This window comes from Lentzea roselyniae, from assembly GCF_039537795.1.
GTDB lineage: Bacteria > Actinomycetota > Actinomycetes > Mycobacteriales > Pseudonocardiaceae > Lentzea > Lentzea atacamensis.
The window spans coordinates 218,117-272,081 of the sequence record NZ_BAABBE010000010.1; the positions used below are offsets into that span (position 1 = coordinate 218,117).

The 53,965-nt window shown below is 69.5% G+C and carries 62 protein-coding genes and 1 pseudogene (2 of these 63 cut by a window edge); 31 read left to right on the top strand and 32 right to left on the bottom strand.

Annotated elements, in window-relative coordinates; translation table 11 throughout:
• The 3 genes and pseudogenes from ABFX45_RS20160 to ABFX45_RS20170 all read right to left on the bottom strand — a co-directional run.
• Positions 1-192, bottom strand: the 5' portion of a protein-coding gene (locus tag ABFX45_RS20160; protein WP_346131639.1) for a S8 family serine peptidase. It extends 2,967 nt beyond the left edge of the window; 192 of the gene's 3,159 nt are visible here — the first part of the coding sequence; its start codon is at positions 190-192; its stop codon lies off the left edge, out of view.
• A 97-nt stretch (positions 193-289) separates the two neighbouring features.
• Positions 290-972, bottom strand: a pseudogene (locus ABFX45_RS20165) (aspartate/glutamate racemase family protein).
• Between the two features lie 8 nt (positions 973-980).
• Complete coding sequence (locus tag ABFX45_RS20170) at positions 981-1,535, bottom strand: TIGR03086 family metal-binding protein (RefSeq protein WP_346131640.1); 555 nt, start codon at positions 1,533-1,535, stop codon at positions 981-983.
• A 65-nt stretch (positions 1,536-1,600) separates the two neighbouring features.
• Between ABFX45_RS20170 and ABFX45_RS20175 the strand changes: the two genes are divergently transcribed.
• Positions 1,601-2,374, top strand: a complete 774-nt coding sequence (locus tag ABFX45_RS20175) for a helix-turn-helix domain-containing protein (protein WP_109637014.1) — start codon at positions 1,601-1,603, stop codon at positions 2,372-2,374.
• Here the strand turns inward: ABFX45_RS20175 and ABFX45_RS20180 are convergent.
• Positions 2,367-2,804, bottom strand: coding sequence for a VOC family protein (locus ABFX45_RS20180; RefSeq protein WP_109637015.1), 438 nt, complete (start codon positions 2,802-2,804; stop codon positions 2,367-2,369). The two genes, ABFX45_RS20175 and ABFX45_RS20180, sit on opposite strands and share 8 nt — an antisense overlap.
• A gap of 133 nt (positions 2,805-2,937) precedes the next feature.
• Between ABFX45_RS20180 and ABFX45_RS20185 the strand changes: the two genes are divergently transcribed.
• A complete protein-coding gene (locus tag ABFX45_RS20185; RefSeq protein WP_109637117.1) occupies positions 2,938-3,528 on the top strand; it encodes a LysE family translocator in 591 nt (196 codons plus the stop codon).
• On the opposite strand, the gene ABFX45_RS20190 is transcribed toward ABFX45_RS20185, so the two are convergent.
• The 11 genes from ABFX45_RS20190 to ABFX45_RS20240 form a co-directional block, all read right to left on the bottom strand.
• Entirely contained in the window at positions 3,525-4,775 is a 1,251-nt protein-coding gene (locus ABFX45_RS20190) for an RNA polymerase sigma factor (RefSeq protein ID WP_346131641.1), read from the bottom strand. The genes ABFX45_RS20185 and ABFX45_RS20190 overlap by 4 nt on opposite strands.
• Before the next feature lie 7 nt (positions 4,776-4,782).
• Positions 4,783-5,013 carry a YciI family protein gene (locus ABFX45_RS20195; protein ID WP_109637019.1) on the bottom strand — a complete coding sequence of 77 codons (231 nt, stop codon included), beginning with the start codon at positions 5,011-5,013 and terminating at the stop codon, positions 4,783-4,785.
• Positions 5,014-5,080: 67 nt separating this feature from the next.
• Positions 5,081-5,866, bottom strand: a complete 786-nt coding sequence (locus ABFX45_RS20200) for an HAD family hydrolase (RefSeq protein ID WP_346131642.1) — start codon at positions 5,864-5,866, stop codon at positions 5,081-5,083.
• Between the two features lie 4 nt (positions 5,867-5,870).
• Positions 5,871-6,710, bottom strand: coding sequence for an NAD(P)H-binding protein (locus ABFX45_RS20205; RefSeq protein WP_109637020.1), 840 nt, complete (start codon positions 6,708-6,710; stop codon positions 5,871-5,873).
• Complete coding sequence (locus tag ABFX45_RS20210; protein WP_346131643.1) at positions 6,707-7,363, bottom strand: TetR/AcrR family transcriptional regulator C-terminal domain-containing protein; 657 nt, start codon at positions 7,361-7,363, stop codon at positions 6,707-6,709. The genes ABFX45_RS20205 and ABFX45_RS20210 overlap by 4 nt, the downstream gene beginning before the upstream one ends.
• A 164-nt stretch (positions 7,364-7,527) precedes the next feature.
• Positions 7,528-7,728: a hypothetical protein gene (locus tag ABFX45_RS20215; protein WP_346131644.1), complete on the bottom strand. Its 201-nt coding sequence runs from the start codon at positions 7,726-7,728 to the stop codon at positions 7,528-7,530.
• A gap of 79 nt (positions 7,729-7,807) precedes the next feature.
• A complete protein-coding gene (locus tag ABFX45_RS20220) occupies positions 7,808-8,320 on the bottom strand; it encodes a YflT domain-containing protein (protein WP_109637023.1) in 513 nt (170 codons plus the stop codon).
• 39 nt (positions 8,321-8,359) lie between these two features.
• Positions 8,360-9,136 carry an arylamine N-acetyltransferase family protein gene (locus ABFX45_RS20225; RefSeq protein ID WP_346131645.1) on the bottom strand — a complete coding sequence of 259 codons (777 nt, stop codon included), beginning with the start codon at positions 9,134-9,136 and terminating at the stop codon, positions 8,360-8,362.
• Positions 9,137-9,154: 18 nt separating this feature from the next.
• The gene (locus ABFX45_RS20230; protein ID WP_346131646.1) at positions 9,155-9,685 is read right to left on the bottom strand and encodes a GNAT family N-acetyltransferase; all 531 of its coding nucleotides are present in this window, start codon (positions 9,683-9,685) and stop codon (positions 9,155-9,157) included.
• A gap of 4 nt (positions 9,686-9,689) precedes the next feature.
• Positions 9,690-10,949 carry a hypothetical protein gene (locus ABFX45_RS20235; protein ID WP_346131647.1) on the bottom strand — a complete coding sequence of 420 codons (1,260 nt, stop codon included), beginning with the start codon at positions 10,947-10,949 and terminating at the stop codon, positions 9,690-9,692.
• Positions 10,946-11,527, bottom strand: a complete 582-nt coding sequence (locus ABFX45_RS20240; protein ID WP_346131648.1) for an RNA polymerase sigma factor — start codon at positions 11,525-11,527, stop codon at positions 10,946-10,948. Before ABFX45_RS20240 ends, ABFX45_RS20235 begins: the two co-directional genes overlap by 4 nt.
• 113 nt (positions 11,528-11,640) lie before the next feature.
• Here ABFX45_RS20240 and ABFX45_RS20245 point away from each other — a divergent pair, with 113 nt between their 5' ends.
• Entirely contained in the window at positions 11,641-11,856 is a 216-nt protein-coding gene (locus ABFX45_RS20245; RefSeq protein ID WP_109637028.1) for a hypothetical protein, read from the top strand.
• 488 nt (positions 11,857-12,344) lie between these two features.
• Entirely contained in the window at positions 12,345-13,076 is a 732-nt protein-coding gene (locus ABFX45_RS20250) for an SDR family oxidoreductase (RefSeq protein ID WP_346131649.1), read from the top strand.
• Here ABFX45_RS20250 and ABFX45_RS20255 read toward each other — a convergent pair.
• Together ABFX45_RS20255 and ABFX45_RS20260 are read right to left on the bottom strand one after the other, a co-directional pair.
• Entirely contained in the window at positions 13,058-13,561 is a 504-nt protein-coding gene (locus ABFX45_RS20255; RefSeq protein WP_109637030.1) for a DUF2087 domain-containing protein, read from the bottom strand. The genes ABFX45_RS20250 and ABFX45_RS20255 overlap by 19 nt on opposite strands.
• 62 nt (positions 13,562-13,623) lie before the next feature.
• Positions 13,624-14,100 carry a hypothetical protein gene (locus ABFX45_RS20260; protein WP_346131650.1) on the bottom strand — a complete coding sequence of 159 codons (477 nt, stop codon included), beginning with the start codon at positions 14,098-14,100 and terminating at the stop codon, positions 13,624-13,626.
• A 49-nt stretch (positions 14,101-14,149) separates the two neighbouring features.
• Here ABFX45_RS20260 and ABFX45_RS20265 point away from each other — a divergent pair, with 49 nt between their 5' ends.
• On the top strand, positions 14,150-15,118 hold the full coding sequence (locus ABFX45_RS20265) for a helix-turn-helix transcriptional regulator (protein ID WP_346131651.1): 969 nt from the start codon (positions 14,150-14,152) through the stop codon (positions 15,116-15,118).
• 95 nt (positions 15,119-15,213) lie between these two features.
• Here ABFX45_RS20265 and ABFX45_RS20270 read toward each other — a convergent pair whose 3' ends face one another.
• The 4 genes from ABFX45_RS20270 to ABFX45_RS20285 are packed head-to-tail and all read right to left on the bottom strand — an operon-like array spanning position 15,214 to position 19,617.
• The gene (locus ABFX45_RS20270; protein ID WP_346131652.1) at positions 15,214-15,990 is read right to left on the bottom strand and encodes a DUF3626 domain-containing protein; all 777 of its coding nucleotides are present in this window, start codon (positions 15,988-15,990) and stop codon (positions 15,214-15,216) included.
• Positions 15,980-16,498, bottom strand: coding sequence for a sugar O-acetyltransferase (locus tag ABFX45_RS20275; RefSeq protein WP_428834174.1), 519 nt, complete (start codon positions 16,496-16,498; stop codon positions 15,980-15,982). Before ABFX45_RS20275 ends, ABFX45_RS20270 begins: the two co-directional genes overlap by 11 nt.
• Positions 16,499-16,515: 17 nt before the next feature.
• Complete coding sequence (locus ABFX45_RS20280; protein ID WP_346131654.1) at positions 16,516-17,274, bottom strand: SWIM zinc finger family protein; 759 nt, start codon at positions 17,272-17,274, stop codon at positions 16,516-16,518.
• Positions 17,275-19,617, bottom strand: coding sequence for a DEAD/DEAH box helicase (locus ABFX45_RS20285; RefSeq protein WP_346131655.1), 2,343 nt, complete (start codon positions 19,615-19,617; stop codon positions 17,275-17,277).
• 41 nt (positions 19,618-19,658) lie between these two features.
• Here ABFX45_RS20285 and ABFX45_RS20290 point away from each other — a divergent pair, with 41 nt between their 5' ends.
• On the top strand, positions 19,659-20,411 hold the full coding sequence (locus ABFX45_RS20290; protein WP_346131656.1) for a TetR/AcrR family transcriptional regulator: 753 nt from the start codon (positions 19,659-19,661) through the stop codon (positions 20,409-20,411).
• A 186-nt stretch (positions 20,412-20,597) separates the two neighbouring features.
• Entirely contained in the window at positions 20,598-21,839 is a 1,242-nt protein-coding gene (locus tag ABFX45_RS20295) for a hypothetical protein (RefSeq protein WP_346131657.1), read from the top strand.
• On the opposite strand, the gene ABFX45_RS20300 is transcribed toward ABFX45_RS20295, so the two are convergent.
• Entirely contained in the window at positions 21,823-22,077 is a 255-nt protein-coding gene (locus ABFX45_RS20300; RefSeq protein ID WP_325049604.1) for a hypothetical protein, read from the bottom strand. The two genes, ABFX45_RS20295 and ABFX45_RS20300, sit on opposite strands and share 17 nt — an antisense overlap.
• Between ABFX45_RS20300 and ABFX45_RS20305 the strand changes: the two genes are divergently transcribed.
• From ABFX45_RS20305 to ABFX45_RS20320, 4 genes are all read left to right on the top strand, one after another.
• Positions 22,076-22,804, top strand: coding sequence for a glutamate ABC transporter substrate-binding protein (locus ABFX45_RS20305; RefSeq protein WP_346131658.1), 729 nt, complete (start codon positions 22,076-22,078; stop codon positions 22,802-22,804). The genes ABFX45_RS20300 and ABFX45_RS20305 overlap by 2 nt on opposite strands.
• Before the next feature lie 14 nt (positions 22,805-22,818).
• The gene (locus tag ABFX45_RS20310; RefSeq protein ID WP_346131659.1) at positions 22,819-24,948 is read left to right on the top strand and encodes a serine/threonine-protein kinase; all 2,130 of its coding nucleotides are present in this window, start codon (positions 22,819-22,821) and stop codon (positions 24,946-24,948) included.
• Positions 24,948-25,916 carry a PP2C family protein-serine/threonine phosphatase gene (locus tag ABFX45_RS20315; RefSeq protein WP_109637036.1) on the top strand — a complete coding sequence of 323 codons (969 nt, stop codon included), beginning with the start codon at positions 24,948-24,950 and terminating at the stop codon, positions 25,914-25,916. Before ABFX45_RS20310 ends, ABFX45_RS20315 begins: the two co-directional genes overlap by 1 nt.
• Positions 25,917-26,231: 315 nt before the next feature.
• Entirely contained in the window at positions 26,232-26,987 is a 756-nt protein-coding gene (locus ABFX45_RS20320) for an alpha/beta hydrolase (RefSeq protein WP_325051052.1), read from the top strand.
• On the opposite strand, the gene ABFX45_RS20325 is transcribed toward ABFX45_RS20320, so the two are convergent.
• Positions 26,976-28,010 carry a LacI family DNA-binding transcriptional regulator gene (locus ABFX45_RS20325; RefSeq protein ID WP_346131660.1) on the bottom strand — a complete coding sequence of 345 codons (1,035 nt, stop codon included), beginning with the start codon at positions 28,008-28,010 and terminating at the stop codon, positions 26,976-26,978. The two genes, ABFX45_RS20320 and ABFX45_RS20325, sit on opposite strands and share 12 nt — an antisense overlap.
• A 222-nt stretch (positions 28,011-28,232) precedes the next feature.
• On the opposite strand from ABFX45_RS20325, the gene ABFX45_RS20330 reads away from it, so the two are divergent.
• The 3 genes from ABFX45_RS20330 to ABFX45_RS20340 are packed head-to-tail and all read left to right on the top strand — an operon-like array spanning position 28,233 to position 31,154.
• Entirely contained in the window at positions 28,233-29,249 is a 1,017-nt protein-coding gene (locus ABFX45_RS20330) for a sugar ABC transporter substrate-binding protein (protein ID WP_346131661.1), read from the top strand.
• 4 nt (positions 29,250-29,253) lie between these two features.
• Positions 29,254-30,279: an ABC transporter permease gene (locus ABFX45_RS20335; RefSeq protein WP_109637039.1), complete on the top strand. Its 1,026-nt coding sequence runs from the start codon at positions 29,254-29,256 to the stop codon at positions 30,277-30,279.
• Positions 30,276-31,154 carry an ATP-binding cassette domain-containing protein gene (locus ABFX45_RS20340; RefSeq protein WP_346131662.1) on the top strand — a complete coding sequence of 293 codons (879 nt, stop codon included), beginning with the start codon at positions 30,276-30,278 and terminating at the stop codon, positions 31,152-31,154. Before ABFX45_RS20335 ends, ABFX45_RS20340 begins: the two co-directional genes overlap by 4 nt.
• On the opposite strand, the gene ABFX45_RS20345 is transcribed toward ABFX45_RS20340, so the two are convergent.
• A complete protein-coding gene (locus ABFX45_RS20345) occupies positions 31,042-31,383 on the bottom strand; it encodes a YybH family protein (protein ID WP_346131663.1) in 342 nt (113 codons plus the stop codon). The genes ABFX45_RS20340 and ABFX45_RS20345 overlap by 113 nt on opposite strands.
• 39 nt (positions 31,384-31,422) lie before the next feature.
• On the opposite strand from ABFX45_RS20345, the gene ABFX45_RS20350 reads away from it, so the two are divergent.
• Positions 31,423-31,755 carry a winged helix-turn-helix transcriptional regulator gene (locus ABFX45_RS20350; protein ID WP_346131664.1) on the top strand — a complete coding sequence of 111 codons (333 nt, stop codon included), beginning with the start codon at positions 31,423-31,425 and terminating at the stop codon, positions 31,753-31,755.
• Here ABFX45_RS20350 and ABFX45_RS20355 read toward each other — a convergent pair.
• Both ABFX45_RS20355 and hrpA read right to left on the bottom strand, forming a co-directional pair.
• The gene (locus ABFX45_RS20355) at positions 31,729-32,805 is read right to left on the bottom strand and encodes a hypothetical protein (RefSeq protein WP_346131665.1); all 1,077 of its coding nucleotides are present in this window, start codon (positions 32,803-32,805) and stop codon (positions 31,729-31,731) included. The two genes, ABFX45_RS20350 and ABFX45_RS20355, sit on opposite strands and share 27 nt — an antisense overlap.
• 54 nt (positions 32,806-32,859) lie before the next feature.
• On the bottom strand, positions 32,860-36,726 hold the full coding sequence (gene hrpA, locus ABFX45_RS20360; protein ID WP_346131666.1) for an ATP-dependent RNA helicase HrpA: 3,867 nt from the start codon (positions 36,724-36,726) through the stop codon (positions 32,860-32,862).
• Between the two features lie 76 nt (positions 36,727-36,802).
• On the opposite strand from hrpA, the gene ABFX45_RS20365 reads away from it, so the two are divergent.
• From ABFX45_RS20365 to ABFX45_RS20380, 4 genes are read left to right on the top strand one after another with little or no spacing between them, the layout of a single operon-like run.
• Positions 36,803-37,372, top strand: coding sequence for a DUF4240 domain-containing protein (locus ABFX45_RS20365; RefSeq protein ID WP_346131667.1), 570 nt, complete (start codon positions 36,803-36,805; stop codon positions 37,370-37,372).
• 55 nt (positions 37,373-37,427) lie between these two features.
• A complete protein-coding gene (locus tag ABFX45_RS20370) occupies positions 37,428-38,009 on the top strand; it encodes a DUF4240 domain-containing protein (RefSeq protein ID WP_346131668.1) in 582 nt (193 codons plus the stop codon).
• A 58-nt stretch (positions 38,010-38,067) separates the two neighbouring features.
• A complete protein-coding gene (locus ABFX45_RS20375) occupies positions 38,068-38,619 on the top strand; it encodes a DUF4240 domain-containing protein (protein WP_170155371.1) in 552 nt (183 codons plus the stop codon).
• Positions 38,619-38,957, top strand: a complete 339-nt coding sequence (locus ABFX45_RS20380) for a hypothetical protein (RefSeq protein WP_109642488.1) — start codon at positions 38,619-38,621, stop codon at positions 38,955-38,957. Before ABFX45_RS20375 ends, ABFX45_RS20380 begins: the two co-directional genes overlap by 1 nt.
• Here the strand turns inward: ABFX45_RS20380 and add are convergent.
• Positions 38,924-39,898, bottom strand: coding sequence for an adenosine deaminase (add, locus tag ABFX45_RS20385; RefSeq protein WP_109642485.1), 975 nt, complete (start codon positions 39,896-39,898; stop codon positions 38,924-38,926). The genes ABFX45_RS20380 and add overlap by 34 nt on opposite strands.
• A 107-nt stretch (positions 39,899-40,005) precedes the next feature.
• Between add and ABFX45_RS20390 the strand changes: the two genes are divergently transcribed.
• The 4 genes from ABFX45_RS20390 (at position 40,006) to ABFX45_RS20405 (ending at position 44,484) form a co-directional block, all read left to right on the top strand.
• Positions 40,006-40,377, top strand: coding sequence for a DUF4180 domain-containing protein (locus tag ABFX45_RS20390; protein ID WP_109642483.1), 372 nt, complete (start codon positions 40,006-40,008; stop codon positions 40,375-40,377).
• Between the two features lie 50 nt (positions 40,378-40,427).
• Entirely contained in the window at positions 40,428-41,474 is a 1,047-nt protein-coding gene (locus ABFX45_RS20395) for a threonine aldolase family protein (RefSeq protein ID WP_346131669.1), read from the top strand.
• Complete coding sequence (locus tag ABFX45_RS20400; RefSeq protein ID WP_233440282.1) at positions 41,471-42,589, top strand: site-specific integrase; 1,119 nt, start codon at positions 41,471-41,473, stop codon at positions 42,587-42,589. The genes ABFX45_RS20395 and ABFX45_RS20400 overlap by 4 nt, the downstream gene beginning before the upstream one ends.
• 368 nt (positions 42,590-42,957) lie before the next feature.
• On the top strand, positions 42,958-44,484 hold the full coding sequence (locus tag ABFX45_RS20405; protein WP_346131670.1) for a M4 family metallopeptidase: 1,527 nt from the start codon (positions 42,958-42,960) through the stop codon (positions 44,482-44,484).
• Between the two features lie 86 nt (positions 44,485-44,570).
• Here ABFX45_RS20405 and ABFX45_RS20410 read toward each other — a convergent pair whose 3' ends face one another.
• Positions 44,571-45,020 (bottom strand): YybH family protein, encoded by a 450-nt coding sequence (locus ABFX45_RS20410; RefSeq protein ID WP_346131671.1) that lies wholly within the window; start codon positions 45,018-45,020, stop codon positions 44,571-44,573.
• 110 nt (positions 45,021-45,130) lie between these two features.
• Between ABFX45_RS20410 and ABFX45_RS20415 the strand changes: the two genes are divergently transcribed.
• Both ABFX45_RS20415 and ABFX45_RS20420 read left to right on the top strand, forming a co-directional pair.
• Positions 45,131-45,505, top strand: coding sequence for a YciI family protein (locus tag ABFX45_RS20415; protein WP_346131672.1), 375 nt, complete (start codon positions 45,131-45,133; stop codon positions 45,503-45,505).
• Entirely contained in the window at positions 45,502-46,680 is a 1,179-nt protein-coding gene (locus tag ABFX45_RS20420) for an RNA polymerase sigma factor (protein ID WP_346131673.1), read from the top strand. The genes ABFX45_RS20415 and ABFX45_RS20420 overlap by 4 nt, the downstream gene beginning before the upstream one ends.
• Here the strand turns inward: ABFX45_RS20420 and ABFX45_RS20425 are convergent.
• Genes ABFX45_RS20425 through ABFX45_RS20435 form a run of 3 tightly spaced genes read right to left on the bottom strand, consistent with a single transcriptional unit; the run spans position 46,652 to position 49,228 of the window.
• Positions 46,652-47,344 (bottom strand): histidine phosphatase family protein, encoded by a 693-nt coding sequence (locus ABFX45_RS20425; protein WP_211337782.1) that lies wholly within the window; start codon positions 47,342-47,344, stop codon positions 46,652-46,654. The genes ABFX45_RS20420 and ABFX45_RS20425 overlap by 29 nt on opposite strands.
• A gap of 10 nt (positions 47,345-47,354) precedes the next feature.
• Positions 47,355-48,182 (bottom strand): undecaprenyl-diphosphate phosphatase, encoded by an 828-nt coding sequence (locus ABFX45_RS20430; protein ID WP_109642472.1) that lies wholly within the window; start codon positions 48,180-48,182, stop codon positions 47,355-47,357.
• Positions 48,179-49,228 (bottom strand): LLM class F420-dependent oxidoreductase, encoded by a 1,050-nt coding sequence (locus ABFX45_RS20435; RefSeq protein WP_109642470.1) that lies wholly within the window; start codon positions 49,226-49,228, stop codon positions 48,179-48,181. Before ABFX45_RS20435 ends, ABFX45_RS20430 begins: the two co-directional genes overlap by 4 nt.
• Positions 49,229-49,299: 71 nt before the next feature.
• On the opposite strand from ABFX45_RS20435, the gene ABFX45_RS20440 reads away from it, so the two are divergent.
• The 4 genes from ABFX45_RS20440 (at position 49,300) to ABFX45_RS20455 (ending at position 52,004) form a co-directional block, all read left to right on the top strand.
• The gene (locus ABFX45_RS20440) at positions 49,300-50,265 is read left to right on the top strand and encodes an aldo/keto reductase (RefSeq protein ID WP_109642468.1); all 966 of its coding nucleotides are present in this window, start codon (positions 49,300-49,302) and stop codon (positions 50,263-50,265) included.
• A gap of 59 nt (positions 50,266-50,324) precedes the next feature.
• Entirely contained in the window at positions 50,325-51,005 is a 681-nt protein-coding gene (locus tag ABFX45_RS20445; protein WP_346131674.1) for a carbonic anhydrase, read from the top strand.
• 133 nt (positions 51,006-51,138) lie between these two features.
• Entirely contained in the window at positions 51,139-51,795 is a 657-nt protein-coding gene (locus ABFX45_RS20450) for a YncE family protein (protein WP_428834172.1), read from the top strand.
• Complete coding sequence (locus tag ABFX45_RS20455; protein ID WP_112225096.1) at positions 51,792-52,004, top strand: DUF5703 family protein; 213 nt, start codon at positions 51,792-51,794, stop codon at positions 52,002-52,004. The genes ABFX45_RS20450 and ABFX45_RS20455 overlap by 4 nt, the downstream gene beginning before the upstream one ends.
• Here the strand turns inward: ABFX45_RS20455 and ABFX45_RS20460 are convergent.
• The gene (locus ABFX45_RS20460) at positions 51,997-52,932 is read right to left on the bottom strand and encodes an aldo/keto reductase (protein WP_346131675.1); all 936 of its coding nucleotides are present in this window, start codon (positions 52,930-52,932) and stop codon (positions 51,997-51,999) included. The genes ABFX45_RS20455 and ABFX45_RS20460 overlap by 8 nt on opposite strands.
• Before the next feature lie 69 nt (positions 52,933-53,001).
• Between ABFX45_RS20460 and ABFX45_RS20465 the strand changes: the two genes are divergently transcribed.
• Together ABFX45_RS20465 and ABFX45_RS20470 are read left to right on the top strand one after the other, a co-directional pair.
• The gene (locus tag ABFX45_RS20465) at positions 53,002-53,727 is read left to right on the top strand and encodes a helix-turn-helix domain-containing protein (protein WP_346131676.1); all 726 of its coding nucleotides are present in this window, start codon (positions 53,002-53,004) and stop codon (positions 53,725-53,727) included.
• Between the two features lie 168 nt (positions 53,728-53,895).
• On the top strand, positions 53,896-53,965 hold the 5' end (the start) of the coding sequence (locus tag ABFX45_RS20470; protein ID WP_346131677.1) for an nSTAND1 domain-containing NTPase. Its footprint extends 3,578 nt past the window's final position; the window shows 70 of its 3,648 coding nt (coding positions 1-70); its start codon is at positions 53,896-53,898; its stop codon lies beyond the right edge, outside the window.

The window sequence follows — 53,965 nt, forward strand, 5'->3', positions numbered from 1 at the left end:
CCTGCCCCTGCCCGCGCGAGGCTGAACCTTGCCGTTGGTGACGACGACCTCGTCACCGGTGACGAGCGTGACCTTGGTGGTCAGCCCGTCCGCACGCACCTCTGGTTGTTGCGGTGCCGCCGAAACAGGAACGGCTGCCGTGGCGGCAACCACGACAGCCGTCAGCCCTGCGGCGAGATGTGATCGTTTCAACGCGAACTCCCCTGGTTCACTGTGGAGGTTGATTAGCCCTCAGTGACTAAGACAGCTCGCAGCGTGGCCGCGTTGCGGCGTGGATCACATCACATATTCACAGAATGGCCCGCTCAACGGCCGCCTCGACGTGCAGGCGAGTGGTCGGGAACACCGGAAGCGGCACGTCGGCCTGGGTGATCAGCAGCTCGATCTCGGTGCAGCCGAGGATGATCCCCTCCGCCCCCTCGAACCGTGAGATCACGTCCTGATACGCCCGCCTGGACTCGTCCCGGACGATGCCGACGCACAGCTCGTCGTAGATGATCCGGTGCACGGTCGCACGGTCCTCTGTGGACGGGAGCAGGACGCGCAACCGTGCGACTCCAGGCGTTCGCGGTAGAACGGCTGGTCCATCGTGAACCCGGTGCCGAGCAGGCCGACCGTGGTCAGCCCGGCGTTCTTGATCGCGGCGGCGGTGGTGTCGCCGAGGTGGATCATCGGGATGTCGACGGCGGCCTGCACCTGGTCGAACACCTTGTGCATGGTGTTGGTGCACAGCAGCAGGAAGTCCGCACCGCCCGCCTGTACGCTCGCCGCCGCTTCGGCGAGCGCCTTGCCGGCGTCGTCCCACCTGCCCTCGACCTGCATGCGTTCGATCTCGGCGAAGTCCACGGAGTGCAGCACGACTTTCGCGGAGTGCAGGCCGCCGAGGCGTTCCCGCACGATCGTGTTCGCGAGGCGGTAGTACTCCGCGCTGCTCTCCCAGCTCATCCCGCCGAGCATCCCGATGGTCATCATGCCGCCAGTCAAGCACTCCAGCGCGGGTTGCGGCCGGTGTCGGCCAGGACCCGCTCGAACGGTGAGGCGTCGGCCGGTGCCTCGACGGGCGCCTTGAACACGTTCCACTCCTGGGCCATCGGCCCCATCTGGGCGACGAGGCCCGCGACCTCGGCGAGCACCTCGGTGTCGGGCTCGAAGCGCTGTCCGGTCGCCTGCGCGAGGTCCGAGGCGTGGATGGTCAGGTCGAGCAACGCAAGCCCGCCCACGGTCTGTGCGGGCATGTTCATGCTGCCGGCGATGCCCTCGTCCGCTCCGGGCTGCCCCCACGCCTCGACGAGCTTCGCCGTCTCGGCGGGGAACTGCGCGCGCCAGTCCGGATAGGACGGGGTGTGGCTGAAGTCGGCGTCCTGCTTGACGGCGAGCTTCTGGAACTCGACGACGACGTGCAGCAGGTGGTCGAGCAGGGCGCGGACGTCGTAGTCAGCGCGCGGGGTGGGCTTGGTCAGGTCGTCGTCACCGATGTTCGCGATGACGGGCAGTGCGTGGTCACGGGCACGATCGAGCAGAACGCTGAGCTTCATGGCTCGACGCTATTTCCGCGCGGTTCGGCGTTCTTGAAAAAACGCGCCAACCTAGGATCACTGGCGTGCAGGGGCCGCGCCGGGACACCAGGGGAATCGTGGACGCGCGTGAGCTGTTCGCCCGCGTGCGGTTCCGGCGTCGTCTGCCCTGTGCCGAGCTGCAGCCGTACCTGGAGCACTACTGGCTGATCGACGGTTCGCTCGACACGCCTTACACCTCGCACGTGGTGCCGCATCCGTCCGTGAACCTCGTCTTCGAACACGGGTACGCGCACCCGGAGATCGCCGGTGTCGGGCTCGGGCTCTTCAGCCGGACGCTGCACGGCCGGGTTGCCGTCGCGGGAGTGCAGTTCCGGCCCGGCGGGTTCCGGCCGTTCCGCGCCGAGCCGGTGTCGCACTGGACCGGCCGGCACGTGCGGCTCACCGACGTTCCCGCGGAGCTGGTGCTGGGCGAGGAGGACGAGGACGGGCGGGTCGCCGCACTCGATCGGTTCCTGCTGAGGATGGGGCCACACGAGGATCCGCAGGCGACGCTGGCGATGGACCTGGTCCAGCAGATCCGTGACGACCGGGAGATCCGGCGGGTCGCGGACTTCGCGCGCGCCGAGGGTGTGGCGGTGCGGACGATGCAACGGCTGTTCGCGGACCACGTCGGGGTGAGCCCGAAGTGGGTCATCCTGCGCTACCGCATCCACGAGGCGCTGGAACGCGCCGAGTCCGAGGTGGAGTGGGCGCGGTTGGCCGCTGATCTCGGTTACAGCGACCAGGCCCACCTCGTGCGCGACTTCACCCAGACCGTCGGCGTCTCCCCCACGGCGTACGCGCGGGCGCTCAGCTGAAGAACTCGCTCAGCTCGACGAGGATCCCCTCGGGGCCGCGGACGTAGCAGGTCCGCAGGATGTCCTGGTACGTCTCGACGTTGCGCACCAGCTCGGCGCCGTGCGGCCGGAGGCGGGCGAGGGTGTCGTCGAGGTCGTCCACGACGAAGGCGATGTGCCGCAGGCCGACGGCGTGAATCGGGGCGTGCGAGCTGCCGTCGATGCTCTGCGGCGCCTGGAACTCGCTGAACTCGATCCGGTACCGGTCGTCCGGGGTGCGTAGCATCGCGATCTGGCTGCGGGAGCCGTCGAGCCCGATGACGCCGTCGACGAACGGGCCCTCCATGTGCATCTTTCCTTCGAGCTCCAGGCCGAGCTCCTCGAAGAACGCGACCGCGGCCGCGAGATCGGTGACGGTGATGCCGACGTGGTGCATGGCCTTGACTGCCATTCGGTGTGCCTCCTCGGTTGCTTGTACCCCTGGGACGGAGCCGCTCCTGGCACCTCGACATCCGAAGTGGTCCATTTTGAGAAACAAGATTTGGCTCTGCTTTCTGGACCGCTTGAGCGGCACAGTGATCGACATGAGTCTCGCATTCCTGATCACGACCTTGATCGCGGTCGCCACACCCGGCACCGGTGTGCTGTACACGTTGTCCGCCGGTCTGGCCCACGGCCGGCGCGCGAGCGTGATCGCCGCGTTCGGCTGCACGCTGGGAATCGTGCCGCAGGTGGTCGCCACTGTCACCGGGCTGGCCGCGCTGCTGCACGCGAGCGCGCTGGCGTTCGAGATCGTGAAGTACCTCGGGGTCGCGTACCTGGTGTTCCTGGCGTGGAGCACGTTGCGGGACAAGAGCGAGCTCGTGGTCTCCGCCGACGCGCCGCGGGCGTCGGCGACGAAGATCATCGTCAACGCCGTGCTGCTCAACGTGCTGAACCCCAAGCTGACGATCTTCTTCGTGGCGTTCCTGCCGCAGTTCGCCACCACACCGGCGCAGATGGTGCAGCTGAGCGCGGTGTTCATGGCGATGACGTTCGCGGGCTTCGTCGTGTACGGGCTCTTCGCCGCGTCGATGCGCGACCAGGTCCTGTCCCGGCCGCGGGTGATGGTGTGGCTGCGGCGGTGCTTCGCCGCCTCGTTCGCGGCGCTCGGCGTGAAGCTCGCCCTCACCTAGTCGCAGGCGGCGGCCCGTTCGAGCAGCAGCGTCTTCTCGCGTTCGTTGCGGGTGAGCGAGGCGGCCTTCTCGAACTCGGCCTTCGCCTCTTTCAACCGGCCGAGCTTGACCAGGAAGTCGCCGCGGACGCTGGGCAGCAGGTGGTAGCCCTGCAACGCCTTCTCGCCGGCGATCTCGTCCACCAGGGCGAGACCGTCGGCGGGACCGAAGGCCATCGACAACGCCACCGCGCGGTTGAGCTCGACGATCGGTGACGGCGAGATCCTCGCGAGCACCTGGTAGAGCGAGGCGATGCGCTGCCAGTCGGTGTCCTCGGCCTTGCGCGCGCGGGCGTGACACGCGGCTAGAGCGGCCTGCACGTAGTAGGGGCCGGGCGGCTGGTTGAGCCCCTCGGCCCGTTCGAGGGCCTTGAGACCGCGGCCGATGAGCAGCCAGTCCCACTTGCTGCGGTCCTGGTCGAGCAGCAGCACGGGCTCACCACCGGGGCCGGTGCGGGCCTTGGCGCGGGAGGCCTGGATCTCCATCAGCGCGACCAGGCCGTGGACCTCGGCTTCCTTCGGTGCCAGTTCGGCGAGCACGCGGCCGAGCCGCAGCGCCTCCGCGCAGAGTTCGGGGCGCATCCAGTGGTCGCCCTGGGTGGCGGAGTAGCCCTCGTTGAAGATCAGGTAGATCACCTCGAGGACGGACGCGAGCCGCGTCGCCAGTTCGGGGCCTTCGGGGACCTCGAACGGCACACCGGCGTCGGCCAGGGCCTTCTTGGCGCGGACGATGCGCTGGGCCACGGTCGAGTCGCTGACCAGGAACGCGCGGGCGATCTCCTCGGTCTTGAGGCCGCCCAGCATCTTCAACGTCAGCGCCACCCGCGCCTCGGTGCCCAGCACGGGGTGGCAGGCGGTGAAGATGAGGCTCAGCAGGTCGTCGCCGATCTCGTCCTCGATGCCCTCGCTGGCGTCCGGCGTGACCTCCTGGACCTCGCGCCCGATCTCCTCGACCTTGCGGTTGAAGTTCTCCCGCCGCCGGATCTGGTCGATCGCGCGCCGCTTGGCCGTGGTCATGAGCCACGCGCCCGGGTTTTTCGGCACGCCTTCGGCCGGCCACTGCTCCAGCGCCGCGACCAGGGCGTCCTGGGCCATCTCCTCGGCGAGGCCCACGTCGCGCACGTACCGGGCGAGCGCCGCGATGACCTTCGCCGACTCCATCCGCCAGACCGCGTCGATGGTGCGGTGCACCGAGGTGGTAGCCCCCATGGGGGCATCAGACCACAGGCAACTCCCGTATTTCCACGACGCACGCCGGAAGGGGGATGCGCCGGACGCGTTCCACGGCCTCCTCCCAGCTCCTGACGTCGATGAGCCAGTACCCGGACACCCCGAACGCGTGGGGCACCAGGTCGCCCGCGTCGAGCAGGACGCCCGCGCGCAGCAGGGTGTCGGTGTGCAGCGCCGCCAACGGTTTCGGGCTCCTGACGAACACCATGAACCGCACCGGACCTCCTCGTTCTCTCTCCCCTTGCAGAGACGTCGAACGGGAGGTGCCGAAATCGACCGGGTGATCAGCGGCTGAACAGATCTTCGAGTGCGACGGCCACGCCGTCCTCCTCGTTGGTGAGCGTGCGACGGTCCGCGGCGGCGAGCACGGCCTCGTGTGCGTTGGCCATGGCGTACCCGAGGCCGGCCCAGCGCAGGATCGACAGGTCGTTGGGCATGTCGCCGAACGCCACGACGTCAGCGGCGTCGATGCCCCGCTCGGCGCACAGAGCGGCCAGCGCAGCGGCCTTGCCCACGCCGAGCGCGCTGACCTCCAGCAGGCCGTGGCCGCCGGAGTGGGTGAACTGCGCTTCGCCGCCGGCGACGGTTTCGGCCGCGGCGACCATGAAGTCCGCGCTGTGTTCGGCCGAGTGCGCCAGCAGCTTCACGAACGGCACCGCCCACAGGTCGTCGAGCACCGCGACCGGCTGCTCGGCGGCGGCGTCCTCGGGCATGCGCAGCACGTAGGACGGCTCGTACCTGACGTGGTGGCCGGTCTCGACGCCGAAACCGACCGACGGCACCGCCTCCCGCAGCGTGGCCGCCACCTTGCGGGCGGCGGCCACCGCCAGCGGACGGGAGCTGACGACCTGCCGTTCGCCGATGTCGTAGACGATCGCGCCGTTGCTGCAGATCGCCGTGCCCACCAGACCTGTCGTGAGGGCGTCGACGAACCGCGGCGGCCGTGCCGTCACGAACACGACCTCGGCGCCCGACTCGGTGGCGGTGCGCAACGCGTCGAGCGTGCGGCGCGAGACGGTCCGGTCGTCGCGCAGCAGCGTGCCGTCGAGGTCGGTCGCGATCAGCTTCACCCGGTCATTCTGCGGTGAAGTCGGCGACGTGATCACGCGCCCACTGCGCGAACGTCCGGTACGGCTTGCCGGTCACCGCCTCGAAGTCCTGCGACACCACGAACTCGTAGTCGCTGAAGTCGTCCGGCTCGCCACCCTCGTAGCCGCCGAGCCCGAGGATGTAGCGGGCGATCTCCTCCTCCCAGCCGACGCTCATGTAGTAGGCGAGCGCCTCCTCTGCCGTGACGTCGACGAACCGCAGCTCGCGGCCGAGCGCCTCGCCGAGTGCCGCCGCCATGTCCCGCTGGGTGAGCTGCGGTGGGCCGGACAGGTTGTAGGCCTTGCCCGCGTGGCCGTCCTCCAGCAGGGCCTTGACCGCCACCTCGGCGATGTCGGCCTCGTGGATCGGCTGGCCGAACGCGTCCGGGTCGGGGTGCACGATCGTGCCGTCCGTGCGGATCGAGGGGCCCCACAGATCGATCTTGTTGGTCGCGAACTCGCCGGGCCGCAGGTGGGTCCACTCGAGGCCGGACGCCTCGACGGCCTGCTCGACCGGCAGGTGGTGGCTGGTGTCGTAGCCGTAGGTCACCGCACCCGACGACAGCGTCACGATCCTGCGCACGCCTGCCTTCACCGCGCGGTCGACCACTTCCTGCGCGGTCGGCGGGTGCACGAACAGGTAGAGCTTGTCCACGCCGTCGAACGGGAGGCTGTCCGGGTCGTCGAGGTCGGCTTTCACCACCTCCACGCCGTCCGGGAAGTTCGCCTTGGCGGGATTGCGCGTCACCGCCCGCACGTGGCCCGTCAGTCCTCGCACCACCAACCGGCCGACGTGGCCCGTCGCGCCGGTCACCAGGATCGTCATCGCATGCCCCCTTCGATTCCGTCCAGCAGCTTCTCCAGCCCGTAGTCGAACGATTTCCGCACGCTGTCCGCGAGCGTGCCCTCGATGTCGTAGGCGCCGGCGTTCCACAGGCTCGTCATGGTCGGGTAGCGCTCGACGTCGAAGTAGTCGTCCCAGAACAGTTGTCGCGAGCCCCACCACGAGTCACCGGACTCGCCGGTCACGACCTCCAGCTGCCGATCGTCCACTTCGGACGCGGCCGCGCCGTGGACGAACCCCTCGACCGCCACGTGCGCGATGGTCACCTGCCGCGGCTCCAGACCGGAGTCGGCCAGCGCCGCGAGCACGAACTCCTGGCCGTCCATCAGCCCCGGCCCGAGCGGCGGGCGCACCATCGACACGTCACGCATCCACGGGTGTGCCTGGTAGACCGCGCGTGTGCGGTCGGCGTAGTGCTTGATGCGTTCACGCCACGTGCCGTCGGGCGTGAGATCGCGTTCCTGCAGCACGGTGTCGGCCATCAGGTCGATGAGCTCGGCCTTGCCGGGCACGTGCGTGTAGAGCGACATCGTGCCGACCGACAGTTCCTGTGCGACGCGGGCCATCGACATCGCGCCGAGCCCTTCGCGGTCGGCCACCGCGATCGCCGCGGCGACGATCTGGTCGACGCTCACCTTCGGCTTCCTGCCGACCGCTTTCGGCTCCGGCGGCGTGCGCCAGTCACTCGACGTACCAGGTGACTCGCACGCTGCCCGGCGCCCTGTCGCGCAGCTCAGCGCACACCACATACGGCACAAAAACGCCCGTGTGCCGGCACATCCGCTCAGCAACGAGCGGGCTAGCCGGGGTGAAGCCCCGAGACGTGAGGTGTGCGCGCATCACCTCGCCGGGTGCGGGCCAGCGCCACGCACCACACCAGCGTCGGAAGGACGGCCAACATCGAGACGTCGCCCCAGGCGGTGATGATCACCGCCGCGACCACCGGCACCGTCCGCCACCAGTGCGTCGTCACCAGCTCGCGCACACTTCCCCCAGTCACGGGGGCAAGTATGCAGAAACGCCGCCCCTGGAAGGGACGGCGTTTCCTCTCCTCTTGAACCGGCAGGTCCGTCAGCGGCTCATGACCGCCAGGCCAGGGTGGTCAGCATTTCCTTGCCGCGCTCGGCGTTGCGCGGGTGGCTCAGGACGTCGTAGCGGCCCGCCACCAGCTGCGTGGTCGACGCGAAGTCGCGGCGGCCGCGCTGGGCCGAGTAGCGGATCGCGGCACCGGCCAGACCGAAGACGGTACCGACGACCAGACCCGTGACGATCGGGGCGAGAGCGCCGCCGGTCGAGAACAGACCCAGCAGCAGACCGACGAACAGACCGAACCAGGCACCCGACGCGGCACCCGCGCCGAGGACGCGGCCCCAGGTCAGGCGACCGGTGACGCGTTCGACGATCATCGGCTCGACGCCGACGATCGTGACGTCGGCGACCGGGAAGTCGTTGTCAGCCAGGTGGTCGACAGCTCGCTGCGCCTCTTCGTAGGTCGCGTAGGAACCGATCGGCCAGCCCGTGGGCGGGGTGGGCAGAGCGTTGACGCCTGCGGCGTTGGTGGCTCCTGCGGTGAACGGAGTCGCGGTGGTCATGTGCAACACCTCCGATATGCGATCCCCTTATGTTCAGTACTACGAACGCGCACCCACCGGTGTTCCCGGAATTGCGCCGATGTGACTCAGCTCCCTCTCGGTAAGCGAGATGTCCAGCGATTCCAGCGTTTCCGCGAGGTTTTCAACCTGAGAATTCTCAGGTTCCGCTCCCGCGTGTTCAATCGTGAGCGTGGAGCCGACCAGACGGCGGCTCAGACCCGGTGCGAGCCGCATGACGACCAGCTGGCGGCTGAACGGCGACCGCTCGTGCGTGGCGACGTAGTAGTTGGCCATCGTGTAGTCGATGGGCTGCTGCTCGACGTCGTCCTCGAACGCGTGCTGCAGCTGCCAGCCGTCCGCTGACTGCTTCTCCAGCACCCAGCGCCGGCCGACGCGCCGCAACCGGTGCGGCCACCCGGCCTGGTCCACTACCGCGCCGTCGACCAGCGGCATCGGGTGCAGCATCCCGGCGCCGAAGCCGACGTCGACGAGGTGGTTGTCCACGATCGACATGAAGTGCGTGCGCGGCCCGGTCATCACCCGGCTCATCCGCCGCGCGACCGTGTACCCGAGACGTTCCAGCACCGCGGTGAACAGCAGCTGGTGTTCGTAGCAGTAGCCGCCGCGGCGACGGCCCACGAGCTTGGCCTGGATGTCGGCCAGGTCCAATGACGGCACGCGACCGAGCATCACGTCGATGTTCTCGAACGGGATGGCGCGTACGTGCGCCTCATGCAATTCCTTCAGAGAACTCGACGAAGACGCTCCCGTGCGTGCGAAGTACGCGTCCAGATCGACCAGATCGGTCTGCCACATGTTCGTTCCCCCTAACGTTCACCAATTCGAACGGTTCTTGGCCGCCAGCCATTCCTCCCTGGTCAACGCGTACTCGACCTCACCGTGCTCACTACCGGTCAGCGGTTCGTCCCAGTCGAGGTGGAACGTGCGCACGTGCCGCAGCCCGCACTTCTCCATCACGCGGCGCGATCCGGCGTTGACGAACATCGTGGTGGCGACGACCCGCTGCACCCCGCCGGTCGTGAAACCGCGCTCGATCAGGGCTTTCCCGCCCTCGGTGGCGTACCCGAGACCCCAGAACCCGCGGTGCAGCCGGTAGCCGAGCTCGGCCGTGCCGTCGCCGGTCTCCAGGAACTCGAACCAGCCGACGAACCGGCCGCTGGACTTCTCGATCGCCGCGCGGAAGCAGTCGTCGGCGAGCACGTCCTCCGGCTTGTCCTGGTCGAGGAACCGCATCACCTCGGGATCGCCGTGCAGCCTCCGCAGTTCCGGCAGGTCGTCGGGCACCAGCGGGCGCAGCGTCAGGCGTTCGGTCTCCACAACCGAGATCCTGACGCCGCTGTCCATCCGTTTACGGCACGTCCCCGGGCTTGATCGTCTCCAGCACCGTGCCGGCCGCGTCGCGCACGACGACACGTGCGTCGGGGTGCCGGTCGATCAGCGGCGCGACGAGGACGAACGTGCCGTTGCCGATCGAGGCCGGCAGGTCGGCCGTGCCGGGCCGGGTGTAGGTGATCGACGCGACGCGCGGATCGGTGATCAGGCCGGTGGCCGCGGAGGTGTTGCTCACCAGGTGGTCCACCTCCCCGTCTTCCAGCAGCGTCTCCGGTGCGAAGTCGTAGAAGGCGCCGACCGAGGCGATGGTCTCGCCGCGGACCTCGTCCAGGTCGTCGCGGTCGAGCACCCTGCCGTTCACCGGTTTGCGCTGGTCCATGCAGTAGAGCAGCAGGTCGCCGAACCGGCCGAGCCGGACGGTGCTGGTGGCGCTGAGCCGGACGGTGAGGGTGTGGGCGAACTGGGCGGCGTCCGGGATCGGCCGGTCGCGCATGCACTCGGCGAGCTTGAGCGCCTCGGGTGTGCTGCGGTCCGCGGGTGGCAGCGGCCGGTCGACGACGGACGCGGTCGGTTTCGGGACGCCCCGCACGGCGAAGTGCTCGCCGTTGGCCAGCGCCTGCGTGCCGTTCTCGGCCTTGGTGAAGCCGCTCGGGGCGAGGAAGAGCCCGTCGACCAGCGCGGGCCCGGTGTTGTCGGTGCCCCGGTCGCCGATGCGGGCGAGGCTGAGCAACTTCACGTCCGGCGAGACCAGCCCCGCCATGGTGCCGCTGGGCGTGGTGAACAGGATCCTCACCTTGCGGCGGCCCTCTTCGAGCTGGAGGGGGTCCGGGTTGGAGATCGTGGTCGTGGTGACGGTGTTCGCGCAGAAGAACACGCCGGTCGGGCCGCGGAAGGCGGTGAGGACGGTGCCGGCCTTGTGGCTGGTGGCGATGGTCTGCCACGCCGAAACAGGCGGGTGGGCCTTGGCGGCGGCCACGCACCGTGACAGGACGTCCGGGTCGACCCTGCCGCGTTCGACGTGGTTGATCACCGCGCGGTCCTTGCCGACCAGCTGGCCGTTGTTGGGGTAGGAGGGCGGACCGGCGACCTCGGCGTTGCCGCCGAGCAGTGCCTGCGAGGCGAAGACCGCGCCCGCGGCCAGGAGGCTGACGCCGGCGGCGATCAGGGTCGGCCTGCCGGCGCGGGCGCCGGGAGCCATGCCCTCGGAGAGGCGCCGGCGGGCGCGCATCCGGACGTCGTCGGGCAGGGTGCGGTTCTCGGGCAGCTGGTCGATCACGGCGTGTCCTCCGAGGTCAGCTCGCGCAGGTGGGCACGGGTGCGGGAGACGCGGGCGCGGACGCTCGACTCGGCGATGCCGAGGAGCGTGGCGGCGTCGGCGGTCGAGACGTCGCCGAGCAGGCACAGCTGGGCGATCTCCCGCTCGGCCGGCGGCAGCTTCGCGATGGCAGCCACCACCAGGGCGAGGCGGCGCTGGGCGTCGGTGCGGGCGGCGACCTCGTCGGCGTGGTCGCGCTCGTGCTGCGGGGCGAGCCTCGCGACCAGCCGCACCGCTCTGCGGGACGCGCGCCACTCGGTGCGGACGCGGTTCGCCGTCACGGTGTAGAGCCAGGGCAGGGCGGAGTCGCGCACCAGCTGGGCCTCGCCGCGCTTGCGCCAGGCCGTCAGGAAGGTCGCCGAGAGCAGGTCCTCCGCCTGCGACCAGGAGGCGGTAAGCCGGTAGGCGTAGTTCCACACGGCCTCGGCGTGGCGTTCGAAGAGCTCGGTGAACGCGGCGTGGTCACCTCGGGCGATCTGTTCCCACAGTTGCGCGTCCGGCGGCGGCCCCACGTCCGCACGCTCGGTCGTCTCAGTCATCACACTCCGCCTGGGGCCGTCACCGCACAGTGTGCTGCGTGACGTGGGTCACGCCGTACCAGGGCGTAACCCCTCACGGAAGGCGCGCGGAACCGCGATGGCAAGATCTTCGCGTGCCGATCGAGCAGCAGCCCGGCAGTGTTGAGCCGGAGACCCAGGTGTTCGCGAAGATCACGACGACCAAGGAACCGGAAGCGGCAACCATCCCCGCCACCACTCCTGTGGAGGCTCCCCCGGCGCCCAGGCCGGCGCCCGCACGCCAGCCGAAGTCGCTGACACGGCGGATCGCCCGCCGGATCCTCGGCCCGACCCTGATGACGAAGAAATAGCCTCGGCTACCGGTCGGGGACCTGACCGATCCCACCGCAGACCCGGCAGGCGGTCCGGTCCTCGTTGAGCCCAGAACCAAGGCAACGGCTGCACTCCTTCACAGAACAACAGTGTCCGCCTCTACTCCGAGTGGACGCAGCCGCCAAGCAGGGACCGTCCCGACAATAATGGGTGACCCCCACTGTTCACGCTCGGTGATCAGGCCGTGGTGGACGGTCCCGCCGGAATCTCGTTGGCACGTGCGACATTCCCTGCGACGACGCCTCCGCGGTCACCGTTCGGAAGCTTCCACCACCCCGAACAGCCACGGGGGCACGGGTGCGACATCTCGTGCAGCACAAGCCCTTCCGGCCCCGGAACGGGTTGCTGCCACGACATGGTCCCCGTGCCGCCACACAGCAGGCAGCTGTCCTCTTCACACTCCACGCAAGGTAATTACTCCACACGGGACACTGACCACAATCACTGGATCGAGGGGAGATCACCGATGGCGGTCGCGGTTGTGACGGGAGCGGGTTCCGGCGTGGGTCGTGCTGCGGCGCGAACCCTGCTGGCTGCGGGATTCCAGGTGGCGTTGGCCGGGCGGCGCGAGGACGCGCTGCACGAGACCGCCGAGGGTTTCGCCGAGACCGCCCTGGTTGTACCGACCGATGTGTCGCGTGAGGACTCGGTCGTCGCGTTGTTCGCGGCCGTGGTCGAGCGGTGGGGACGCGTGGACGTGCTGTTCAACAACGCGGGCACGAACGTCCGCGCCACGCCGATCGAGGACTTCAGCCTCAGCGCGTGGGAGAAGGTCGTCGGTGTGAACCTGACCGGCGCGTTCCTGTGCGCCCGCGAGGCGTTCAGGGTGATGAAGACCGGCGGCGGTGGCCGGATCATCAACAACGGCTCGATCTCGGCGACGGTGCCGCGCCCGCACGCGGTGGCGTACAACGCGACCAAGCACGCGATGACCGGGCTGACCAAGTCGCTGTCGCTGGAGGGCCGCGCGCACAACATCGCGTGCGGGCAGATCGACATCGGCAACGCCGCGACGGCGCTGACCGAGCGGATGGGCCAGGGCGTGCTGCAGGCGAACTTCGAGACCAGGCCGGAGCCGACGTTCGACGTGCAGCACGTGGCCGACGCGGTGCTGTACCAGGCTAAGCTGCCGCTCAACGCGAACGTGCAGTTCATGACCGTGATGGCCACGACCATGCCCTACATCGGCAGGGGTTGAGCCTGGTAGAGGCCTCCGCCGCGCTCCAGCAGCCCGAGATCCACGAGGTAGCGGCGGATGGTGACGTGGTCGATCTCCCCGCCCTCGCACCACGCCTGCAGCCGCTCGTTGATCTCGTTCTCCTCGTAGTACGTCTGCGGCACGAACGCCTTGGACGCGATGTGCTCGAGGATCTTGCGGCGGCGGTCGTGCGCGACCGGCAGCGAGATCAGCCTGTCGCCGCGCACGAACGGCGCCAGCCCGTCGGCGGGCATCGGCTCGGTGAGCGTCGCGGCCAGCGGCTTCAGGTCGGCAGGCCGGGCCGGGTCCCCCTCGACCAGCCCGGCCTCGCGGAGCTTGCGCAGTGCGGTGCCGGCGTCCTTGACCGACAGCCCGGACGCGGCGGCGACGTCGGCCAGGGTTCCCGCACCGAGGACGACGGCGGCGAACGCCCGCAGTCTCGACGGTTCGGCCAGCACGCGCACAACGGTTTCCGGAGTGGTCATGCCTGCGAACCTAACGCCGCCGTCCACCCGATTTCAGCGGGACGGCGCCCCCTGCCAGTCCCTCATCTGCCCACCAGTCCCTCGGCCATCGTGTCCAGCAGGTACGACTCGAAGTCGGGCTTGTCGGGGTCCAGCACGTGCCGCACCCACGCGGTGCGTTCGTGCGACAACGGCGGCAGCTCCCACACGCAGCCGATGAGGTCCTTCGGGATGACGCTGAAGTGTGTGAGGTCGGGGTCGGTCGAGCCGAGGAACGGCTGGTCGCCGGACACCGCGGTGCGGCAGTGCAGGACGTTGTCCCAGACCCAGTTGTAGGCGTTGAGGTACATGCCCGCGGCACTGCGGTGCAGCACGGTGACCGTGGCGGGCGGGGTCGGGTCGTCGAAGTCCGGGTAGATCTTGGGCAGGAACGCGTAGGCGGCCGCGCGGATGTCGTCGGTGATCTCGAGGCCGGGAGTGACGACCTCGTAGCGCTTGACGTGCCTGCCCGCGATGACCAGCGGTTCCTTGACCGCCAGCTCCTTCTCGTAGAAAGCCATGGGTCGAACATATGAGCTATCACTGACACCTTGTGGCAGTGTGTTCCGCGTGCGTGCGAGCCGGTTGGTGTCGTTGTTGCTGCTGCTGCAGACGAAGGGGCGGATGACCGCGCAGGCGTTGGCCGACGAGCTGGAGGTGTCGGTCCGTACGATCTACCGGGACGTGGAGTCGCTGCACGCGGCCGGGGTGCCGCTCTACGGCGACGCGGGTCCGGCCGGCGGCTACCAGCTCCTCGACGGCTATCGCACCCGGCTGACGGGGCTGACCGAGCAGGAGGCGGAGTCGCTGTTCCTGGCGGGGCTGCCGGGGCCGGCCGCCGAGCTGGGTCTCGGTGACGCGGTGTCGGCGGCGCAGCTCAAGCTGATGGCGGCGCTGCCGTCGCCCATGCGCGACCGCGCGTCCCACATGGCGGAGCGGTTCCACCTCGACGCGCCTGCCTGGTACTACGACCCGGAGCGCTCGCCGTTCCTGGAGCTCGTGGCCGACGCGGTATGGCGCTCACGGCTGCTGGAGGTCTCCTACCGGCGGTGGCAGGCACCGGAGGAGGTGACGCGCGTGCTGCGGCCGTTGGGGCTGGTCCTGAAGGCCGGCCGCTGGTACCTGGTGGCTCAGGGTTCGTCGCGGATCTCCACCTACCGGGTGTCGCAGATCCAGGCGGCCTCCGTGCTCGACGAGTCGTTCGAGCGGCCCGCCGGGTTCGATCTCGCCGCGCACTGGACGGCGTCGCTGGAGGACTTCCAGGCCCGCCAGTACACCGGGGAGGCGGTGATCCGGTTGTCGCCGCGCGGCTTCGAGTCGCTCTCGTCGAACGTGCTGCCGGCGGTGGCGCGGGCGGCCGAGGAGTCCGCTGTGGACGACGACGGGTGGGTGCGGGTGACGATCCCCATCGAGTCGGTCGGGCACGCGACGGGCATGTTGCTGCGGATGGGCGGCGACGTGGAGGTGCTGGCGCCGGACGAGCTGCGCGACCAGGTCACCGCGGTGGTGCGGCAGCTGGCGTCGCTCTACCTGAGCTGATGAACGTGGCCGGGGGCCCGGACGTCATGTCTTGGGCATCCGGTGTCCCGGCGGTCGTGGCCGGGCTCGCGTTCACGGACGTGCGGATCGACGATCTACCGGCGGCCTGCGTAACCGAACCGGGCGAGGTGGTGCCACAGGTGTTTGACGACCTGTGGTGGCGCGTCGGCGTTCTCGAGGATGCGCGGGTCGACGAACCCGTCCTCGGCGATCTCCAGTCCCAGTGCGACGGACTCCGGGGTGCGGAAGTCCGCGTTGCGCTGGAGCTCCTCTGTGGACAGCCGGAAGCCGTCGTGCCGTTCGACCGGGCACGGCAGGCCGATGTCGCCGGTGAAGCTCGGGTCCAGCACGAGGGCTTCCACGTCGTCGAGCGTGACGGGGCCGTGGACGTGGGCCTCGATGTAGTCGTCGAGCGGGCCGCGGTCGTCGGCGTCGGCCAGTTCGATCAGCGCGAACCGTTGCGCGGTGCCGAAGTGGACGGGCTCGAAGACGCTGTCCGGGTAGCAGAAGGTCGTGCGGTCGAGGACGTCCTCCTTCAGCCGCAGGTGCGCCGAGCCGAACCTGGGCGCGCCGCCGCAGGGCAGCCGGCGGTGGTTGAGCGCGCCGTACTTGGGGCGGTCGGCGGGGTTCGCGGTGTCGTAGGCGCCACCGAACAGACGGCTCTCCCAGTCCCAGCGGGCACCGCCGGGGTGGGCGGTGAGGCCGCCGTTGCTGGTGCCGGTCTCGAACTGGGAGCGGTAGACGCCGTCGCGAGCCAGGGCTTCGAGCACACCGCGGCCGGGGTGGAAGTTGAGCGTCACGCGCAGCTCGCGTGGCAGCGGACCGCCGCGCGAGCGTGCTGTGACGTGCTCGATCGCCCGCTCAAAGGTCACGGATCACCTTGCACGGGTTGCCAACGGCGAGCACGCGCGGAGGGATGTCGCGGGTGACGACGCTGCCCGCGCCGATCACCGCGTTGTCGCCGATGGTCACGCCCGCGCAGACGATGACGCCCCCGCCGAGCCACACGTTGTTCCCGATGGTGATCGGCGCGGCGGTCTCGAAGCGCTGACGGCGGGCTTCGTGGTCCTCGATCGGGTGGAGCGCGGTGAGCAGCTGCGCGCGCGGGCCGATGGAGACGTCATCACCGATGGTGATCGTGGCACAGTCCATCAGGATGGCGTCGTAGTTGAGGAAGCTGTTGGAGCCCAGGTGGATCTGGTAGCCGTAGTCGCACTGGAACCGCGGCATGACCCACGAGCCCTCGCCGATGGACCCCAGGAGCTCCTTGATGACGGCGTCGTCGCGGGTGGCGTTGAACTCGTCCACAAGCTGCTGTGCGCGACGGCGTTCGGCGACCAGTTCGGGGTCGGAGTCCTTGTACAGCTGCCCGTTCATCATCTTCTGCTTCTCGCTGATCACTCATCCAGAGTGCCGGACCGCAGCAGCGCGCGTGCCCGCTTCGCCGCGATCTCCATCAGCGCCGTCAGTTCCGCAGCGTCGTACCCCGGCGGCGGCTCGACCGCGAGCACCACAGGTGTGGTGGCCGGAAGGCCGGGTTTCGCGGGCAGCTGACCTGCGACGTCGCGCGAAACCACCACAGATGTTCTGGTCCCGACGGGCCCCGCGACCCGTTGCTTGAGCGCGTCGAGGAGTTCCTGCTCCGGCTTGCCCTTCAACAGCAGCAGCACGAACGGGTCCGCGTCGAGCAGCCAGCCGACCTGGAACGCGAGCGCGGCGGCGTGCCGGCACGGCAGCTCCCAGCCCTCGCAGTCGCAGTCGGGTTCGAGGTCGCCGATGCCGGGCAGCAGGTCCACACCGGACTCTTCTGCGGCCGCGACGAGATCGCGCGGCATGTCGTTGTCCAGCAGGGCGGCGATGTGCCCGGCGTGTTCGGCGACGCGGTCGAGGAACCGTCCCCATTGGACTTCCGTCAGCTCGGGCACGAGGACCGTGGTGCTGTAGACCGTGTCGTCGTCGTGCACCTGGGCGTGCAGGCGGCCGGGGCTGACGGTGATCGGGCCGACGACGCCGGCGTGGGCGTAGCGGCGGCCCAGGCGCAGCAGGGTAGTGTCGAGGGCGGTGTCCTCCAGTGCCTTGACCCAGGCCTTGCCCCACCAGGTGGTGGCGACGCGGCGTTTCACCTTGGGGAACGCGGCGAATCCGCGTGCGGTCATCTAGAGGCTCCTGAGCTGGACGAGTTCGGCGAGTTCCGCGTCGGTCAGTTCGGTGAAGGCGGCCTCTCCCCCGTGCAGGACGGCGTCGGCGAGGTCGCGCTTGTCCTGCAGCAGCGCGGCGATGCGTTCCTCGACGGTGCCCTCGGTGACGAGCTTGTGGACCTGGACCGGCCTGGTCTGGCCGATGCGGTAGGCGCGGTCGGTGGCCTGGTCCTCGACCGCGGGGTTCCACCAGCGGTCGAAGTGGATCACGTGGTCGGCCCTGGTGAGGTTGAGCCCGGTGCCTGCGGCCTTGAGCGACAGCAGGAAGACCGGGGCGCGGCCCTGCTGGAAGTCGTCGACCATCTGCTCGCGCCGGGGCACGGGGGTGCCGCCGTGCAGGAAGCGCGTGGGCTGCTTGATGTGCTGTTCGAGCAGGCGGGCCATGCCGACGTACTGGGTGAAGATCAGCACCGAGCCTTCCTCGGCGACGATCGTGCCGAGCAGTTCGTCGAGCAGGTCGAGCTTGCCGGACGTGCCCTGCAACGTGGAGTGGCCGAGGTAGTGCGACGGGTGGTTGCAGATCTGCTTGAGACCGGTCAGCAGCTTGAGCACGAGACCGCGCCGGGCCATGCCGTCGCTGCCCGCGATCTGATCGAGGATCTCCCTGGTCAGCGCCTCGTACAGGGCGGCCTGCTCGGCGGTGAGCGAGACGGGCAGGTCGGTCTCGGTCTTCGCGGGCAGTTCCGGGGCGACGCCGGGGTCGGACTTGCGGCGGCGCAGCAGGAACGGTTTGACGACCTTGGCGAGGGTGTCGTCGGGTTCTGGCCAGCGGGTGCGGAACGCGCGGTGCGTGCCGAGCAGGCCCGGTGTCGTCCAGTCCAGGATGGACCACAGCTCGGACAGCGAGTTCTCGACCGGGGTGCCGGACAACGCGACGCGGGCGGCGGCGGGGATCGAGCGCAGTGCTTTGGCGGTGCCGGAGTGCGGGTTCTTGACGTGCTGGGCCTCGTCGGCGACGACCATGCCCCAGCTGTGGTTGCGCAGTGCCTCGGCGTCCAGGCGCATGGTGCCGTAGGTGGTGAGCACGACGCCGGTGTCGGCGAGCGCCCGTTGTGGACCGTGGTAGCGGGTGACGGGGGTTCCCGGAGCGAACCGGTGGATCTCGCGTTCCCAGTTGCCGAGCAGTGAGGCCGGGCAGACGACCAGGGTCGGCTTCTCGTGGCGGCGGTGCAGGTGCAGGGCGATGAGCGTGATGGTCTTGCCGAGGCCCATGTCGTCGGCGAGGCAGGCGCCCAGGCCGAGGCCGGTCATGTGGGCGAGCCAGCGAAGGCCGTGGAGCTGGTAGTCGCGCAGTGTCGCCCGGAGTTCTGCGGGTGCCTCGATCTCGGGGATGGTGGTGATCGCGGTGGTGAGGCTGTGCGGGGCGACGTCGACGTGTTCGCCGTCGATGACCGCGGTGCCGGTGAGGGCGGCGGTGACGGCCTGGACGGCGGTGATGGGGGCGAGCTGCCGGCGTGCCTTCTGCCGGAGCTTCGGGTCGACGAGCACCCACTGGTCGCGCAGCCGGACGACCGGGCGGCTGGCTTCGGCGATGACGTCCATCTCGGCGTCGGTCAGGGCCGAGCCGCCGAGTGCCAGCTGCCAGTTGAACGTGAGCAGGTCGTCTGCCGTGAACTTGCCGCTCGGCTCGCCGATGACGGCCTTCGCGGACAGCGAGGTGGTGAGGTTCTTGGGCCAGTGGACCTCGATGTCGGTGCCGAGGAGCTCGGCGACCTCGTCGTCGGTGAGCTCGGCGACCTCGTCGTCGGTGAGCTCGGCCTGGTCGAGGAGTCGTTGCAGCGGTGGCCAGGTGGCGCGGCCGATCGCGCGGATGGCGTCGAGCTCGCGGCCGGAGCCGCGCACGTCCCGCGGGTAGGGGTCGGTGATGCCGCGGACCTGCACGATCGCGCGGAACCGCAGGTCGTCCGTCGTCTCGATGCGCAACGAGAGCTTGATCTGCTCGTCCGCCCACGTCTTGAGCTCGGGCACCTCGCGGGGTTCGACGCCGGCGAACGGTCCAGCTCCGGTGCGCGGCAGCACGTCGGCGACGGCGTCGAGGAACTGGCGCAGCTCGTCGTAGTCGCCGTGCGCCGCGAGCTGCCGCAGGTGCAGTTCGTCGGCGTGGTCGAGGGGTCCGATCCGCCAGGTGTCGTGGCCGGCGCCGGTCACGCTGGGCACGATCCGGCCGCGGGCGATGAGGTTGAGCGCGGTAGCGGTGGCCACTCCCCAGTAACCGTCGTCGTTCAGCGCGTCAGGCAAAGCTTCGAGCAGGGGTTTTCCGTCGAACTGTCCGAGTCTTGGCGGGTCGGCAGGCGCGAACATACTATGTACCGTACACCATACGGTACGGTAGGGTCACGTTCGTGATCGAACACACGGGCAGCGGTGACCCGGCACGGACGCTGGCGTTGCTGTGGCGCACCCAGGAGCGCACGAGCCGCAAGGGCAAGCCGGACCTGAACGTGGACCGCATCGTGCAGGCGGGCATCGCGCTGGCCGACGCCGACGGGCTCAAGGCGCTGTCGATGCGCCGCGTGGCCGAGTCGCTGGGCGTGGGGACGATGTCGCTCTACACCTACGTCCCCGGCAAGGGCGAGCTGATCGACGTCATGGTCGACACGGTCCAGGCGGCGACCGGGCGCGAGACCGCCGACGGGTGGCGTGCGCACCTCACCTACGTCGCGCGGGAGAACCTGGCGTTGTACCGGCGGCATCCGTGGTTGCTGCAGGTGGCGCCGTCACGCACGGTGCTGGGCCCGCAGGTGGCGGCGAAGTACGACTTCGAGCTGCGCGGCCTGGACGGCATCGGCCTGTCCGACGTGGAGATGGACTCGGTGCTCAACCTGGTCCTCGGGCACGTGCAGAACTCGGCGCGCGGGCTGACGGCGTCGGCGGTGACCGAGAAGGAGACGGGGCTGACCGACCAGCAGTGGTGGGACGCGGCGGCTCCGTTCCTGATGACGGTGTTCGACCCGGCCCGCTACCCCGTCGCGGCACGGGTCGGCGGCGCTGTCGGGGAGGCGCACCAGAGCGCGTTCAGCCCGGAGCACTCGTTCGAGTTCGGGCTGGAGATGATCCTCGACGGAGTGGCGCTGCTGATCGCCGCGCGGGCCTGATCGGTGGCCCCTGGCTGCACGCGTGCGTGAGCGGTGAGCTTGATCGGGTAGTTACGGCCTGATGACACCTCGCGGGATGAGTGGGTAATTCCCACGCGGTGTCCCTCAACTGCCTACAGTTACGCCACGCGCAGTGGTGACGATCACCAGGGCGCGTGCACAGCTCCGCCACAGGGAGGCCCGCTCGTGGTGATCGACTCGCAGCCGCGGCAGGCGCTGGTGCGCCGGGTCACCGGTCTCGCGCGGTCGACACCGGGGCGGCTGAGCCTGATCGTCGTGGTGCTGGTGCTGGCGAGTCTGGCGAGCGGGTGGCTGACGACGTGGAGCGTGAGCCGGCAGGAGCGGGCGCTCGACGACCTGGCGACGCAGTCGGAACCGCTCGCGCACGCGGCGCAGGAGGTCTACCGGTCGTTGCAGGACGCCGACGCGACAGCGGCGAGCGCGTTCCTGTCCGGTGGGCTGGAACCTCCTCAGCTGCGCGAACGCTACGAGGCGGACATCGCGCAGGCGCAGGCGGCGCTGTCGGTGGCGACGGCCTCCTCCCCCGACCTGACCGCGACACTGGCCGCCCAGCTGCCGGTCTACACGGGACTGATCGAGACGGCGCGGACGAACAACCGGCAGGGTTTCCCGGTGGGCGCGGCGTACCTGCGCGAGGCGTCGGGGCTGATGCGCACGCAGCTGTTGCCGGCGGCGCAGGAGCTGTACCGGGCGGAGACGGACCGGGTGGCCCGCGCGCAGGACGAGGCGAACTTCCCGTGGGGTTCGGTCGGGGTGGCGCTGGCGTTCGTGGTCGCGCTGGTGCTCACGCAGCGCTATCTGACCCACAAGACGAACCGGCTGCTCAACGTGGGCCTGCTGGTGGCGACGGCGGCGGCGGTGCTGTCGCTGCTGTGGGTCACCACGGTGTCGGTGCTGGTGATGAACGACGTCGGGGACTCCCGCACGGCGTCGCAGAAGGTCGACGTGCTGGCGCAGGCGCGGATCGCGACGCTGACCGCACGCGGTGACGAGACGCTGACGCTGGTCGCGCGGGGTGCGGGTCAGGCGTACGAGAAGAACTTCGTCGACGTCTCCGAGCGGCTGGAGGGTCTGCTGGACCACGCGAAGGCGCTCGAGAACACCGAGGCGATCGACCAGGCGATGCGGCACTTCCGCCAGTGGCAGCAGGTCCACCAGCGGATCAGGGAGGCCGACGACGCCGGTCAGTACAACGACGCGGTGGCGTTGATCGACAACCCGTACTTCGACTCGCTGGACCAGGACCTGGTGCGCGCGATCGGCGAGGCGCGGCAGGAGTTCAGCGACGAGGTGGCGGTGGCGCGGGCGTCGCTCGCGGGCACGGCGGTCGGGGTGCTGGTGCTGGCCGTCATCAGCGCGGTGGGGTCGACGATGGGACTGTGGCAGCGGCTCAAGGAGTACCGGTGAGGCGCTCAAGAACATCACTGACGCTCGCGGCGGTCCTGCTGCTCGGCGCGTGTACGGCGGGCCCGGCACCCAGCGAGATCGTGCCGCGCGAAGCTCCGGCGCCGCAGCCGGCCGACGCCAGCACGGTCACCGCCGCACCGAGCAGCTCGGCGGGTCCGGCGCCGTCGTGCGACGCGACGGCGAGCCTGCGGCCGGGGCCGTTGCCACCGGCGGGGCAGATGCCGGCGGGTTCGAACATGGACCGGATCCTCAAACGCGGCCGGCTGATCGCGGGCGTGGACCAGAACTCGTACCTGATGGGGTTCCGCAACTCGTTCACCGGTGAGATCGAGGGCTTCGACGTCGACGTGGCCCGCCAGGTCGCGAAGGCGATCTTCGGTGACGAGAAGAAGGTGCAGTTCAAGGTCGTCACCTCGGCCGAGCGGATTCCGATGCTGCAGCGCGCCGAGGTCGACCTCGTCGTGCGCACGATGACGATCACCTGCGACCGGCTCGAGCGAGTCGACTTCTCCTCGGTCTACTACCAGGCGGGGCAGCGAGTGCTGGTGCGCCGCAACTCCGGCATCACCGGCGTGGACAGCCTCGGCGACAAGAGGGTCTGCGTGGCGTCGGGATCGACGTCGCTGGGCAACGTCGTGAACCGGGTGAAGACGACGGTGAGCGTGCCGAACTGGACGGACTGCCTGGTGATGCTGCAGCAGGGGCAGACCGACGCGATCTCCACCGACGACACGATCCTCGCGGGGCTCGCGGCGCAGGACCCGTACACCGAGGTGGTGGGGGCGCGGTTCACCGAGGAGCCGTACGGCGTGGGCATCCCCAAGGGGCAGGAGGACCTGGTCCGGTTCGTCAACGGCGTGCTGGAGCGGATGCGTGCCGACGGCACGTGGAGCGGGATCTACCGGCGGTGGCTGAACACCCTGGGGCCGGCACCAGTGCCGCCTGTCGCTCGTTATCGGGACTAGGGAGGGGTCGCGAGATGAGTGAGGAACTGGATCTGCCCGCGACCGGGCCCGCGACGGCGCCGGGGACCGCACCCTGGTCGGTGTCGCAGGAGGCCTCGCGGTCGAACTCCGGCCGGTCGCGCCGGGGCAGCGCGCGGTCGATGAGCCGTGGCCGGCTGGGTGCCGGCCTGGTCGAGGTGCCGCGGGTGCCGTACCGGGATCCGAAGACCGCGGTGCTGGAGAACCCGGAGGTGCCGGAGGCCAAGCGGTTCTGCTCGAAGTGCGGCAAGAAGGTCGGGCGGCGCAAGGACGGCAAGCCGGGCCGGGTGGAGGGCTTCTGCCCGCAGTGCGGCCACGCGTACTCGTTCACGCCGAAGCTCGAACCGGGTGAGGTGCTGCACGACCAGTACGAGGTGCTGGGGTGCCTTGCGCACGGCGGTCTCGGGTGGCTGTACCTGGCGCTGGACCACGCGGTGAGCGACCGCTGGGTGGTGCTGAAAGGCCTGCTCGACTCGGGCGACGCGGACGCGATGGCGGCGGCGCTGGCCGAGCGGCGGTTCCTCGCCGAGGTCGAGCACCCGAACATCGTGAAGATCCACAACTTCATCCGGCACGCGGACCGCAAGACCGGCAACCTCGTCGACTACATCGTGATGGAGTACGTCGGCGGCGAGTCGATCAAGGACATGATCACGCGCCGGCGCCGCGACGGCCGCGGTGACGAGGCGCTGCCGCTGGCGCAGGCCATCGCGTACGTGCTGGAGATCCTGCCGGCGGTCGGCTACCTGCACGGTGTGGGGCTGTTGTACTGCGACTTCAAGCCGGACAACATGATCCACACCGAGGAACAGCTCAAGCTGATCGACCTGGGCGCGGTGCGGCGCATCGACGACCACCACTCCCCCATCTACGGCACGATCGGCTACCAGGCGCCGGAGATCGGCACGATCGGGCCGTCGGTGTACTCCGACATCTACACCGTCGGGCGGGCGCTGGCGGTGATGAGCTTCCCGTTCGACTTCCGCGGCCGCTGCAAGGACCGGCTGCCCACAGTGGACGAGGAACCGCTGCTGGGCCGGTTCGAGTCGTTCCACCGGCTACTGCTGCGCGCCACGAACCCGAACCCCGAGCTGCGTTTCGCGAGTGCCGAGGACATGGCCGACCAGCTCACGGGTGTGCTGCGCGAGGTGCTGGCGATCGAGGACGGCGTGCAGCGACCGGGCCCGTCGCGGCAGTTCACCCCGGAACGGCGCCGCTTCGGCGTGGAGGGCGCGCTGGACCTGGCCGAGGTGGCGGGCGCGTTGCCGGCGCCGAGCGTGAGCACGTCGGACGCGGCCGCGTCGTGGCTCGCGACGGCGACGACGTCGGATCCCGCGGGCCTGCGCAAGGCACCGCAGCTCACCGTGGAGGTGCGGCTGCGGATCGTGCGGGTGCTGATCGAGTCCGGCGACACCGAGGCCGCGCTGCGTGAGCTGGAGTCGTTGACGACGCCGTCGCTGTTCGACGAGTCCGAACTGGACCCCGAGGACTGGCGGCCCGACTGGTACCGGGGCCTCGCGGCGCTGACGGACAAGCGGCCGCAGGACGCGATGGGGTTCTTCGACGCGGTCTGCTCGGCCGTGCCGGGTGAGGCGGCGCCGAAGCTCGCGCTGGGCGTGTGCGCGGAGGCCACGGGTGATCTGAAGGCGGCGGCGGGCTGGTACGAGCTCGTGTGGCGCACGGACCACGCGTACGTGTCGGCGGCGTTCGGCCTGGCGCGCGTGCTGCTCGCGTGCGGTGACCGGGCGCGAGCGGTCGACGTGTTGCTGTCCGTTCCGGACACTTCTTCACAACATCTCGCGGCGCAGATCGCGGCGGTGCGCGCGCAGCTCGGTCACGGCGACGCGGACGACCTCGTCGCGGCCGGGGAACGGTTGCACGCCTTGGACATCGACGTGCATTCGCACACCCAGCTGTCGGCGGAGCTGCTGGAGGCGGCGTACGACTACGTGACCCGCAATCAGGCCGCCGAGGGCAGGGTGCTGGACTGTGCACTCTCCGAACACGAGCTTCGGCTGGGTCTCGAGCGGCGCTACCGCACGCTGGCCCGGTTCGCTGCCACGCCGGAGGAACGGATCGCATTGGTGGACCGCGCGAACGCGGTAAGGCCGAGGACGTTGGTTTGATGGACACCCTGAAGTGCCCGGAGTGCTTCGCGCCTGTAGCGCCGGAAGACCGGTTCTGCGAGGCGTGCGGGCGCAACCTGCTGGTCCGCCGCACGCCGCTCGGCGGGCCGACCGGTCCCGCGCAGGCCTCGTGCATCCTGTGCGGCTCGCCCGACATCGATGACGAGGACTACTGCACCCAGTGCGGCCGTCACCAGCCCTCGGCGCGTGACCGGGTCGAGTACACGCTCGGTGCGGTGTCCGGTGTGTCGGACCGTGGCAAGCGGCGGGCGCGCAACGAGGACTCGATGGCGTTCGGGCACGTCGCGGGCAAGGGTGTCGCCGCTGTCGTCTGCGACGGGGTGGCGTCCTCCGAGCGCGCCGAGCAGGCGTCGCAGGCCGCTGCCGACGCCGCGGTGGACGTGCTGCTGAACGCGTTGATCGACACCGCCGACCCGGAGCAGGCGATGGTGGACGCAGTCGCGGCCTCGTGCTTCGCGGTGGAGCAGCTGGTGGAGAACGAGCCGCTCGAGGCGGGTGGCCGGGGTGTCGCGCCGTCCTGCACGTTCGTGTCGGTGCTGGTCACGGAGACCACGGCGACGATCGGGTGGGTCGGTGACTCGCGCGCGTACTGGTTGTCCGACGAGGGTTCCAAGCAACTCACGACGGACGACACGTGGGCGGCGCAGCTCGTCGCGGAGGGTGTGCTGACCGAAGAGCAGGCGCGCACGGACCGTCGCGCGCACGTGCTGTCGCGGTGGATCGGCGCGGACGCCGGGCGGGTGGTTCCGCAGGTCGCGACGCTGCAGCCGACCTCGCCGGGGGTGTTCCTGCTGTGTTCGGACGGGCTGCACAACTACCGGCCGCAGCCGGAGGACCTGCAGCCGTTGCTGCCATGCGGGCCGGAAGAGTTCGTGAAGGTCGCTCTCGAAGCGGGCGGCCACGACAACATCACCGTCGTACTGGTGCCGTTCGCGCCCGCTTCATAGAGGAACGGCGGGAGCTCTGGCTGCTTCCGGGACTGCTTCGGCCGCGCCGGGCGGTCTGACGCAGGTGCTGACGAACAGCGTCGGGTACGAGGCCGGCGGCCCCAGCCGGACTGGAAGGTGAACCAGTTTCCGGCGGTGCCGTCGTTCCACTCGGTCCCGGACCTCTCGAACTTCACACGTTCTGGTGAATTCGCGCTGTCAACGGACGGTGGGATGTCGCGGCCGTGTCCGGACGGCTCTGCCGTGGGGGTCGTGGCGGTGGTGACCGTCGCGGACACCGGGAAGCGCTGCTGAAATGGTGTGATGTGGAGGCCGGTGTTGATCGCGGTGGCGGTGGTTGTCACCATCGTCGCCGTGGTCTTCGCCTTTCAGCGCAAGCTGGTCTACTTCCCCTCCCCCGGTCCGCTGCCGTCCGCGGAGGAGGTTCTGCCTGATGGACGCGATGTGCGGCTGGTGACGGCGGACGGCCTGCTGCTCGACGGGTGGCACTTCGAGGTGCGCGACGCGCCCGCGACGGTGATCGTGTTCCCCGGCAACGGCGGCAACCGGCTGGGGCGGGTGCCGCTGGCACGTGCGCTGACCGACCGAGGGTTGTCGGTGCTGCTGTTCGACTACCGCGGTTACGGCGGCAACCCGGGCACGCCCTCGGAGGAGGGCCTGACCTACGACGCGCGGGCGGCGTTGGACCTGATCGACGGCCCGGTGATCTACTTCGGCGAGTCACTGGGCGCCGCGGTCGCCGTCGAGCTCGCGACCTACCGCGCGCCGCTCGGGCTGGTGCTGCGCTCCCCGTTCACGTCGCTGGCGGCGGCCGGGTCGCACCACTACCCGTGGCTGCCGGTGAAGATGCTGTTGCAGGACAAGTACCCCGTGGCCGAGCGGGTGTCCGCTGTGGACGTTCCGACGGTCGTGGTGCTCGGGACGGCGGACAAGATCGTGCCGCCCTCGCAGAGCCGCGAGGTGGCGGCGGCGGCGCGGGCGAAGCTGGTCGAGGTGGCCGGCGCGGACCACAACGACGAGGTGCTGCTCTCGGGTCCGCAGGTGGTCGACGCGGTGCTGTCAGTCGGCTGACGGCGGGATCTCGCCGGAGCCGCGGCGCACGATCGAGGCGGGGACGACGGCGTGCACGGGCGGTGAGGTGTCGCCGTCGATGCGGGCGAAGATGAGCTCGGCGGCTTTGCGGCCGATGCCGGGGACGTCCTGGCGCACGACGGTGATGCCGGGTTCGAGCATGTCGGCGAGCGGGAAGTCGTCGAAGCCGATGAGTGCGACGCGGTGCTGCAGGCGGCGGGCGCGCAGGACCCGCATGGCGCCGACGGTGACGAGGTTCTGGGCGGTGAACAGGGCAGTGGGCGGCTTGCCGAGGTCGAGCAGCTCTGTGGCGGCGACTTCGGCGAGGTCCGCGCCGTGCAGGTCGGTGCGCACGAGCTCCTCGCGCAGGGTGAGACCGGCCTGGGCGAGGCCTTCGAGGAAGCCGGTGTAGCGCTCCTGGCTGGTCCACAGGGTGCGGCGGTCGCCGAGGAACGCGATGTCGCGGTGGCCGAGTGAGGCGAGCTGCAGGACGGCGTCGCGGGAGCTGTCGCGGTTGGTGGTGGTGACGCAGTCGGTGCCGCCGAAGGTGGGTGGCCGGTCGACGAGCACCATCGGGGTGCCGCGGTCGCGTTCCTGCTGCAGCGCGTCCTGGTGGCCGCCGACGGCCATGACGACGACGCCGTCGACGCGGCGGGCGGACAGCGACAGCAGCAGTTCGCGTTGCATGGAGTGGTCGTCCTCGCTGCTGCCGGCGAGCACGAGGACGCCGCCCTGCCGGGCGCGGTCCTCGACGGCGCGCAGCAGGGCCGAGTCGAACGGGTTGGACAGGTCCTCGAACAGCACGCCGATGGTGGCGCTGCGGCGGTCGGAGCGGCGCAGGCTGCTGGCGGTGAGGTTGGGCCGGTAGCCCAGGGTGCGGGCCGCGGCGCGGACGCGTTCGACGACTTCCGGGCCCGCGCCGGGCAGGTCGTTGATGACCCGGGAGACGGTCTTGGTGCTGACCTTCGCCAGCGCCGCGACGTCACGCATCGTGGGTTCGCGTCGTTCTCCAGCTTGATCCATGTCCACCCACCCCGGGTAACGCTTGCGTAACGGCCGCTTGTCGCGTCTTCTCACGGAAAGCTAGCGTCAACGATGACGTAACGGAATACCCGGTTCCGACTCTCCTGGTTCGAACGGGCCGGGTTGACCAGGATCTTCCGCACCACATGGTTTGAGTACTCGCGTAACCGCGCCCATTTCTGCAGTTCGCTCGGTTACGTCAACGTTGACGTAGGAGGAGTCATGTCGCGCAGAGCGTTCGGGCTGACGGCGGCGGCGTTGCTGACGCTGTCAGTGGCGGCCTGTGGGAACGGCGGTTCGTCGGGCGGTGCGACGCTGGTCGGCCTGGTGACCAAGACCGACACGAACCCGTTCTTCGTGAAGATGAAGGAGGGCGCGCAGCAGGCGGCGTCCTCGCAGGGTGTGACGGTGCAGTCGTTCGCGGGCAAGCAGGACGGTGACAACCAGACGCAGGTCGACGCGATCGAGAACCTGATCGCGTCGGGTGCGAAGGGCATCCTGATCACGCCGAGCGACTCGAAGGCGATCGTGCCGTCGGTCGACAAGGCGAGGGCGGCGGGTCTGCTGGTCATCGCGCTGGACACGCAGCTGGAGCCGGCGAGCGCGGCGGACGCGACGTTCGCGACCGACAACTACAAGGCCGGTCTGCTGATCGGCCAGTGGGCGAAGGCGAAGTTCGCCAAGGAGGGCAAGCAGGCCAAGATCGCGCTGCTGGACCTCAACCCGAACCAGGTGTCGGTCGACGTGCAGCGCGACCAGGGCTTCCTGGAGGGTTTCGGCGTCGACGTGAAGGACAAGAACAAGATCGGCGACGAGTCCGATCCGCGGATCGTGGGCCACGACGTGACCGACGGCGCGCCGGAGGGTGGCCGCACGGCGATGGAGAACCTGCTGCAGAAGGACTCCGGCATCAACCTCGTCTACACGATCAACGAGCCCGCGGCGGCCGGCGCCTACGAGGCGTTGAAGGCGGCGGGCAAGGAGAAGGACGTCGTGATCGTCTCGGTCGACGGCGGCTGCCCCGGCGTGGAGAACGTGAAGTCGGGCGTGATCGGCGCGACGTCGCAGCAGTACCCGTTGAAGATGGCGCAGCTGGGCGTGGAGGCGGTCGCGAAGTTCGCCAAGGACGGCTCGAAGCCGCAGAACACCGACACGGGCGTCACGCTGATCACCGACCAGCCGGCTGAAGGGGTCGAGTCGAAGGACTCGGCGTTCGGTCTGCAGAACTGCTGGGGCTGAGCTGATGACGACAACGGCTACCCGGCCTCCCTCTCCGTTGCCGGAGCAGCGGGACCGGTCGGTGCTGACGCGGCTTCAGCACCTGTTGCACGCGCAGGCGACGATCGGGCCTGCGGTGGTGCTGCTCGCGGCGATCATCGTGTTCGCGCTGCTGTCGGACCGGTTCCTGACGCCGGGCAACATCTCGCTGATCCTGCAGCAGGTCGCCGTGGTGGGCACGCTCGCGGTGGGGCAGACGATCGTGATCCTGACGGCGGGCATCGACCTGTCGTGCGGGGCGATCATGGTGCTGACGTCGATCGTGATGGCGAAGGTCGCGGCGGACACCGGTCTGCCCGGTCTGCCGGCGTTGCTGCTGGGTTTCGTGGTGGGCACGCTGTGCGGGCTGCTCAACGGGTTGCTGGTGACGCGGCTGAAGCTGCCGCCGTTCATCGTCACGCTGGGCACGTTGAACGTGTTCTTCGCGTTGAACCTCTGGTACTCCGCGAGCGCGACGATCCGTGGCACGGACATGCCGTCCCTGCTGCTGTGGACCGGTCAGACGGTGAACATCGGCGGCACGCGCATCACCTACGGCTCGATCATGATGGTGGTCCTGGTGGCGGCCATGGCGTTCGTGCTGAAGAACACCGCGTGGGGCAGGCACGTCTACGCCACGGGTGACGACTCCGAGGCCGCCCGCCTGTCCGGTATCCGCACGTCGCGGGTGTTGCTCAGCGTCTACGCGACCGCGGGCCTGGTGTATGCGCTGGCGGCGTGGACGTTGATCGGCCGGATCGCGTCGGCTTCGCCGCAGGCCGGGCAGCTGGACAACCTCGACTCGATCACCGCGGTGGTGATCGGCGGGACGTCGCTGTTCGGTGGCCGCGGCGCGATCGTGGGGTCGTTGCTGGGCGCGTTGATCGTCGGCGTGTTCCGCAACGGCCTGGCGCTGGCGGGTGTGGACGTGCTGTGGCAGACGATGGCGGTCGGTGTGCTGATCATCGTCGCGGTGTCGCTGGACCAGTGGATCAGGAAGGTCAAGCCATGACCACTCCGGTGTTGCAGGCGACCGGCCTGGTCAAGCGGTACGGCAAGGTGACGGCGCTGGCGGGGGCGGGCCTGGAGCTGCTGCCCGGTGAGATCCTCGCCGTGATCGGCGACAACGGCGCAGGCAAGTCGTCGCTGATCAAGGCCTTGTCGGGCGCGGTCGTGCCCGACGAGGGCGAGATCCGCGTCGACGGGGAGCCGGTGTCGTTCTCCACGCCGATCGACGCGCGGAAGGCCGGCATCGAGACGGTGCACCAGTCGCTGGCGGTGTCGCCGTCGCTGGACATCGCGGCGAACCTGTTCCTGGGCCGGGAGAAGCGCCGCAAGGGCGTGCTCGGTTCGGTGTTCCGGATGCTCGACCGCAACGGCATGCGGGAGGAGGCACGCCGCCAGCTCGACGCGCTGGGGATCATGACGATCCAGAACCCCGGCCAGGCGGTGGAGACCCTGTCGGGCGGCCAGCGCCAGGCCGTGGCGGTGGCGCGCGCGGCGGCGTTCGGCAGCCGGGTCGTGATCATGGACGAGCCGACGGCGGCGCTGGGTGTGCGGGAGTCGCGGGCGGTGCTGGACCTGATCCTGCAGGTCCGCGACCGCGGCTTGCCGGTGATCCTGATCAGCCACAACATGCCGCACGTGTTCGAGGTGGCCGACCGCATCCACATCCAGCGGCTCGGGCGCCGCAAGGCGGTGGTGGACCCGCGGTCGGTGTCGATGTCGGACGCGGTGGCGATCATGACCGGGCGATGGAGCCGCCGGAAGCCGCCTAGGCGGTGCCGAAGGGGTTGTCGATCACGTACCGCCACCGGCCGTCCGCGCCTCTGCGCGCGACGTCGGTGGCGGTGCCGTGCACGTCGCCGATGGTCCAGTCGACGATGAGCAGCGCGATGCCGTCGTGTTCGTAGACGTGGCGCGGCGTGACCTCGATCGGCAGGCCGAGGTCGAGGAACCGTTGGTTGGCTTGGCGCCTGGCGGTTGCGGTGAGGGTCTGGCCGGGTTCGGGGACGAAGAGCCCGCCCGGTTCGTAGACGGCGTCGACGGCGTCGGGGTTGCGGGAGTTGAACGCGGCGGCGAACTCGTGGGCCACACTGACGGGGTGGATGGTCATGCCGCCAGCGTTGCTTCTCGCGAAATGGGTCACCAAACGGTGACCTGGGACCGGCCGACCGCGGGCTGCCCGGTGGAGGTGGCGCTGGCGGCGATCAGCGGCCGGTGGGCGACGCTGGTGCTGCGGGACCTGATGCGCGGGCCGCGGTCGTTCTCGCAGTTGCGCGCCGGGCTGCCGTCGTTGAGCGCGAAGGTGCTGACCGAGCGGCTGGAGTCGTTGGTGGCGCAGGGGTTGGTGTCCTGCTCCCGCTCCCCCGGCTTTCCTGTGCGGACGTCGTATTCGCTGACGTCGAAGGGGTTGCTGCTGCGGCCGTTGCTGGAGCAGTTGTACCGCACGGGTGAGGCTCTACTCGGCGAGTTCCCGGATCACTGATTCCAGTGGCGCGATGACGTTGCGGGAGCGCATCAGTTCTTCGGAGATGAGCACCTTGGCGGGCCCCAGCCGGCGCCAGAACTGGCCTTCGACCGGGATCTGGAGGATCTCGAGGGTGAAGATCGGTCTGTGTCCCAGTTCCTGCTCGAGCTCGGTGATCAGTTCGTGCAGCGAGGCCGAGAAGGTTCTGCTGACCTCGTCCCGCGCGTGCCTGGCTTCGGGCGACCACGGGTCGTTCCACCGCAGGTAGGCCTCGCGCAGCCGGTCGGGCAGTCCGAACGGCTCGCGGCCGGGTCCGGACGGGTCGGACTCGAGCCACCAGCGGTCCCACGCCTGTGCGAACCCCGGTGGCACCTCGACGTCGGTCATCCGGGGGACGGGCGGCGTCAGGCGTGGCACCGAGTCCGCGGTCGGTGTGCTGATGCCGAGTGCGTCACGGACGAACAGGGCGAAGGTGCCGCCGTCGCCGCTCGAGATCACCCACGTGGAATCCCCGCGGAAGTTCATGGACCACGGTAGCGGCTCGGCTGCTGCGCGAGCTCGCGGATCACTGATTCCAGTGGCGCGATGACGTTGCTGGAGGCCTTGAGCTCCTCCGAGACGAGCACCGTGGTTCTTGCGCAGGCGTCGCCAGAACTGGCCCTGGACGGGGATCTCGATGACGTCGAACTCGAACAGCGGTGTGTGGCCGAGCTCTTCGGTGAGCTGGTCGACGACCTCGTTGAGCGATTCGGAGAACGACATCATGGCCTCGTCGCGGTGCCTGGTGGCCTCGGGTGAGGTCCGGTCGGGCCGCCATTGGTCGTAGGCGTCACGCAGGTGTTCGGGCAGGCCCGCGGGCCAGCGGCCGGGCACGTGCTCGGCGCCGCCGGTGACGAGGGACTGCGCCCACCACCGGTCCCACGCCGGTCCGAACGTCTCCGGCAGCTCGACGTCGTGCACGCGCGGCACCGGCGGGGTGAGCGGGGGGATGGAGTCGGCGGTGGGTGTGCTGATGCCGAGTGCGTCGCGGACGTGGAGGGCGAAGGTGTCACCCGGTCCGCTCGACACTATCCACCGTCTCCCGCCGGGGTGAAGGTCCATGTGTCACGGTACCGCCGGTTTTCACAGCGGTACCGCGTCCAACGCCTTGTAGATGCGCTTGTCGCTGACCGTGTAGCGGGTGCCGATGGTCTGGGCGAAGTACGACAGCCGCAGCTCTTCGATCATCCAGCGGATCTCGTCGAGCTCGGGCGCGGGTTCGTCGGCGGGTGTCTGCGCGCGCAGTTCCCGGTACTCGGCGTGGACCTCGTGCACCTTGGCGGTCCATTCCAGGTCGCGGCGCGGGTTCTCGGGCAGTTTTTCGATGCGCCGTGAGATGCCTTTGAGGTAGCGCACGAGGTCGGGCAGCCGGTCGTACCCGGTGTTGGTGACGAATCCCTTGTACACCAGCGAGTTGAGGTGAGCGCGGATGTCGGCTGCGGAGTCGGGCGCGCCCTTGAGCCCGGCGAGTTTCAGCTCGGCGTCGTGCGCGGCTTCGAGGACCTTGCGGACTTCCTGGACGACGACCCAGGTGGTGTCGTTCAACGCCGCCTGGACCTTCTTCAGCTGTGCGGCGTAGGCCTTGGCGTCCCAGGCGGGTTCGCCCATGAGCCGGTCGACGGCGGCGGTGATGCAGTCCGAGAGCAGTGCCGCGACGCCGCCGTGCGGGTTGCGGGTCAGGGCGAGCTTGGCGGCGTTGTCGAGGTGGCGCTGCAGGTGTTTGACGGGCGAGTTGATGCCCATCAGCAGCAGCCTGCGCACGCCGCGGCGGTGCGCGAAGGCCTGGCGGCCGGGGGTGTCGAGGACCTTGATCGCGACGGCCGAGCTCTGGTCGACCAGCGACGGGTAGGCGGTGACGGTGATGCCGGACTGCCGTTGTTCGATGGTCCTGGGCAGGGAGTCGAAGTCCCAGGTGGTGAGCCCGGTGCGTTCGAGGTGGCCGGCGGCCTGGCTGAGCGACTCGCGGACCTCGTCGCGCAGTTTCTCCTTCAGCGCCGCGATGTCCTTGCCCTCGGCGAGGGTGCGGTTGTTTTCGTCGACGACCTGGAAGGTGAGCTTGAGGTGGTCGGGGACGGCGTCGAACTGCCAGTCCTCGCGGTGCACGGTGACGCCGGTCAGTGCCTTGAGCTCGCGTTCGATGCCGCCGAGCAGTGAGGTCTCCGCGGGGTTGATGCGGGCCAGCACGGCGGTGGCGACGTCGGGGACGGGCACGAAGTTGCGGCGGATCTGCTTGGGCAGTGAGCGGATGAGCGCGACGACGAGCTCGTGGCGAAGTCCGGGGATCTGCCAGGAGAACGCGTCGTCGTCCAGGGTGGTGAGTGCCGGGAGCGGCAGCTGGACGGTGATGCCGTCCTTCTTGGTGCCCGGTTCGAAGTGGTAGCTCAGCGGGAGGGTGAGCTCACCCTGCTGCCACTGGTCCGGGAACTGCTCGGGACTCACGTCGGCGCGGTCGTTGACCAGCATGTCCTTGGTGAAGGTGAGCAGGTTCTTGTTCTTCTGCTTCTTCCACCAGGAGTCGAAGTGCCGGGCGGAGACGACCTCGGGGGCGACGCGCTGGTCGTAGAACTCGAACAGCGTTTCCTCGTCGACGACGATGTCGCGGCGCCGGGCCCGGTTCTCGAGCTCTTCGACCTCTTCGAGCAGGGCTCGGTTGGTGTGGAAGAACTTGTGGTGGGTGGTCCACTCCCCCTGCACGAGTGCGTGGCGGATGAACAGCTCACGGCTGAGCTCCGGGTCGATGCGGCCGTAGTTGACCTTGCGGCCGGCGACGATCGGCACGCCGTAGAGGGTGACCTTCTCCAGGGCGACGACGCTGCCGCGTTTGGCTTCCCAGTGCGGTTCGGAGTACTGGCGTTTGACGACGTGCTCGCCGAGGCGTTCCGCCCATTCGGGTTCGATCTTGGCGACGATGCGGCCCCAGAGGCGGCTGGTTTCGACGAGCTCGGCGGCCATCACCCATTGCGGTGGTTTCTTGGCCAGCGCGGAGCCGGGGAAGATCGCGAACTTGGCGTTGCGGGCGCCGAGGAACTCCGTCATGGGGCGGCGTTTCTCGCCGGGTGCCTGCTTTTTGAGGACGTCCTTGACGCCGATGTGGCTGAGCAGGCCGGACAGCAGGGCGATGTGGATGTTGCGGGGGTCGCCGGGCTGTTCGTTGAGGTGCATGCCGATCTGCTTGGCGACCTGGCGCAGCTGCAGGTAGATGTCCTGCCACTCGCGCACGCGCAGGTAGTTGAGGAACTCGTTCTTGCAGAGCTTGCGGAACTGGTTGCCGCTCAGCGCTTTCTGCTGGTCCTTGAGGTACTGCCAGAGGTTGAGGAACGTGACGAAGTCCGATTCGGAGTCGACGAACCTCGCGTGCTGCTGGGTCGCGGCCTCCTGGTGGTCGGCCGGGCGTTCGCGGGGGTCCTGGATGGACAGTGCCGCGGCGATGATCATGACCTCTTTGAGGCAGCCGGTGGTGTCGGCTTCGAGCACCATGCGGCCCAGGCGCGGGTCGACGGGCAGCTGGGCGAGCTTGCGGCCGGTCGGCGTGAGCTTCTTCTCGGCGGCGTTGATGGCGCCGAGCTCCTGCAGCAGGCCGATGCCGTCGTTGATGTTGCGCGCGTCGGGCGGGTCGATGAACGGGAACCGCGCGACGTCGCCCAGGCCGATGGCGGTCATCTGCAGGATGACGCTGGCGAGGTTGGTGCGCAGGATCTCCGGGTCGGTGAACTCGGGGCGGGCCTCGAAGTCCTCTTCGGAGTACAGGCGGATGCAGATGCCCTCGCTGACGCGGCCGCAGCGGCCCTTGCGCTGGTTGGCGCTCGCCTGGCTGATCGGTTCGATGGGCAGGCGCTGGACCTTGAGGCGGTGGCTGTAGCGGGAGATGCGGGCGTTGCCGGGGTCGATGACGTACTTGATGCCCGGCACGGTGAGGCTGGTCTCGGCGACGTTGGTCGCCAGCACGATGCGGCGGCCGCTGTGGCGCTGGAAGACCCGGTGCTGTTCGCCGACGCTGAGCCTGGCGTAGAGCGGGAGGATCTCGGTGTTGCGGAGGTCTTCTGCTTTGAGGGCGTCGGCGGTGTCGCGGATCTCGCGTTCGCCGGACAGGAAGACGAGGACGTCGCCGGGGCCTTCTGCCTGCAGTTCGTGGACGGCGTTGATGATGCCCTGGGTCTGGTCGTCCTCCTCGTCGAGCGGCCGGTAGCGGGTCTCGACGGGATAGGTGCGGCCGGAGACCTCGATGATCGGGGCGTCGCCGAAGTGGGCGCTGAAGCGCTGCGGGTCGATCGTCGCGGAGGTGATGACGATCTTGAGGTCGGGCCGCTGGGGCAGCAGCTGCTTGAGGTAGCCGAGCAGGAAGTCGACGTTGAGGCTGCGTTCGTGGGCCTCGTCGATGATGATCGTGTCGTAGCGGCTCAGCGTCCGGTCGGTCTGGATCTCGGCGAGCAGGATGCCGTCGGTCATGAGCTTGACGAGGGTGTCGTCGCCGGACTGGTCGGTGAAGCGGACCTTGTAGCCGACGGTGTCGCCGAGCTTGGTGCCCAGTTCCTCCGCGACGCGTTCGGCGACGGTGCGGGCGGCGATGCGGCGCGGCTGGGTGTGGCCGATCTGGCCGGTGACGCCGCGGCCGAGCTCGAGGCAGATCTTGGGCAGCTGGGTGGTCTTGCCGGAGCCGGTCTCGCCGGCGACGATCACGACCTGGTGGTTCGCGATCAGGTCCTTGATGTCGTCCTTGCGCTGGCTGACCGGCAGTTCTCGCGGGTATGTGATCTTGGGAACGGACTCCCTGCGCAGCGCGACCTTGAGCGCGGCCTCGTCGATCTGGGCGGCGATCTCCTCGACGATCTTCTTGCGGGCGAGCGGGTCCTTGACCTTGCGTGCGCCGTCGAGGCGCCTGGCGAGCCGGCGTTGATCACGCGGCATGAGCTCGGGCAGGCGTTTGTGCAGTTCAGCGAGCGGGGTGTCCATTTGCGCTCAAGGATAGTCAGGCCGTCCGGATCGTTCGCGCCAATAACTGTCAGACCCGCTCGCTAGCGTGACCGGCATGGATGCAGGGGGCTTCTGGAAGCTCGTCGACCACTCCCGGGACAAGACGGCTGACCTGGACGAACAGCGGGCGTGGCTGTGCGGGCGGCTGGCGTTGCTACCGGCGGGTGAGATCGCGGACTTCGCGGTGCGGCTGGACGAGCAGCGGCGCCGGGTGGACACGTGGGTGCACTGGCAGGCGGCCACGCTGATCTGCCGCGGCCTGTGCGGGATGGACTCGTTCTTCTACTTCCAGGCGTGGCTGGTCGGTCAGGGGCGGGCGGTGTTCGAGTCGGTGGTCTCCTCGCCGGACGCGCTGGCCTCGGTGCCGCAGATTCAGCGGCTGGCGTCGTTGCGCGTCGACGAGGTCCGGGATGCGGACTGGCCGGACTGGGAGGCGCTGTACCGGGTGCCGGACGACGCGTTCGAGGTGGTGTCGGGCGGCGAGCTCGACGATCTGCTCGAGTCTCGCGGGCAGGTGCGGGCGTTCGACGTGTCGCCCGGTGGCGACGAGGTGGAAATGGAGGATCCCGCGGGCATCGCGCGCCGGGTTCCGCGGTTGTGGGCGTTGTTCGGGAAAACGTCGTGATGGGCCGTCCGGACGCCTCCGAGAATTGTCAGACCCCTCCGATAGCGTCGCGGGTATGGACCTCGATGTCTTCTGGGGACTGGTCGAACACTCTGCTACCGCTACCTCTGACCAGCACGAACGCCGCGCGTGGCTGACGTCGCGGCTGGCGTTGCTGCCGCCTGGCGACATTTGCGGCTTCGAGACGTTGCTGAGCGCGTCTCGTGGCCGGGTAAACACGTTCTCACACTGGCACGCGGCTTATGTGTTGTGCGACGGGTTGTGTTCCGCGGAGCAATTCTTCGGATTCCAGTCGTGGCTGGTGGGGCTGGGCCGGTCGGTGCTCGGCGAGGTCGCCGCGTGCCCGGACGCGTTGGCGGACGTGCCGGCGGTGCGGACGTTGCTGGCGGTCGGGGCCGAGTCGTGGCCGGACAGCGCGTGGCCGTTCTGGCCGGGGCTGGAGCGGGTGGCGCACGACGCGTACTTCACCGCGACGGGGCGTTCGCTGGCCGGGGTGCTGGCGGCGCTGGGGTGTGTGCGGGTGACGGACGCGGGCCCGTTCACGGGTGCGGTGTGGGATCTGGACTCGCCGCTGGAGGCCGCGGTGCGGCTGCCGCGGTTGTGGCAGCTGTCGGGCGGGCTGGAGGAGGCGGCGTGAGCAGGGCCGACGGGTGAGCGCCGAAAATTGTCGGACCCCCTCGCTAGCGTGCGCCGGTATGGACCTGAACGCGTTCTGGGCTCTGGTCGAGAGGTCCGCGGTGGAGACCTCCGATCAGGACGAGCGGCTGGAGTGGCTGACGGCCGCCGTGCCGCCGTCGCGGGCCGTGGAGTTCGCGCTGTGCCTGGACGAGGTGCGGCGCCGGGTGGACACGTGGGCGCACTGGCACGCGGCGTACGTGATCTGCGGCGGGTTGTGCTCGGACGACGGGTTCTTCTACTTCCAGGCGTGGCTGGTCGGTCAGGGCCGTGCGGTGTTCGAGTCGGTGGTCTCGTCGCCGGACGCGCTGGCCGATCTGCCGCACGTCCGGTTCCTGGCCTCGCGTGGTGGCGTGCACGCGTGGGCGGATGCGGACTGGCCGGACTGGGAGGGTCTCGACGCCGTGGCGGGCGAGGCGTTCGACGGTGATCTGGAGTCGGTGCTGGCCTCGTGCGGCCAGCGGGTGCTCGTGTCACCGGAGCCGGCCGGTGAGCCGTGGGACTTCACGGATCCGGCGGAGATCTCGGCGCGGATTCCGAGGCTGGGCGAGTTGTTCGGGAAGGTGGCGTGATGGAGGTGCCCGTGGACGTGCCGGTGGATGTCGTGGTGTGGCGGGCTCCTGGTCCGGCGTCGTCGGCGGAGGCGGCGGCCCGGTACGCGGAGCTGCGGGCATCGCCGCTGGGCGCGTTCGACCCGGCGGTGGCGGCGTTCGTGCGGGAGCTGCGGCAGACCTCGCCGGATCCGGCGTCGCCGGTGTCGTGGGCGGAGGCACTGACGGTGGGGACGGACGCGGTGATCGTGCACGTGGTGTGGCCGGGCCGGCAGCAGGTGCTGGATCTGGTGGCGCTGCTGGCGGCCCGGCACGGCCTGGTGTGTTACGAGCCGGCGCGCCAGGTGGCGATGTCCTGACGCAGCGCGGTCTTCGTGTCCTCGGGCGCGAAGGAGGCGTCGACGCAGTTGAGGGCGATCGCGGCGAGGGTGTCGTCGTCGAAGCCGAGCTCGTCGCGCAGCAGCCGGTACTCGTCGGTGAGCGTGGTGCCGGTGGTGGACGGGATGTCGGTGCTGAGCGTCACGGTCAGCCCGGCGGCCATGAGTTGTGGCAGCGGATGAGAGGAGATGGAGTCGACCAGTCCCAGTGCGACGTTGGACGACGGACACACTTCGAGCGGTATGGCACGCTCCCGCAGCAGCCTGACGACGTCCGGGTCGTCGAGCGCCCGGAACCCGTGCCCGATGCGGTCGGCGAGCCCGACGGTCACCGCTTCGGCGACGCTCTGCGCTCCGCAGCACTCGCCGGCGTGGTGCACGAGGCCGATCCCGGCCTCGCGCGCGGCGCGGAACACGGCGGTGAACGGGGTGAGGGGGTGGTCCTCCGCACCGGCCATGCCGATCGCGACGACCTGCGGGTGCGCGGTCGCGAGCCGAAGTGATGTCTCGAACCGTTCGACCGACCGCTTCCTGGGGTGGTCCACGATCACACGGCATTCGATGCCGTGGGCGGTCTGTCCTGCGGCGAGCCCGGCCAACACCGCCTCGAGCGGCATGTCCGGATCACCGAGCCGTTCCCCGTGCGCAGCCGCGGTGAACGTGACCTCGGCGTAGCGGGTCCCCTGCGCTGCTTCCTCGGCGCAGAACTCGTACGCGATCCGGCTGAAGTCCTCGGCCCGCCGCAGGCAGTCCCGCACCGCGCCGTTGTGCGCGGCGAACTGCCCGAAGTCGTCGAACGTCCCGGTGCGCGCCGGAACGTCCACCCCGTACCGCCGCGCGAGCTCGGTGAGGGTGTCGGCCCGGACGGTGCTCTCCAGGTGCACGTGCAGGTGTGCCTTGGGCAACGCGGCAAGATCACGCATGTGCGGCGACGCTACCCACCGCCGCTGCGCCACGCCCGGCATTTTCGCCCGCGTCCAACGGAATTCGGCGCGACAGCGACCGCGCGACGCCGCTAGGTTGCGGGGCCATGCCTGATGTTGTGCAGACGCGCCACGGCGCGACGGTCCTGATGTGCGCCCCGGACGGCCCGCCGATCGCCGACGAGCAGTCCGCTGTGGACTTGATCGGCACGTTGTGGGGACAGGACGTGCAGTGGCTGGTGTTGCCGGTGGCGCGGTTGACCGAGGACTTCTTCCGGTTGCGCACGCGGGTGGCGGGTGCGGTGGTGCAGAAGTTGCAGCAGTACGGGTTCCGGGTCGTGGTGGTCGGTGACATCTCCGGGTTCGTGGCGGAGAGCACGGCGTTGCGCGACTTCGTCCGCGAGTCGAACAACGGGCGGCAGCTGTGGTTCGTCGCGGACGAGGCGGAGCTGGACGCGCGCCTGAGCGCCGCGGCCTGATCACGACGAACCCCTATTGCAAATCAATTGCAATAGGTAGGCTCGCAGGCATGGACATCCGCCGTTCACTGTCGAACCACTCCGGTCCGCGCCGGTCGCCGCACGAGGTGGTGCGCCGCCTCGCCGAGTGGATGACTCCGGGCGTCAGGCCCGAGGATCCGGTGCGGGAGCTGGAGGAACGGGTCGCGGGCCTGCTCGGCAAGCAGCGCGCGTTGTTCTTCCCGTCGGGGACGATGGCGCAGCAAACGGCGTTGCGGGTGCACGCCGAGCGGACCGGCCGGCACGCGTTCGCGGGGCATCCGCAGTCGCATCTGCACGTGTGGGAGAACCAGGGTTACAGCGCGGTGCACGGGTTGCGGTTCCATCCGGTGGGTGACCGCAACGCGCTGCTCACCCTCGACGACCTCGGCATGGTCGGCGAACCACTCGCCGCGGTCGTTTTCGAGCTGCCGCAGCGTGACATCGGCGGGCAGCTGCCGGAGTTCGGCGACCTCGCGAAGCAGACCGGGTGGGCCAGGGACAACGGGGCGGCGGCGCACTGCGACGGCGCGCGGATCTGGGAGGCGCAGACCGGGTACGACGAGTCGCTGCTGGAGATCGCGGCGTTGTTCGACACGGTGTACGTGTCGCTCTACAAAGGACTCGAGGGTGTCCGGGGTGCCGTGCTCGCCGGTGACGCGGAGACGATCGAGCACGCGGCGGTGTGGCGGCGCAGGCTGGGCGGGGCGATCGTGGACGCGTGGCCGCTGGCGGCGATCGCGTTGATGGGGCTGGAGGAGAACCTGCCGCGGATGGCGGAGTTCAAGCACCACGCGCAGGCGCTGGCGAAGGCGATCAACGAGGACGGGTTCGCGCACACCACACCGGAGGTGCCGGTCACTCCCCTGTTCCACGTCCATCTGCCGATGCCGCGGCTGCAGGCCCAGCTGGCGGCGGAGAACCTCCTGAAGGACGAGGGGATCAGGCTGTTCCTGTACGCGCGGTCGAATCCGGATCCGGGGCGGTGCAGCTTCGAGGTGAGCGTGGGGATCGGGGCGCTGGAGTTCACGCCGCGCGAGGTGGTGGAGTTGATCAGAGGGCTACCATCGCGGGTGTGAGCCTGCCCGAACCCGTCCAGCACGCGCTGGTGCGGGTGTCGCACTCGGTGCTGATCGATACCGACGCGCTCGCGCGGGTGCGTGAGAGGTTCGACGACGAGCAGGCGGCGTCGTTGAGCAGCTATCTGCGCAGTGCGCAGTCGCCGAACACGGTGCGGGCGTACCGGTCGGACTGGATCGCGTGGGCGGGCTGGTGCCAGGCCGAGGGGCGGCAGGCGCTGCCGGCGGATCCGCTGGACGTGGCGGTGTACCTGGCGGCGGCGGCGGACACGGTGAAGCCGGACGGGTCGCCGGCGTTCGGGGCGTCGACGCTGGAGCGCAAGTCGGCGGCGATCTCGGCGGTGCACGCGGCGAACGGGTTGCCGAGTCCGACGCGCAGTGATGTCGTGCGGCTGACGTTGCGGGGTATTCGCCGGTCGCGGAAGTCGCAGCCGAGGCGGAAGCGGCCGGTGCTGCTCGACACGCTGGAGGCGCTGCTGCGGGAACGCCCGCAGGAGGGTCCCGCGCGAGCCCGGGACGCGTTGCTGCTGCTCGTGGGTTTCGCGGGGGCACTGCGGCGCAGCGAGCTGGCGGGGATCGAATTCGAGGACGTCACGGTCGACGTGGATCCGCGCACGCACGAGCCGTTGCTGCTGATCCGGCTGGGGACGACGAAGACCGATCAGACGGGCAGGCATCAGCAGTCGGTCGTGTTGCCGCGCGGCGGCAGGCGGCCGACGTGCCCGGTGTGCGCGTTCGCGGACTGGGCGGATGTGCTGGACGGCAAGGACATCACCGAGAACGGGCTGCACCGCTGCCACGGCTACGACGGCGCGCGGCGCCAGGGGGCGTTGTTCCCGGTGATCAACCGGCACGGCGGCGTCGGGGTGAAGGCGATGTCGGGGCGCGCGGTGGCGGAGCTGGTGAAGCGCTACGCGCTGAAGGCGGGGCTGGACCCGGCGCTCTTCGGCGGGCATTCGCTGCGGGCGGGGTTCGCGACGCAGGCGGCGCTGGGCGGGGCCAGTGACCGGGAGATCATGCGGCAGGGCCGGTGGACCAACCCGCGCACGGTGCACCGCTACATCCGGACCGCGAACCCGCTCGAGGACAACGCGGTCACCCGCTTGGGCCTCTGAGTTTGTGAGCCAGGTCTCAGGCCGGGCGGTTAACTCTAAACAAGATCCCCTCCGGTAGGGCTGCACTACCCGGAGCAGTGGACTGCGCCGTCCGCAGGAGCGGCACAGGAAGTTTCCGTTGTGTTTCCACACTGGTTGAGCTGCTCTTTTGTTCCACCATCCGGACAAAAACCGGTCTCCTGACCAGCGAAGCAGCTCAATTCGTGAAGCAATCTCGCATTCTGGGAGTGGCCCTTCCCGTGCACTCAGAGCAATACGATCACCACGCCCGGTCATCGAGACGATGGTCGTGCTGTTCCACGGTGGTCGGTCCGGCATCCCTGTAACGCCGGAACGCTCACTCCCTGCACCGGAACAGGAGCGTTCGCATGAAACGCACAACCCTGGGCGTCACGACCGCCCTGATGTCCGCGGCGGTACTCGCCTCCGCGGGCGTCCTGGGGGCCAACGCGGCTCCGCAGCCGGTGAACCCGTTGCCGGCCGGCCAGGAAGCACTGCACGCGGCGGCCGAGCAGGCGGGGACGATCTCCTCCGCCCTCGGCCTGTCCGGTGGCGAACAGCTCGTCCCGCGTGACGTCGTGCGCGACGCCGACGGCACGCACCACTTCCGGTTCGACCGCACGCTCAACGGCCTGAAGGTCATCGGCGGCGACCTCGTCGTCGCCCAGAAGGCCGGCCAGGTCACCGCCATCACGAAGGCGTCAGAGGCCTCCCTGTCCGGCCTCGACACCTCTGCGCCCGCCACCGCTCAGTCCGGCGCGAAGCTCGTGGTGTTCGCCCTGGACCACGCGCCCGTGCTGGCGTGGGAGACCGTCACGCACAGCGTCAAGGACGACCAGACACCGAGCGAGCTGCACACGTTCACCGACGCCAAGACCGGTGAGACGCTGCTGACCTACGACGGCGTCCACGTCGCCGAGGGCACCGGCCAGTCCACCTACAGCGGCACCGTCGGCCTGAGCACGACCCAGTCCGGCGCGACGTTCCAGCTCAAGGACCCGGCACGCGGCAACCAGGCCGTCAACAACCTCAACAACGGCTCCGGCACCGGCACGTTGTTCACCGACGCGGACAACAAGTGGGGCAACGGCACCCATACCGACAAGGCCACCGCGGGCGTCGACGCGGCGTACGGCGCGGCCAAGACGTGGGACTACTACAAGAACGTCCACGGCCGCAGCGGCATCAAGAACAACGGCGTGGGCGCGCTGAGCAAGGTCCACTACGGCAACAACTACGTCAACGCCTTCTGGTCGGACTCCTGCTTCTGCATGACCTACGGCGACGGCGCCCAGAACCGCAACCCGCTGACGTCGATCGACGTGGCCGCGCACGAGATGTCACACGGCATCACCTCGGCCACCGCGGGCCTGGTGTACTCCGGCGAGTCCGGCGGCCTCAACGAGGCCACCAGCGACATCTTCGGCTCCACCACGGAGTTCCACGCCGCCAACGCCTCCGACGCGGGCGACTACCTGATCGGCGAGAAGATCAACATCCGGGGCGACGGCAAGCCGTTGCGCTACATGGACAAGCCCTCCAGGGACGGCCGCAGCCTCGATCACTGGTCGGCCAGCGCCGGCAACGTCGACGTGCACTACTCCTCGGGCATCGCCAACCACTTCTTCTACCTGCTGTCGGAGGGCAGCGGCCAGAAGACGATCAACGGCGTCGCCCACGACTCCCCCACCTACGACAACCAGCCCGTCACCGGCATCGGCCGCGCCAAGGCCGAGAAGATCTGGTACCGCGCGCTGACCACGAAGTTCACCTCCAGCACCAAGTACGCGGCGGCCCGCACGGGCACGCTCGCGGCGGCGGCCGACCTCCATGGCGCGAGCAGCGCCGAGTACGCGGCGGTCAACCGTGCCTGGGCCGCGGTGAACGTCAAGTAAGGACCCGCCACCGAAAGAAGCGCCGAGGTCCGGACCGACCCCCTGCACGGTCCGGGCCTCGGCACATTTCGCTCGCCCGAGCCCCCTCAGGGCTCCAGATCGGTGGCCGCCAGGAACGACCCGTCCATGTAGAACGGCACCGACTCGTGCTCGTGCGTCACCAGCCACCGCCCGTCCCGGCGCCGCAGCCCCACGGTCTTGCGCATCCACATGGAGAAACCCTCGGGGTAACCGACCGGCACCGCCGCCAGCCGCGCCAGCCCGTGCACGAACGCCACCTCACCGGACACCGCCACCGACAGGTCCCGGTGCTCCAGGGTGATCGGCCCGGTGAACCCGGCCATCCAGCCGGCCAGCGCCTCCGGGTCGCGGGCGTCCAGGCCGGTGTTGCGCAGCGGCGGCGCCAGCGTGCACGTCACCGCGTCGTCGGCGTAGCGCGCGACGATGCGGGCCGGATCGCGCAGGCGCATGCCCTCCTCCTGCTCGGTGAACAACGCGCGGATCGCGGTCTCGTCCTGCACCAGCGTGTGAGTCATCGCGGAAACCTCCGTCTCGAAGTGACACCCCGGTGTCGAAGCACGGCCCGCGGTCTCGACATGGCGGTGAGAAGATTTTTCGAGCCAGCCGACGAGCCTGGAGGCCGGAAGTGAAGTACCTGATCCTGATCTACAGCAACCCGAAGTCGCGGGCGGCGTGGGAGAAGCTGACCGAAGAGCAGCAGACGCAGTTCGGCCAGGCCCACTACGACCTCACCGACAAGCTGCGCGCCTCCGGGGAGCTGATCGTCAGCGAAGGCCTCCCCGGACCGGAGACCGGCAAGGGCGTGAGCATCCGGGGCGGCGAGGTCGTGGTCACCGACGGGCCGTTCGCCGAGGCCAAGGAGTACCTGGCCGGCTTCTACCTGGTCGAGGCCGACACCATCGACCAGGTCATCGCCCACGCCGCGACGCTGCCCGACGCCCACAACGACGGCATCGAGGTCCGGCCCGTCTGGGACATGTCGATGCTGGACGACATGTGAGTCTCACGCCTGAGATCGAGGGCCTGCTGCGCGAACTGGCGCCGCAGGTCCTCGGCGTGCTCGTCCGCCGCCACGGGCAGTTCGACGTGTGCGAGGACGCCGTGCAGGAAGCACTGCTCGGCGCAGCACAGCAGTGGCCGGTCGAGGGCGTCCCGGACAACCCCAAGGGCTGGCTGATCACCGCGGCGAGCCGCCGGTGGATCGAGCAGTACCGGTCCGACACGGCACGGCGCCAGCGCGAGGAGAAAGTCGTCGCGCTCACGCCTCCCCCGCCGGACCCGGCGCCCGCGCAGGACGACACGCTCACAATCCTGGCGTTGTGCTGCCACGAAAGCCTCACGACGGCCTCACAGATCGCGCTCACGCTCCGCGCGGTCGGAGGTCTCACCACCGCGGAGATCGCGCGGGCGTTCCTCGTACCGGAAGCGACTGTGGCGCAACGGATCAGCCGCGCGAAGCAGAAGATCAAAGGCGCGAAGTTCCGGGCGCCGCAGGACCTGACGGCGGTCCTGCACGTGCTCTACCTGATCTTCACCGAGGGCTCCACCGCGAGCTCCGGAGACGACCTCGTCCGCGTCGACCTCACCGCCGAAGCGATCCGCCTGACCCGGCAACTCCATCGCAGGAGGCCCGACGACGGCGAGGTCACCGGGTTGCTGGCGTTGATGCTGCTCACCGACGCCCGCCGGCCCGCCCGCACCGACGACAACGGCGCGCTGGTCCCGCTCGCCGAACAGGACCGCTCGAAGTGGGACGCCCACGCCATCGCCGAGGGCACCGAGCTCATCGGCACAGCGCTGAAAACCGCGGAGATCGGCCCGTACCAGCTGCAGGCGGCGATCGCGGCCGTCCACGCCGAGGCCAAGACCGCGGAAGACACCGACTGGCACGAGATCCTCGGCCTCTACGAGCTGCTCACCGTGATCGCTCCCGGCCCGATGGTCGCGCTGAACCGGATCGTCGCGGTCGCGATGGTCCACGGACCGGACAAGGCGCTGCAGGAACTCTCCACACTGGACCTCGACCACTACCGCGTCCACGCCGTGAAAGCACATCTCCTCGACCTGCAAGGACAACACGAACAGGCCCGGCAGGAGTACGAGCGGGCGGCGAAGCGGACGCTGAGCGTGCCGGAACAGCGCTACCTCAGGTCCCGGTCGCGCCGCCCACGGTAGCGTCCGACGACGGCTCCTCCTGCGGCGGCGCCGCGGGCACCACCCCCGTCAGATCGCCACCGTTGTCGTTGACGCGCAACACGAACGGCCGCGTCTGCGTGTACTGCACCACGGAGATGGAACACGGGTCGACGACGATGCGCTGAAAACCGTCCAGGTGCACGCCCAGCGCGTCCGCGAGAATGGCCTTGATCACATCGCCGTGCGAGCACAGCACCCACACCGCGCCCGGCCCGTGTTCCTCGGTGATCCGGGCGTCGTGCGCGCGCACCGCGGCGACCGCACGCGCCTGCACGAACGCGAGCCCCTCACCGTCCGGGAAGATCGCAGCGGACGGATGCTGCTGCACAACCGCCCACAAAGGCTCGTTCAGCAGGTCCTTGAGCGCCTTCCCGGTCCACGCGCCGTAGTCCACTTCGGACACGTCCGGCTCCGCGACCGCTTCCAGGGCACGATCCGCCAGCAACGGCGCCAACGTCTCCTCACAACGCTGCAGAGGAGACGACACGACCGCGCTCACCGGAATGTCCTTCAACCGGCCGACGAGTGCGGCGGCCTGCGCCCGCCCGCGTTCGTCCAACCCGACACCCAGCGATCGCCCGGCGAGCACACCGGAACCGTTGGCGGTGGAACGAGCATGTCGGAGCAGGATCACGGTGGCCACGCCACCCACCTTAGATCGGTTGCAGCAATCCCATCGACAGCAGCCCCATCAGCACCAGGCCCAGCATCAGCCGGTACCACACGAACGCCGAGTAGGAGTGCTTCGACACGTACTTCAACAACCACGCGATCGTGGCGTAACCCACCACGAACGAGATCAGCGTCGCCACGATCATCTGCGGGATCGACGCCTGCACACCCTCACCGGTGCGCTCCAGCACGTCCGGAATGGAGAACAACCCCGCACCGAACACCGCCGGAATCGCCAGCAGGAACGAGTACCGCGCCGCCGCCTCACGCGTCAGACCCAGGAACAGACCCGCGGTCAGGGTGCCACCGGAACGCGACACGCCCGGGATGAGCGCCAGCGCCTGCGCCAGGCCCATCCCGATCGCGTCCTTCATCCGCAGCTCGTCACGCTGGTGCTTCGCGAGCTGGTCGGCGAGCCCCAGCAGCAGACCGAACACCACCAGCATCGTCGCCGTGATCCACAGGTTGCGCGCCGACGTCCGGATCTCGTCCTTCAGCAGGTAACCGAGGATGGAGATCGGCACGGAACCGATGATCACGTACCAGGCGAGCCTGTAGTCCTTCTCCTTGCGCGCTTCCGCGCTGAAGAGGCCGCGGAACCAGGCGCCGATGAACCGCCCGATGTCCTTGGCGAAGTAGATCAGCACCGCCACCTCGGTACCCAGCTGGATGACCGCGGTGAACGAAGCGCCCGCGTCGTTGCCGAAGAACAGCGTCGACGTGATGCGCAGGTGCGCACTGCTGGAAATCGGCAGGAATTCCGTCAGTCCTTGGACCAGTCCGAGGACCAGAGCCTGCAACCAGCTCAACTACCCACTCCTGCCAGATCCAGAGCTTCGGCCGCGGTGCGAAGGCCCGCGATCCCCTGCTCGAGATCTTGCAGCATCGGCGAAACGGACAGCGTGGTGACCCCCGCGGCGGCGAGAGCCTTCATCTTGTCTGCTATGCGCTCCTTCGGGCCCAGCAACGACGTCGCGTCCAGGAACTCCAGCGGGATCGCCGCCATGGCACCGGCGTAGTCACGGGCCAGGTACTTCTCCTGGATCTCCTCGGCCTGAGCCGGGAAACCCATGCGCACCATCAGGTTGTTGTAGAAGTTCTGCTTACGCGACCCCATACCGCCCACGTACAGCGCGGTGTAGGCGCGGACCGGGTCAGCGCACGCCTTCCAGTCGTCACCGACGATCAACGGCACGGTCGGAACGACGTCGAACCCGTCCATCGACTTCCCGGCCTTCTCCCGGCCGGCCTTCACGCTCGCCAGCGACTCCGCGGAGTACTCCGGCGAGAAGAAGATCGCCAGCCACCCGTCCGCGATCTCACCCGTCAGCTCCAGGTTCTTCGGACCCACCGAAGCCAGGTAGATCGGGATCCGCTCACGCACCGGGTGCACCGTCAGCTGCAGCGCCTTGCCGGGACCGTCGGGCAGCGGCAACGTGTAGTGCTCACCCTCGAACCGCAGCTTCTCGCGGGACAACGCCCGCCTCACGATCTCCACGTACTCACGCGTGCGCGCCAGCGGCTTGTCGAACCGCACACCGTGCCAGCCCTCCGACACCTGCGGACCCGACACGCCGAGACCCATGCGGAACCGGCCACCCGACAGGGTGTCCAGCGTCGCCGCGGTCATCGCCGCCATCGCCGGCGTCCGCGCCGGAATCTGGAAGATCGCGCTACCGACGTCGATCCGTTCGGTCTGCGCGGCCACCCACGAGAGCACCGTAGGCGCGTCGGAGCCGTAGGCCTCCGCGGCCCACACCACCGAAAAGCCGAGCCGGTCGGCCTCTTTGGCCAGCTCCAGGTTCGCGGCGTCGTTGCCGGCGCCCCAGTATCCGAGGTTCAATCCGAGCTTCACGGGCGAGACCCTACCGGTCAGTAACACCGATTGCCAGGCTCAGCCGATGATCACCCCTTAGCATCGCGCACGTGGAACAGCGATACCTCGGCCGCAGCGGCCTCCGCGTGTCCAGGACGGCACTGGGCACGATGACATGGGGCCGCGACACCGACGCGGACGAGGCCGCCACCCAGCTCATGGCCTTCGCCGACGCCGGCGGCACCCTCATCGACACCGCCGACGTCTACACCGACGGCGAAGCAGAACGCATCCTCGGCGGCCTCCTGAGCGAAGTCGTCCCCCGCGACGAACTCGTCATCGCCACCAAAGCCGTCGCCCGCCGCACCGAAGGCCCCTTCGGCGGAGGCGCCTCACGCGGCGCACTCCTCACCGCACTGGACGGATCACTGCGACGCCTCGGCATCGACCACATCGACCTGTGGCAACTGCACGCCTGGGACGCGGGCGTACCGATCGAGGAGACACTGTCCGCCCTCGACCACGCCATCACCTCCGGCAAGGTCCGCTACGCCGGCGTCTCCAACTACAGCGGCTGGCAACTCGCCACCGCCGCCCTCACACCCACCACGTTCCCGCTGATCTCCACCCAGGTCGAGTACTCACTGCTGGAACGCGGCATCGAACGCGAAGTAGCCCCCGCCGCCGCCCACCACGGCATCGGACTCCTGCCCTGGGCACCACTCGGCCGCGGAGTCCTCACCGGCAAGTACCGCAACGGCACACCACCGGACTCCCGCGGCGCATCCCCGCACTTCGCCGGCTACGTCGAACAACACCGCAACGAACGCGCCGCCCGCATCGTGCAAGCCGTCGCCACCGCCGCCGACGGACTCGGCACCTCGGCGCTGTGCGTGGCACTGGCCTGGGTCCGCGACCGGCCAGGAGTGGTCGCACCCGTGGTGGGCGCCCGCGACACCAACCAGCTGATCGCCTCCCTCGAAACCGAACAGCTGACACTCCCACCCGCCATCCGGGCAGCACTCGACGACGTCAGCGCCATCGAACTCGGCTACCCCGAACGCCCCATGCCCTGAACCGTTCCAGCACAACCCCGCCGCATTACTCCGAACGGACCAGGGCTACGTTGCCCGCCGTGCCCGGATTAACACGCCGCGCGTTCGTCGGCCTCTCCGCGACCGCCCTGGTCACCACACCCGCCGCCACCGCCGGAACCACAGCAGCCGACGACGCCTGGAACCGCCTCCTCGAAGGCAACCAGCGCTTCGTCGAAGGCCGCCAGGTCCACCCCCACGCCACCGGCCACTGGCGCGAACAACTCGTCGACGGCCAGCACCCCTTCGCCTGCGTCCTCGGCTGCGCGGACTCCCGCGTCCCACCCGAGATCGTCTTCGACGACGGCCTCGGCGACATCTTCACCATCCGCGCCGCCGGCGAGGTCCTCGACTCCAGCGTCGTCGGCAGCATCGAATACGCCGTCGAGCACCTGCACGTGCCGCTCGTCGTCGTGCTCGGCCACGCCGGCTGCGGCGCCGTCAGCGCCACCATCGACGTCGTCCGCGGAAAAGGCCACGTCACCGGCGACATCAGCACCCTCGTCCGCACCATCGAACCCGCTGTCCGCGCCACCGCCCCGCGAGCCGACGACCGCTCGTTCCTCGCCGCGTGCGTCGCCGAACAAGCCCTCCGCACCACCGCCATCCTGCAAGAACGCAGCGTCATCATCCGCGAGGCCGTGACCAGGGGCGCACTTGGTGTCGTTGCGGCTTCTTATGACTTGAGTTCGGGCAGGGTCGTGCGACTCGACAGGGTTTAATTTTAGTCTACACTGAAGTTATAGAACTAAATACGGGTGACGGCCAAACGGGTTTCACGCCACCCCTTGCGTGACCTTCCGCCGAACGTCGTGGATCCTGGTAGACCACGACGTACCTCAGGAGGATCCGATCTTGCGCCGGCTCGCTGCTCTGCTCTTGACCACCGTCACGCTGGCCGCGTGCGGACAGAGCGAGGGGTCGTCCGATCCTCTGCAAGTCGCGGAGACGCTCGAGGCCGCCAAACCGGCCCACTCCCCCGCCCAGAACGGCACGGTCCCCGGCGACGTCACGCCCGGCGGATCGTTCACCGAGGGCGGCACCACGCTGAAGTTCCAGGTCAACGGCCGCAACGTCGAGCTCGACCGGCTGCGCAGCGCGGTGTTCGAGATGACCACCGACGACAAGGGCGCCGAGGTCAGGGGCACCGGACTGCGAGCGGGCGACGGCGCCACCAACGGCGTCGCCGACCGCTACGGACGCCTGCTCGTCGTCGACACCCGCGGCGGCGAGTTCATCGCGTTCTCCGTCAACCCGCTGATCATGCGCCAGCGCTACCCCGTCCCCGGCAGCCCGTACGGCATCGCCTACGACGCCAAGCGCGACATCGCGTGGATCACCCTCACCGAGCGCAACGAGGTCGTCGGACTCAACGTCGCCGGTGGCGAACCGACCGAGAAACACCGGTTCCCCACCGTGCGTCAACCCAACACGGTCAGCGTCGACCAGGAGACCGGACGCGTCACGGTCACGTCCGGCGACAACGGAGGGATACAGGTGATCGCGCCATGAACGAAGGGGTGATCGACGGGGACTGGGAGTACCGGCCGCTGCGTCTGCCGCCCGGCATCTCCCGCCGCACCGCGACCACGCAGCTGGCCATCCACGCCGAGTTCGCGGGCTGGGAACTCTCCCGCACGCTGCTCTACGGAGACGGCTCCCGCAAGGTCTGGCTGCGCCGCAAGCGCCAGCCCTCGCTGCTGCCAGGCCTCATCACCTGACAACAGCTTCGCCGAACGCGAACGGGCTCGCCTCGCACTCCGCGATGAAGTCCGCCGGAAAGCCCCGCTCGAACGGGGCCGCCGCCTCCAGGCGCGCGACCGCTTCCGGCGGCAGCACAACCTCGCCCAGACAACCGGCCAGCTGCTCCGGCGTACGCACCCCGACGAGCGGCAACACGCCATCGCGCCGCACCCACGCCAGCGCCACCTGAGCCGGCGTCGCCCCCAGCTCCTCCGCGACCGCCCGCACAGCCCGCGCCGCGCTCTCCTCCCGCTCGGTGAGCCGCCCCGCCCGTTGCGTGCCGCCGGAAAGCTTTCCCTGAGCCAACGGCGCCCACGCCGCAACGCTGATCCCCAACGCGGACGCCATCGGCAACAACTCCCGCTCGACGTCACGCCGCACCAGGTTGTACGGCACCTGCAACCCGGAGAACGGCGTCCAGTCCCGCCATTCCGCCAGCGTGTTCGCCCGCGCCACGAACCACGACGGCGCGTCCGACACCCCGACGTAGAGCACCTTCCCCGCCCGCACCACGTCGTCCAACGCCCGCATCGTCTCCTCGACCGGCGTGCGGCGATCCCACAGGTGCACCCACAACACGTCCACGTAGTCCGTCCGCAGCCGCCGCAGACTCTGCTCCAGCGACAGCACCAGGTTCTTGCGGTGGTTCCCGCCCGCGTTCGGATCCCGCACGTCCCGTGACAACGTGTACTTCGTCGCCACGACGAACCGGTCCCGCCGCTCCATCACCGCACCGAGGACCTCCTCGCTCTCCCCGTAAGCCGAAGCCGTGTCCAGGAAGTTCCCACCGGCATCGGCGTACACGTCGAGCACCCGCCGCGCCTCCTCCTCCGACCGCAAGGCCATGGTGCCCAGCAACAACTCCGACACTCGCAGACCCGTCCGGCCGAACAATCGGTATCGCATGATCCACAGCATCACCCGCGTGCCCGGCCAGAGCCAGACCCGCTCAGGGCCCCTCTAAACTCGGCGATCATGGCCGACAACGCACTGGGCCGGTTCCTGCGCGCCCGCCGCGAAGCCACGCCACCTCCCTCCACCGCCGGCCGCCGGCGCACCCCGGGACTGCGCCGCGGCGAACTCGCCGACCGCGCCGGCATCAGCGTCGAGTACCTCACCCGCCTCGAACGCGGCACCGACCGCTCCCCCTCCGGCCAGGTCCTCGTCGCCCTCGCCGACGCACTCGCGCTGTCCCCGGACGAGCGCGTCCACCTCTACCGCCTGATCAAGGCCGACCAGACCTGCGCGCCGCCCGCTCCCCCGCCGCTGCGGCCGACCGTGCTCGCGATGCTCGCCGCCCTCGAACCCACACCGGCGTGCGTCCTCAACCCCGCGGGAGACGTCCTCGCGTGCACCCCCGCGTTCCGGGCGATCTCGGGCCTGGACGACGAGCAGAACGTCGTCCGCTTCGCGTTCAGCCCGCAGGCCAAGGCCCACTACCCCGACTGGGAGTCGATCGCGGTCCACCGCGCCGCCGCGTTGCGGGCTGCCGCCGACCTCGGTGACCACGCGGCCGCCGCGCTCGCGTTCGAGCTCTCCCTCACCGCCGGTGCCGCGTTCAGCGACCGGTACGACACGGCCGCCGCCCTGCCTCCGGCCATCGGTGTCGAGCGCTGGGCTGGTCACGTCCTGGCTTTCGAGACGCTGTACCTGCCTGGTGAAGGTGAGCACCGGTTGGTGACCTATTTCAGTAAACACTGAAGCTATCGAGATAGTTGAGTGCGGAGCACGCCGAGGCTCCAGGACTCTGCTGGGCGCAAGGGTGTGGTGCGGATGCCGCACACGCCGAACGCCAACCGGAGCTGATCTTTAGTCCACACTGAAGTGCTTGTGGATGACGAGCTGAGGCCGGATGACAGAATCGCTGTCATGCCTCGCCCGGAGAAGCCGCTCGACCCGTTCGCCGGGCCCGTAGAACAGTTCGCCTTCGACCTCCGCA

Excerpts from the sequence above, each read along its gene's own strand:
- ABFX45_RS20170 (WP_346131640.1), bottom strand. The coding sequence starts at position 1,535 with ATGAAGCTCAGCGTTCTGCTCGATCGTGCCCGTGACCACGCACTGCCC.
- ABFX45_RS20180 (WP_109637015.1), bottom strand. The coding sequence starts at position 2,804 with ATGGCAGTCAAGGCCATGCACCACGTCGGCATCACCGTCACCGATCTC.
- ABFX45_RS20185 (WP_109637117.1), top strand. The coding sequence starts at position 2,938 with ATGAGTCTCGCATTCCTGATCACGACCTTGATCGCGGTCGCCACACCC.
- ABFX45_RS20190 (WP_346131641.1), bottom strand. The coding sequence starts at position 4,775 with ATGGGGGCTACCACCTCGGTGCACCGCACCATCGACGCGGTCTGGCGG.
- ABFX45_RS20205 (WP_109637020.1), bottom strand. The coding sequence starts at position 6,710 with ATGACGATCCTGGTGACCGGCGCGACGGGCCACGTCGGCCGGTTGGTG.
- ABFX45_RS20220 (WP_109637023.1), bottom strand. The coding sequence starts at position 8,320 with ATGACCACCGCGACTCCGTTCACCGCAGGAGCCACCAACGCCGCAGGC.
- ABFX45_RS20225 (WP_346131645.1), bottom strand. The coding sequence starts at position 9,136 with ATGTGGCAGACCGATCTGGTCGATCTGGACGCGTACTTCGCACGCACG.
- ABFX45_RS20230 (WP_346131646.1), bottom strand. The coding sequence starts at position 9,685 with ATGGACAGCGGCGTCAGGATCTCGGTTGTGGAGACCGAACGCCTGACG.
- ABFX45_RS20240 (WP_346131648.1), bottom strand. The coding sequence starts at position 11,527 with ATGACTGAGACGACCGAGCGTGCGGACGTGGGGCCGCCGCCGGACGCG.
- ABFX45_RS20250 (WP_346131649.1), top strand. The coding sequence starts at position 12,345 with ATGGCGGTCGCGGTTGTGACGGGAGCGGGTTCCGGCGTGGGTCGTGCT.
- ABFX45_RS20255 (WP_109637030.1), bottom strand. The coding sequence starts at position 13,561 with ATGACCACTCCGGAAACCGTTGTGCGCGTGCTGGCCGAACCGTCGAGA.
- ABFX45_RS20260 (WP_346131650.1), bottom strand. The coding sequence starts at position 14,100 with ATGGCTTTCTACGAGAAGGAGCTGGCGGTCAAGGAACCGCTGGTCATC.
- ABFX45_RS20275 (WP_428834174.1), bottom strand. The coding sequence starts at position 16,498 with ATGATGAACGGGCAGCTGTACAAGGACTCCGACCCCGAACTGGTCGCC.
- ABFX45_RS20280 (WP_346131654.1), bottom strand. The coding sequence starts at position 17,274 with ATGACCGCACGCGGATTCGCCGCGTTCCCCAAGGTGAAACGCCGCGTC.
- ABFX45_RS20285 (WP_346131655.1), bottom strand. The coding sequence starts at position 19,617 with ATGTTCGCGCCTGCCGACCCGCCAAGACTCGGACAGTTCGACGGAAAA.
- ABFX45_RS20305 (WP_346131658.1), top strand. The coding sequence starts at position 22,076 with ATGGACCGGATCCTCAAACGCGGCCGGCTGATCGCGGGCGTGGACCAG.
- ABFX45_RS20300 (WP_325049604.1), bottom strand. The coding sequence starts at position 22,077 with ATGTTCGAACCCGCCGGCATCTGCCCCGCCGGTGGCAACGGCCCCGGC.
- ABFX45_RS20310 (WP_346131659.1), top strand. The coding sequence starts at position 22,819 with ATGAGTGAGGAACTGGATCTGCCCGCGACCGGGCCCGCGACGGCGCCG.
- ABFX45_RS20315 (WP_109637036.1), top strand. The coding sequence starts at position 24,948 with ATGGACACCCTGAAGTGCCCGGAGTGCTTCGCGCCTGTAGCGCCGGAA.
- ABFX45_RS20325 (WP_346131660.1), bottom strand. The coding sequence starts at position 28,010 with ATGGATCAAGCTGGAGAACGACGCGAACCCACGATGCGTGACGTCGCG.
- ABFX45_RS20330 (WP_346131661.1), top strand. The coding sequence starts at position 28,233 with ATGTCGCGCAGAGCGTTCGGGCTGACGGCGGCGGCGTTGCTGACGCTG.
- ABFX45_RS20335 (WP_109637039.1), top strand. The coding sequence starts at position 29,254 with ATGACGACAACGGCTACCCGGCCTCCCTCTCCGTTGCCGGAGCAGCGG.
- ABFX45_RS20340 (WP_346131662.1), top strand. The coding sequence starts at position 30,276 with ATGACCACTCCGGTGTTGCAGGCGACCGGCCTGGTCAAGCGGTACGGC.
- ABFX45_RS20345 (WP_346131663.1), bottom strand. The coding sequence starts at position 31,383 with ATGACCATCCACCCCGTCAGTGTGGCCCACGAGTTCGCCGCCGCGTTC.
- hrpA (WP_346131666.1), bottom strand. The coding sequence starts at position 36,726 with ATGGACACCCCGCTCGCTGAACTGCACAAACGCCTGCCCGAGCTCATG.
- ABFX45_RS20365 (WP_346131667.1), top strand. The coding sequence starts at position 36,803 with ATGGATGCAGGGGGCTTCTGGAAGCTCGTCGACCACTCCCGGGACAAG.
- ABFX45_RS20370 (WP_346131668.1), top strand. The coding sequence starts at position 37,428 with ATGGACCTCGATGTCTTCTGGGGACTGGTCGAACACTCTGCTACCGCT.
- ABFX45_RS20375 (WP_170155371.1), top strand. The coding sequence starts at position 38,068 with ATGGACCTGAACGCGTTCTGGGCTCTGGTCGAGAGGTCCGCGGTGGAG.
- ABFX45_RS20380 (WP_109642488.1), top strand. The coding sequence starts at position 38,619 with ATGGAGGTGCCCGTGGACGTGCCGGTGGATGTCGTGGTGTGGCGGGCT.
- add (WP_109642485.1), bottom strand. The coding sequence starts at position 39,898 with ATGCGTGATCTTGCCGCGTTGCCCAAGGCACACCTGCACGTGCACCTG.
- ABFX45_RS20390 (WP_109642483.1), top strand. The coding sequence starts at position 40,006 with ATGCCTGATGTTGTGCAGACGCGCCACGGCGCGACGGTCCTGATGTGC.
- ABFX45_RS20395 (WP_346131669.1), top strand. The coding sequence starts at position 40,428 with ATGGACATCCGCCGTTCACTGTCGAACCACTCCGGTCCGCGCCGGTCG.
- ABFX45_RS20405 (WP_346131670.1), top strand. The coding sequence starts at position 42,958 with ATGAAACGCACAACCCTGGGCGTCACGACCGCCCTGATGTCCGCGGCG.
- ABFX45_RS20410 (WP_346131671.1), bottom strand. The coding sequence starts at position 45,020 with ATGACTCACACGCTGGTGCAGGACGAGACCGCGATCCGCGCGTTGTTC.
- ABFX45_RS20455 (WP_112225096.1), top strand. The coding sequence starts at position 51,792 with ATGAACGAAGGGGTGATCGACGGGGACTGGGAGTACCGGCCGCTGCGT.
- ABFX45_RS20460 (WP_346131675.1), bottom strand. The coding sequence starts at position 52,932 with ATGCGATACCGATTGTTCGGCCGGACGGGTCTGCGAGTGTCGGAGTTG.
- ABFX45_RS20465 (WP_346131676.1), top strand. The coding sequence starts at position 53,002 with ATGGCCGACAACGCACTGGGCCGGTTCCTGCGCGCCCGCCGCGAAGCC.